At 63.7% G+C, this 54,514-nt stretch carries 58 protein-coding genes and 1 pseudogene (1 of these 59 cut by a window edge); 30 read left to right on the top strand and 29 right to left on the bottom strand.

Annotation, left to right across the window (positions count from 1 at the left end):
- The 5 genes from CK215_RS23595 to CK215_RS23575 all read right to left on the bottom strand — a co-directional run.
- Positions 1–713, bottom strand: the 5' portion of a protein-coding gene (locus tag CK215_RS23595) for a carbohydrate ABC transporter permease (protein ID WP_095823228.1). Its footprint begins 112 nt before the window's first position; only the first 713 of its 825 coding nucleotides appear in the window; its start codon is at positions 711–713; the stop codon falls past the left edge of the window.
- 1 nt (position 714) lies between these two features.
- Positions 715–1,653: a sugar ABC transporter permease gene (locus tag CK215_RS23590; protein WP_095832392.1), complete on the bottom strand. Its 939-nt coding sequence runs from the start codon at positions 1,651–1,653 to the stop codon at positions 715–717.
- Between the two features lie 5 nt (positions 1,654–1,658).
- A complete protein-coding gene (locus CK215_RS23585; RefSeq protein ID WP_095826540.1) occupies positions 1,659–2,927 on the bottom strand; it encodes an ABC transporter substrate-binding protein in 1,269 nt (422 codons plus the stop codon).
- Positions 2,928–3,328: 401 nt separating this feature from the next.
- Complete coding sequence (locus CK215_RS23580; RefSeq protein WP_095832352.1) at positions 3,329–3,826, bottom strand: N-acetyltransferase; 498 nt, start codon at positions 3,824–3,826, stop codon at positions 3,329–3,331.
- 44 nt (positions 3,827–3,870) lie between these two features.
- Entirely contained in the window at positions 3,871–4,848 is a 978-nt protein-coding gene (locus tag CK215_RS23575; RefSeq protein ID WP_095826542.1) for a lytic transglycosylase domain-containing protein, read from the bottom strand.
- Between the two features lie 175 nt (positions 4,849–5,023).
- Between CK215_RS23575 and CK215_RS23570 the strand changes: the two genes are divergently transcribed.
- Positions 5,024–5,593: a methylated-DNA--[protein]-cysteine S-methyltransferase gene (locus CK215_RS23570; protein ID WP_095832391.1), complete on the top strand. Its 570-nt coding sequence runs from the start codon at positions 5,024–5,026 to the stop codon at positions 5,591–5,593.
- A gap of 23 nt (positions 5,594–5,616) precedes the next feature.
- Here CK215_RS23570 and CK215_RS23565 read toward each other — a convergent pair whose 3' ends face one another.
- A complete protein-coding gene (locus CK215_RS23565) occupies positions 5,617–5,946 on the bottom strand; it encodes a hypothetical protein (RefSeq protein ID WP_095781324.1) in 330 nt (109 codons plus the stop codon).
- 273 nt (positions 5,947–6,219) lie between these two features.
- Between CK215_RS23565 and CK215_RS23560 the strand changes: the two genes are divergently transcribed.
- Both CK215_RS23560 and CK215_RS23555 read left to right on the top strand, forming a co-directional pair.
- On the top strand, positions 6,220–6,432 hold the full coding sequence (locus CK215_RS23560; protein ID WP_066994534.1) for a cold-shock protein: 213 nt from the start codon (positions 6,220–6,222) through the stop codon (positions 6,430–6,432).
- Positions 6,433–6,753: 321 nt separating this feature from the next.
- A complete protein-coding gene (locus CK215_RS23555) occupies positions 6,754–6,954 on the top strand; it encodes a hypothetical protein (protein ID WP_095781323.1) in 201 nt (66 codons plus the stop codon).
- Between the two features lie 292 nt (positions 6,955–7,246).
- Here the strand turns inward: CK215_RS23555 and CK215_RS23545 are convergent.
- The 3 genes and pseudogenes from CK215_RS23545 to CK215_RS23535 form a co-directional block, all read right to left on the bottom strand.
- Positions 7,247–7,850 (bottom strand): annotated as a pseudogene (locus CK215_RS23545) (glutathione S-transferase family protein).
- A gap of 86 nt (positions 7,851–7,936) precedes the next feature.
- Entirely contained in the window at positions 7,937–8,812 is an 876-nt protein-coding gene (locus CK215_RS23540; protein ID WP_095832351.1) for an EAL domain-containing protein, read from the bottom strand.
- Complete coding sequence (locus CK215_RS23535) at positions 8,809–9,708, bottom strand: EAL domain-containing protein (RefSeq protein WP_095832350.1); 900 nt, start codon at positions 9,706–9,708, stop codon at positions 8,809–8,811. Before CK215_RS23535 ends, CK215_RS23540 begins: the two co-directional genes overlap by 4 nt.
- Before the next feature lie 205 nt (positions 9,709–9,913).
- On the opposite strand from CK215_RS23535, the gene CK215_RS23530 reads away from it, so the two are divergent.
- On the top strand, positions 9,914–11,116 hold the full coding sequence (locus CK215_RS23530; RefSeq protein ID WP_095832349.1) for a pyridoxal phosphate-dependent aminotransferase: 1,203 nt from the start codon (positions 9,914–9,916) through the stop codon (positions 11,114–11,116).
- A gap of 59 nt (positions 11,117–11,175) precedes the next feature.
- On the opposite strand, the gene CK215_RS23525 is transcribed toward CK215_RS23530, so the two are convergent.
- A complete protein-coding gene (locus CK215_RS23525) occupies positions 11,176–11,571 on the bottom strand; it encodes a cupin domain-containing protein (RefSeq protein ID WP_095832348.1) in 396 nt (131 codons plus the stop codon).
- Between the two features lie 273 nt (positions 11,572–11,844).
- Between CK215_RS23525 and CK215_RS23520 the strand changes: the two genes are divergently transcribed.
- Positions 11,845–13,896, top strand: coding sequence for an elongation factor G (locus CK215_RS23520; protein WP_095832347.1), 2,052 nt, complete (start codon positions 11,845–11,847; stop codon positions 13,894–13,896).
- A gap of 821 nt (positions 13,897–14,717) precedes the next feature.
- Here the strand turns inward: CK215_RS23520 and CK215_RS23515 are convergent.
- A complete protein-coding gene (locus tag CK215_RS23515) occupies positions 14,718–15,614 on the bottom strand; it encodes a LysR family transcriptional regulator (protein ID WP_095777339.1) in 897 nt (298 codons plus the stop codon).
- 72 nt (positions 15,615–15,686) lie between these two features.
- Positions 15,687–16,661: a thioredoxin-disulfide reductase gene (gene trxB, locus CK215_RS23510; protein WP_095832346.1), complete on the bottom strand. Its 975-nt coding sequence runs from the start codon at positions 16,659–16,661 to the stop codon at positions 15,687–15,689.
- Between the two features lie 220 nt (positions 16,662–16,881).
- Between trxB and CK215_RS23505 the strand changes: the two genes are divergently transcribed.
- The gene (locus CK215_RS23505) at positions 16,882–17,358 is read left to right on the top strand and encodes an Lrp/AsnC family transcriptional regulator (RefSeq protein WP_095832345.1); all 477 of its coding nucleotides are present in this window, start codon (positions 16,882–16,884) and stop codon (positions 17,356–17,358) included.
- 77 nt (positions 17,359–17,435) lie between these two features.
- Here the strand turns inward: CK215_RS23505 and CK215_RS23500 are convergent, their stop codons facing one another.
- From CK215_RS23500 to CK215_RS23480, 5 genes are all read right to left on the bottom strand, one after another.
- On the bottom strand, positions 17,436–18,059 hold the full coding sequence (locus CK215_RS23500; RefSeq protein WP_095832344.1) for an HAD family hydrolase: 624 nt from the start codon (positions 18,057–18,059) through the stop codon (positions 17,436–17,438).
- A complete protein-coding gene (locus tag CK215_RS23495; protein WP_067326675.1) occupies positions 18,052–18,624 on the bottom strand; it encodes an SIS domain-containing protein in 573 nt (190 codons plus the stop codon). The genes CK215_RS23500 and CK215_RS23495 overlap by 8 nt, the downstream gene beginning before the upstream one ends.
- A 7-nt stretch (positions 18,625–18,631) precedes the next feature.
- The gene (rfaE1, locus tag CK215_RS23490; RefSeq protein WP_082980447.1) at positions 18,632–20,122 is read right to left on the bottom strand and encodes a D-glycero-beta-D-manno-heptose-7-phosphate kinase; all 1,491 of its coding nucleotides are present in this window, start codon (positions 20,120–20,122) and stop codon (positions 18,632–18,634) included.
- 152 nt (positions 20,123–20,274) lie between these two features.
- On the bottom strand, positions 20,275–20,907 hold the full coding sequence (locus tag CK215_RS23485; protein ID WP_095832343.1) for a LysE family translocator: 633 nt from the start codon (positions 20,905–20,907) through the stop codon (positions 20,275–20,277).
- 47 nt (positions 20,908–20,954) lie between these two features.
- Positions 20,955–21,314, bottom strand: a complete 360-nt coding sequence (locus tag CK215_RS23480) for a thioesterase family protein (RefSeq protein WP_210201685.1) — start codon at positions 21,312–21,314, stop codon at positions 20,955–20,957.
- A gap of 315 nt (positions 21,315–21,629) precedes the next feature.
- Here CK215_RS23480 and rfaD point away from each other — a divergent pair, with 315 nt between their 5' ends.
- From rfaD to waaC, 3 genes are read left to right on the top strand one after another with little or no spacing between them, the layout of a single operon-like run.
- Entirely contained in the window at positions 21,630–22,580 is a 951-nt protein-coding gene (rfaD, locus tag CK215_RS23475) for an ADP-glyceromanno-heptose 6-epimerase (RefSeq protein WP_095832341.1), read from the top strand.
- Positions 22,553–23,560 (top strand): lipopolysaccharide heptosyltransferase II, encoded by a 1,008-nt coding sequence (gene waaF, locus CK215_RS23470; RefSeq protein ID WP_095832340.1) that lies wholly within the window; start codon positions 22,553–22,555, stop codon positions 23,558–23,560. Before rfaD ends, waaF begins: the two co-directional genes overlap by 28 nt.
- Entirely contained in the window at positions 23,557–24,531 is a 975-nt protein-coding gene (gene waaC / locus CK215_RS23465) for a lipopolysaccharide heptosyltransferase I (RefSeq protein WP_095832339.1), read from the top strand. The genes waaF and waaC overlap by 4 nt, the downstream gene beginning before the upstream one ends.
- Before the next feature lie 3 nt (positions 24,532–24,534).
- Here the strand turns inward: waaC and greA are convergent, their stop codons facing one another.
- The 3 genes from greA to CK215_RS23455 form a co-directional block, all read right to left on the bottom strand.
- Positions 24,535–25,008: a transcription elongation factor GreA gene (gene greA, locus CK215_RS23460; RefSeq protein ID WP_027168132.1), complete on the bottom strand. Its 474-nt coding sequence runs from the start codon at positions 25,006–25,008 to the stop codon at positions 24,535–24,537.
- Positions 25,009–25,096: 88 nt separating this feature from the next.
- Positions 25,097–25,273, bottom strand: coding sequence for a hypothetical protein (locus CK215_RS31405; protein WP_156752633.1), 177 nt, complete (start codon positions 25,271–25,273; stop codon positions 25,097–25,099).
- A gap of 10 nt (positions 25,274–25,283) precedes the next feature.
- Positions 25,284–25,823 (bottom strand): tetratricopeptide repeat protein, encoded by a 540-nt coding sequence (locus CK215_RS23455; RefSeq protein WP_066994481.1) that lies wholly within the window; start codon positions 25,821–25,823, stop codon positions 25,284–25,286.
- Between the two features lie 178 nt (positions 25,824–26,001).
- On the opposite strand from CK215_RS23455, the gene CK215_RS23450 reads away from it, so the two are divergent.
- The 5 genes from CK215_RS23450 (at position 26,002) to CK215_RS23430 (ending at position 30,781) form a co-directional block, all read left to right on the top strand.
- Positions 26,002–26,427, top strand: a complete 426-nt coding sequence (locus CK215_RS23450; protein ID WP_066994478.1) for a DUF3775 domain-containing protein — start codon at positions 26,002–26,004, stop codon at positions 26,425–26,427.
- Positions 26,428–26,620: 193 nt separating this feature from the next.
- Positions 26,621–27,655 carry an extensin family protein gene (locus CK215_RS23445; RefSeq protein WP_066994925.1) on the top strand — a complete coding sequence of 345 codons (1,035 nt, stop codon included), beginning with the start codon at positions 26,621–26,623 and terminating at the stop codon, positions 27,653–27,655.
- Between the two features lie 185 nt (positions 27,656–27,840).
- On the top strand, positions 27,841–28,593 hold the full coding sequence (locus CK215_RS23440) for an extensin family protein (RefSeq protein WP_245418779.1): 753 nt from the start codon (positions 27,841–27,843) through the stop codon (positions 28,591–28,593).
- A gap of 72 nt (positions 28,594–28,665) precedes the next feature.
- Positions 28,666–29,373 (top strand): LssY C-terminal domain-containing protein, encoded by a 708-nt coding sequence (locus tag CK215_RS23435; protein WP_095832337.1) that lies wholly within the window; start codon positions 28,666–28,668, stop codon positions 29,371–29,373.
- A 94-nt stretch (positions 29,374–29,467) separates the two neighbouring features.
- Positions 29,468–30,781, top strand: a complete 1,314-nt coding sequence (locus CK215_RS23430; protein ID WP_095823242.1) for a hemolysin family protein — start codon at positions 29,468–29,470, stop codon at positions 30,779–30,781.
- Positions 30,782–30,816: 35 nt separating this feature from the next.
- Here the strand turns inward: CK215_RS23430 and CK215_RS23425 are convergent, their stop codons facing one another.
- Entirely contained in the window at positions 30,817–31,239 is a 423-nt protein-coding gene (locus CK215_RS23425) for a GNAT family N-acetyltransferase (RefSeq protein ID WP_095832336.1), read from the bottom strand.
- Positions 31,240–31,275: 36 nt separating this feature from the next.
- On the opposite strand from CK215_RS23425, the gene CK215_RS23420 reads away from it, so the two are divergent.
- Entirely contained in the window at positions 31,276–31,737 is a 462-nt protein-coding gene (locus CK215_RS23420) for a gamma-glutamylcyclotransferase family protein (RefSeq protein ID WP_095832335.1), read from the top strand.
- Positions 31,738–31,826: 89 nt separating this feature from the next.
- Here CK215_RS23420 and CK215_RS23415 read toward each other — a convergent pair whose 3' ends face one another.
- Positions 31,827–32,432 carry an NADPH-dependent FMN reductase gene (locus tag CK215_RS23415; protein ID WP_095832334.1) on the bottom strand — a complete coding sequence of 202 codons (606 nt, stop codon included), beginning with the start codon at positions 32,430–32,432 and terminating at the stop codon, positions 31,827–31,829.
- 92 nt (positions 32,433–32,524) lie between these two features.
- On the opposite strand from CK215_RS23415, the gene CK215_RS23410 reads away from it, so the two are divergent.
- Positions 32,525–32,893: a helix-turn-helix domain-containing protein gene (locus CK215_RS23410; protein WP_066994462.1), complete on the top strand. Its 369-nt coding sequence runs from the start codon at positions 32,525–32,527 to the stop codon at positions 32,891–32,893.
- Positions 32,894–33,374: 481 nt separating this feature from the next.
- On the opposite strand, the gene CK215_RS23400 is transcribed toward CK215_RS23410, so the two are convergent.
- Positions 33,375–33,770, bottom strand: a complete 396-nt coding sequence (locus CK215_RS23400) for an acyl-CoA thioesterase (protein ID WP_066994459.1) — start codon at positions 33,768–33,770, stop codon at positions 33,375–33,377.
- A gap of 188 nt (positions 33,771–33,958) precedes the next feature.
- Here CK215_RS23400 and CK215_RS23395 point away from each other — a divergent pair, with 188 nt between their 5' ends.
- Genes CK215_RS23395 through CK215_RS23385 form a run of 3 tightly spaced genes read left to right on the top strand, consistent with a single transcriptional unit; the run spans position 33,959 to position 37,703 of the window.
- Positions 33,959–35,575 carry a GMC family oxidoreductase N-terminal domain-containing protein gene (locus CK215_RS23395; protein ID WP_095832333.1) on the top strand — a complete coding sequence of 539 codons (1,617 nt, stop codon included), beginning with the start codon at positions 33,959–33,961 and terminating at the stop codon, positions 35,573–35,575.
- Positions 35,572–36,783, top strand: coding sequence for a mandelate racemase/muconate lactonizing enzyme family protein (locus CK215_RS23390; protein WP_095832332.1), 1,212 nt, complete (start codon positions 35,572–35,574; stop codon positions 36,781–36,783). Before CK215_RS23395 ends, CK215_RS23390 begins: the two co-directional genes overlap by 4 nt.
- The gene (locus tag CK215_RS23385) at positions 36,780–37,703 is read left to right on the top strand and encodes an NAD(P)-dependent oxidoreductase (protein ID WP_095832331.1); all 924 of its coding nucleotides are present in this window, start codon (positions 36,780–36,782) and stop codon (positions 37,701–37,703) included. Before CK215_RS23390 ends, CK215_RS23385 begins: the two co-directional genes overlap by 4 nt.
- Positions 37,704–37,775: 72 nt before the next feature.
- Here CK215_RS23385 and CK215_RS23380 read toward each other — a convergent pair whose 3' ends face one another.
- Positions 37,776–38,714 carry a diacylglycerol kinase family protein gene (locus CK215_RS23380; protein WP_095832330.1) on the bottom strand — a complete coding sequence of 313 codons (939 nt, stop codon included), beginning with the start codon at positions 38,712–38,714 and terminating at the stop codon, positions 37,776–37,778.
- An 829-nt stretch (positions 38,715–39,543) separates the two neighbouring features.
- On the opposite strand from CK215_RS23380, the gene CK215_RS23375 reads away from it, so the two are divergent.
- Positions 39,544–40,065: a hypothetical protein gene (locus tag CK215_RS23375; protein ID WP_095781303.1), complete on the top strand. Its 522-nt coding sequence runs from the start codon at positions 39,544–39,546 to the stop codon at positions 40,063–40,065.
- A 56-nt stretch (positions 40,066–40,121) separates the two neighbouring features.
- Here CK215_RS23375 and CK215_RS31900 read toward each other — a convergent pair whose 3' ends face one another.
- A complete protein-coding gene (locus tag CK215_RS31900; RefSeq protein ID WP_245418776.1) occupies positions 40,122–40,436 on the bottom strand; it encodes a hypothetical protein in 315 nt (104 codons plus the stop codon).
- Between the two features lie 18 nt (positions 40,437–40,454).
- On the bottom strand, positions 40,455–40,610 hold the full coding sequence (locus CK215_RS31895) for a hypothetical protein (protein WP_245418775.1): 156 nt from the start codon (positions 40,608–40,610) through the stop codon (positions 40,455–40,457).
- A 250-nt stretch (positions 40,611–40,860) separates the two neighbouring features.
- Between CK215_RS31895 and CK215_RS23365 the strand changes: the two genes are divergently transcribed.
- Positions 40,861–41,385, top strand: a complete 525-nt coding sequence (locus CK215_RS23365) for a DUF2314 domain-containing protein (protein ID WP_348628613.1) — start codon at positions 40,861–40,863, stop codon at positions 41,383–41,385.
- A 74-nt stretch (positions 41,386–41,459) separates the two neighbouring features.
- Here CK215_RS23365 and CK215_RS23360 read toward each other — a convergent pair whose 3' ends face one another.
- Positions 41,460–42,503, bottom strand: a complete 1,044-nt coding sequence (locus CK215_RS23360) for a CapA family protein (protein WP_095832329.1) — start codon at positions 42,501–42,503, stop codon at positions 41,460–41,462.
- Positions 42,504–42,621: 118 nt separating this feature from the next.
- Here CK215_RS23360 and CK215_RS23355 point away from each other — a divergent pair, with 118 nt between their 5' ends.
- The 6 genes from CK215_RS23355 (at position 42,622) to CK215_RS23325 (ending at position 50,368) form a co-directional block, all read left to right on the top strand.
- Positions 42,622–43,872 carry a hypothetical protein gene (locus CK215_RS23355; RefSeq protein WP_095832328.1) on the top strand — a complete coding sequence of 417 codons (1,251 nt, stop codon included), beginning with the start codon at positions 42,622–42,624 and terminating at the stop codon, positions 43,870–43,872.
- Positions 43,873–43,990: 118 nt separating this feature from the next.
- Complete coding sequence (gene uvrB / locus CK215_RS23350; RefSeq protein WP_095832327.1) at positions 43,991–47,068, top strand: excinuclease ABC subunit UvrB; 3,078 nt, start codon at positions 43,991–43,993, stop codon at positions 47,066–47,068.
- 390 nt (positions 47,069–47,458) lie between these two features.
- Entirely contained in the window at positions 47,459–48,985 is a 1,527-nt protein-coding gene (locus CK215_RS23340; protein WP_066994428.1) for an ABC-F family ATP-binding cassette domain-containing protein, read from the top strand.
- 158 nt (positions 48,986–49,143) lie between these two features.
- On the top strand, positions 49,144–49,326 hold the full coding sequence (locus CK215_RS23335; protein WP_095832325.1) for a hypothetical protein: 183 nt from the start codon (positions 49,144–49,146) through the stop codon (positions 49,324–49,326).
- A 162-nt stretch (positions 49,327–49,488) separates the two neighbouring features.
- Complete coding sequence (locus CK215_RS23330; RefSeq protein ID WP_066994423.1) at positions 49,489–49,905, top strand: glyoxalase/bleomycin resistance/extradiol dioxygenase family protein; 417 nt, start codon at positions 49,489–49,491, stop codon at positions 49,903–49,905.
- A gap of 109 nt (positions 49,906–50,014) precedes the next feature.
- Positions 50,015–50,368, top strand: a complete 354-nt coding sequence (locus CK215_RS23325) for a DUF1428 family protein (RefSeq protein WP_067326604.1) — start codon at positions 50,015–50,017, stop codon at positions 50,366–50,368.
- Positions 50,369–50,510: 142 nt separating this feature from the next.
- Here the strand turns inward: CK215_RS23325 and CK215_RS23320 are convergent, their stop codons facing one another.
- The gene (locus CK215_RS23320) at positions 50,511–52,151 is read right to left on the bottom strand and encodes a tetratricopeptide repeat-containing sulfotransferase family protein (RefSeq protein ID WP_095832324.1); all 1,641 of its coding nucleotides are present in this window, start codon (positions 52,149–52,151) and stop codon (positions 50,511–50,513) included.
- 170 nt (positions 52,152–52,321) lie between these two features.
- Positions 52,322–52,717: a Kazal-type serine protease inhibitor domain-containing protein gene (locus CK215_RS23315; RefSeq protein WP_095832323.1), complete on the bottom strand. Its 396-nt coding sequence runs from the start codon at positions 52,715–52,717 to the stop codon at positions 52,322–52,324.
- Between the two features lie 457 nt (positions 52,718–53,174).
- On the opposite strand from CK215_RS23315, the gene CK215_RS23310 reads away from it, so the two are divergent.
- The 3 genes from CK215_RS23310 to CK215_RS23300 all read left to right on the top strand — a co-directional run bounded on the left by CK215_RS23310 (position 53,175) and on the right by CK215_RS23300 (position 54,440).
- On the top strand, positions 53,175–53,387 hold the full coding sequence (locus CK215_RS23310) for a cold-shock protein (RefSeq protein ID WP_006202520.1): 213 nt from the start codon (positions 53,175–53,177) through the stop codon (positions 53,385–53,387).
- A gap of 239 nt (positions 53,388–53,626) precedes the next feature.
- Positions 53,627–53,839: a cold-shock protein gene (locus tag CK215_RS23305; RefSeq protein ID WP_006202521.1), complete on the top strand. Its 213-nt coding sequence runs from the start codon at positions 53,627–53,629 to the stop codon at positions 53,837–53,839.
- A 190-nt stretch (positions 53,840–54,029) separates the two neighbouring features.
- On the top strand, positions 54,030–54,440 hold the full coding sequence (locus CK215_RS23300; RefSeq protein ID WP_095832322.1) for a BA14K family protein: 411 nt from the start codon (positions 54,030–54,032) through the stop codon (positions 54,438–54,440).
- Positions 54,441–54,514: the final 74 nt, after the last annotated feature.

The following is a 54,514-nucleotide window of genomic DNA, read 5'->3' as shown; positions in this document are numbered from 1 at the left end:
CAGGGGATCTCGAATTGCGAGTTGCCGGAAAGCAGCGCGATCGCCACCGGCACCGTGCGCTGCGCGTTGTTGGAGGTGAAGGTCAGCGCAAACAGGAACTCGTTCCATGCGCCGATGAAGGCGAGCAGCCCTGTCGTCGCCAATGCTGGCCACATCAGCGGCAGGAAGACGCGAGTGACGATGATCCATGGCGTCGCGCCGTCGAGGATCGCCGCTTCCTCGATTTCGACCGGCAGGTCGCGCACGAAGGCGGTGAGCACCCAGACCGTGAACGGCAGCGTGAAGATCATGTAGGAGAAGATCAGTGCGATGAGCGAATTGTAGAGGCCAAAGGCCCGGATGATCTCGAACAGGCCGGCCAGCACCGCGACCTGCGGAAACATCGACACCGACAGTATGGCAAGCATCAGTGCCGAACGGCCGCGGAACCGGACGCGTGCAAGCGCATAGGCGGATGTCACGCCGAGCAGCAGCGAGATGAGCACGACCGCGCCCGAGACGACCAAGGAATTCAAGAGATTGCGCAGGAAAGGACCTTCGACCAGCACGTTCCTGTAGTTGGCGAGGCTTAACGCCTGCGGCCAAAGGCTCGCCTCGAACAACTCGGTGCCGGATTTCAGGCTAGTGACGACGGCGTAATAGAGCGGAAACACCGCGACGAAGACGATTGCCCCCACCAGCAGGAAGAAGCCTAAACGCTTCAACATCGCCATCTCAGCGGCCTCCTTCCAGCTCTATCCGGCCAATGCGGATGTAGGAAATGGTGAGCAGCGCGACGATCAGGAAAAGCACCGTCGAGGCGGCCGAGCCATAGGCGAACTTGTCGAACTCGAACAGGTTCTCGCGCACGAACACCGACATCGATTTGGTGTGCACATTGTTGGGCGTCAGCACGTAGATCAGGTCGAAGATGCGCAGCGCGTCGAGCGCGCGGAAGATCACCGCAACCATGACCGCCGGGCGGATGAGCGGCAAGGTCACCTTCCAGAAGATCTGCCACGGATTGGCGCCGTCGAGCCTGGCGACCTCGATAACATCGCGCGGCAGCATCTGCAGCGCGGCGAGGAAAAGCAGCGCCATGAACGGTGTCGTCTTCCAAATGTCGACGATCAGCACCGCGATCATCGCCGTGTCGGTGCTCGCGGTCCAGGCGATTTTGGCGTCGATCAGGCCAAGGTTGAGCAGCACCGCATTGATGATGCCGAACTGGTCGTTGAGCATCCACTGCCACATCTTGGCCGAGACGATGGTCGGGATCGCCCAGGGAATGAGGATCGCCGCCCTGACGAAGCCGCGGCCTCTGAAGTCGGCGTTGAGAACGAGCGCCACGATCATGCCGAGGACCGTTTCGCAGCTCACCGACACCACGGCAAACAGCAGCGTGTTCCACACGGCGCGCCACCAGACCGGATCGGCGAGCAGCCCGTCATAGAGCACGCGGCCGCTCGGCATGCTGAGCATCGAGAAATAATTGTCGAAGCCGACCCATTGACGGGCGTCGAGATCGGCCAATGAGGCGTCGGTGAAGCTGTAGTAGAAGGTGCGCAGGAGCGGCCAGCCGGCGACGGCGGCAAGGACCAGAAGCATCGGCGCCAGAAACAGCCAGGCCGAGCGCACGCGTTGCCGCATCAGGCGCGAGCGGCTCACAGGCATCGCCCTCACCAGCCCTTGCCCTTCAGCCTGGTCAGCCTGGCTTCGAGATCGGCCAGATTGTCGGCGGCGCTGCCGTCGCCCGACATGGTGTTGTGGACGGCCGTCCAGAATTGGCTCGAGGCTTCGTTGTACTTGATTTTGGCGACCGCCGAAGGGCGCGGCGCCGCGTTGAGGAATATCTGCTTCCAGCGCGGGACGATCGGCTGTTCCCTGGCGATATCGGGATCGTCATAGAGCGCTTTGATGGTGGGCAGGTTGGACGTCCTCAGCGTCCGATACTTCTGCATCTCGGGCGAGGCGATGAACTTCACCAGATCGATCGCCGCGTCCTGGTGCTTGGAATATTTGGAAACCGCGAGATTCCAGCCGCCGAGCGTTGCCGTCGGCCGGGCGCCCTCGCCGGTTCCTGCCGGCAGCGGCGCCACATCGAACTTGCCCTTGATCGGTGAGGTCTCGCTGTTGCCGAGCGCATAGGCATAGGGCCAGTTGCGCATGAAGACGGCATTGCCGGTCTGCCAGACGCCGCGCGATTCCTCTTCCTGGTAGGCGAGCACGCCCGGCGGCGCAATGGTGCCGATCCAGCCCTTGACCATGTCGAGCGCGGCCGCGGCTTGTCGATTGTTGATGGAGACCGTGCCGTTGGGCTCGATGATCTGGCCGCCGCCATTCGACATCACCCATTCGAGCGCATCGCAGGTCAGCCCCTCATAGGCGTTGCCCTGGAAGACGAAACCCCACAGGTCCTTGTTGCCGGCGGTGCGCTCCTTGTCCATGACGAGCTTGGCGGTGTCGGCCAGTTCCTGCCAGGTGGTCGGCACCTTGCCGCCATATTTGTCGAGCAGATCCTTGCGGTAATAGAGTGCCGGCGCGTCGGTGAAGATCGGCAGCGCCACCAGCTTTCCGTTCACGGTCTGCGACTGGATGATCGACGGGAAGTGCTCGGCCACGATATCCCTGGTCGCCGCGGTGAGATCGACGAGTTGGCTGGCAAGCTGCGGCGCCCAGATCACGTCGGTCTGGTAGACGTCGATGTCGCTGTTTCCCGCCGCGAGCCACAATCTGAACTGACCGAACTGGTCGGTGCCCGACGGCGGGATCACCACGACGTCGACCTTGTTGCCGCTCTGCTTCTGGTAGCGGTCGAGTATCTCGCGCAAGACCTTGATGCCGTTGCCCGTGTCGCCCGACACGATCGACAGCTCGACCCCGCGAGCCGGCGCCACCGCGAGCATCACGCCGACGGCAAGTGCAAGGAATGCGCGGTAAAATTTCATGCTGGTGGGCCTCGCCTCGGAACCGTCCACGCGGACCTTGCCGCGTCGGCTGATGATGACCCTCCGCCCGCATTGAATGCGGAGCGACGCTTCGGGGTTCCCGACATGGCCATCGGGGACGGGTCCGGGAGCGGACTGACCCCAGTCACTCAGTTTAGGGAGATCTCGCGATTGGCCGCAGGCCCAAAGCGGGCGGGCTCCGAAACCCGCCGCCCCGGAGCCCGCCTTGGAGTGGCTGACGCATGCCGGCACAGCCTCTCCGACGCCTTGCCAGCGTCGATCCGCCGATCGGCCGCCCTGCACCACGACGCATTAGCATGTCCTAACGTCAGCTTGTGTGAAGCGGTTCACGATGCGCCCTGCATTCGGTTGTGTCGCTGAAGGCAAATGCTGCGAAGCGCCTAGCCTTCCCAGGCCACCGGAACCATGCCCAGCCGCTCGTAAAGCCTGAAGGCTGCGGGGTTCTTCACCGTGTTGGTCTTGAGGTCGACATGGGCGGCACCTTTGTCGCGGAAAGTCAGGAACACGTGCCGCATCAGCGCCTCGCCGATGCCGTGCCTTCGCGAGTCCGGATGAACGGCGAGATCCTTGACGAAGCCCGACGCCCAGCAAAGCGCGGCGCCCGCCAGCAGCCCCTTGCCGTCGATGACCAGGAAACAGAGGTCCGGATCGAACTCGGTATCGCCAGAGATGCGCTGCCACCATTCGTCGAACGGACCTTCGGCGCCGTCGTCGAATGCCTCTTCCAGCAGTGCGTGCAGGGCCTGCGCATCCCTGTGCTCGAACGGGCGCATAACGAAGCCTTCCGGCCAATGCGGCGCGGTCAGCGCATCGTCGAGAAGCTTGCGAAGGCGGACATCGTTGAGGGCCGGCGGCCGGCGGCTGTCAGTGTCACGCATGCAACTGCCCCAAAGACCGATGGGACGCGCCTCGTTGCCGGCGCTCAGGCGCCCGGCTGCAGGCGGCGCCGGTCGACGCCGAGACCCGTTTGATCGAGCAGGCCCTTGCGCTTGGCGTCGTAATAATAGCCTGTCTGATAGAGCTGGTCGGCCCGCTTGGCATTGCCGCCCGAGACCAGCCAGGCGCCGCGCAGGTATTTGACAGCGTATTTGAGATTGGTCTCGGCGTCGAACAGGCCGGCTGCCGGCCCGTCATAGCCCATGCCGCGTGCGGTCGCGTGCTTGATCTGCATCAGCCCCCAATGCCCGTGATTATAGGCCTTCGGATTGAAGGTGCTCTCGCGGTTGACGACATGGCGCACCAGATCGACCGGCACTTCGTAGATCGCCGAATATTTCTCGATCAGCCGCTCGATCTCGGCGCGCGGACCTGTGGCATGCTGTTCGGGCTGGCCCGGTTGGGCAAGCAGCGCCGGGTTCTGCGGCATCACATAGGCGACCTGCTGCACGCCCGGCATGGGAGCCACCTTCGCTGATTGGCCGGTGACCGGCATGGCAACAGCGGCGCTCTTGTAGGCGGCGGCCTGCTTGAGCGCACCGGGGCCGGTCGGCGATGCGCCGGCCAGCAGCACCGGCGGCGGCGGAAACTGCCCGGCGACGGGTGTCGAGCCGGCGAACGCGGCAGGTTGCGCCGGCGGCGGAAGGGCGGCGCCGGGCTGCGCGGGCGGCGGCAACGGCGCGCCAGCCGTCGTCGCGCCAGGCGCCGTCGCCCCAGGTGCCGTCGCCAGGGCCACGGCATCGCCGGTCAGCGCCGCCGTTTGCACCTGAGCGAGGCCGGAAGGCTCCGGCAGCACAGCAACGGTTTCGGGCAGCGCGATGGTGGGTGTGTCGTCCTCGGCGGCCGGCGTCGATGCCGCCGCAAGCGCCGGCGAGGGTTTCATCTGTGAGGTCGAGGTACAGCCGCTGAGGCCGGCAGCGGCAACGAGCACGCCGATCGCGGTGAGGATGATTTTCGCTGCCAAGCCCTGCAGGTCCGATTGTCGGTTGTTGAAGAGTCCTTACACCAGCGATTCCAGCCGGGCAATCAGGGCCAGTGTGCAGCTTTCGGGTGGCGAGACTCGAAGCAAACTGCGATATTGTTCCCCATCTGTACTGGAGATGTACCCGTTTTTCGCAGTTTGCGGAAAGGAGCGCACCATGGAAAAGGCATTGCCGATCACGGCCGGCCACGCAGTGTTAGAAACAGTGATCGGCTTCATGGGCGTCGCCTGGAGCGAAAAGGGCCTGATCCGGCTCTGCCTGCCCGAGCGTAGCCGCGAAGCGGTCGAGCGCCGCCTGTTTCGCCATGCCGGAGGCTCCACCTCCACCGAACAGCCGCAATGGGTGGTCGAACTGATCGCCTCGATCAAGGCCTATGCGGCCGGGGAGGATGTCGATTTCTCCGGCGTGCCGGTCGATCTCGACGGCGTCGACGATTTCCGCCTCGCCATCTATGACGCTGCGCGCAAGCTCGGCTTCGGCGAGACCACCACCTATGGCGAACTGGCCAAGCGGGCCGGCCATGCCGGGCTTGCGCGCGAAACCGGTGCAGCCCTCGGCGCCAATCCGGTGCCGCTGGTCATTCCCTGCCACCGCATCCTTGCCGCCGGCGGCAAGATCGGCGGCTTCTCGGCTACCGGCGGCTCCGCCACCAAGGAGAAGATGCTGGCCATGGAAGGCGTGCGGGTCGGCCCGCCGCCCGCCGCTCAGGCATCATTCGCGTTCTGACACAGCTTGCCGAACGCCGGACTCTAATGGCGCGGAAAGATCCGCCGTCGGAAATGCCGGTCGAAGTCCGGCCGTTTGCAGATATAGACGGGGCAGGATTTGATATCGGCGCTCGGCACATAGGCCCGCGCCCTCACCTCGCCCATGTTGCAGAAGCGCTCGTCCTGCACATAGCGGTCATAAAGCGGCAGTCCCGGCACGCGCATCGACTGGTACCGCAGGATGACCGCGCCCTGCCTGGCGATCGTCGCCCGCACGCGGTCGCAGCTCATGCGCGTCGGGTCGTAGCGCGAGACGGCCTGCGCCTCGGCGGCCACCAACATCAGGCAGGCGGCAAGCAGAATTGTCCTCATGATATTCTCCCGCAACAGCAAGCGTATCTTCCCTCCACAACGCATCCCCGGCTGCAAACCTTCCAAGCGCAGTGGGCTCCGTTGGACGCTATCGCGGCACATGCCGGTAACGCCATCTTGTTTTCGTTCGCGAACCATACTATATCCGGCGCATTGAATTTGGCCGATCGATCGGGCCGCGATCTTCGCGTTTGCTGACGTCTATCTCCAAAATTTCGATACCACCGGCCGGGCTTTGGTCCGGTCAAACGAAGCAAATGTGAAGGACTCTACATGGCAACTGGTACGGTTAAGTGGTTCAACGCCACCAAGGGCTACGGCTTCATCCAGCCCGACAATGGCGGCGCGGACGTTTTCGTCCACATCTCCGCCGTCGAGCGCGCTGGCATGACCACCCTCGTTGAAGGCCAGAAGATCAGCTTCGAGATCGAGCAGGACCGCCGCACCGGCAAGTCCGCTGCTGGGTCTCTGAGCAAGGCAGCCTGATTTGGCGCTGGCATTTTGCAGCCGGGCGTGATCGCCTGGCATTGCACAATGCGCCTAGTTAGCGACGCGCACCGGGCGAGAGCCTGGAGCGGGCGGCAAGTCACGGATGTACTGACGGTCGTGCGATAAGCGCGCCGGAGCGAAAGGACCCGACAAGCTGGAACAGCAGATAGCTGCCGGCCCGGCCTCAACGCTTCCGATCAGGCTACCGGCATAGGAAGGCGGGCATTGTCCCGCCTTTTTTGTTGCCTGAATTGGCAAGCCGCCGCCCGCGCTTGTGGTCCCACTTTTGGTACTTTTAGCCCAATTGTAGTATGATTCATGACCAAGCTCGAACAGATCGAAAAGTCCGTTGCCGAACTCAGCCCTGAAGAGCTGGAGGCGTTTGCCGCGTGGTTTGAGACGCTGCAGGCCGATTTGTGGGACAAGCAGATTGAGGCCGACGCAAAGGCGGGCCGGCTGGACAAGCTGCTGGCCGAAGCACGCGCCGAAATAGCTGCCGGCAAACTGCGTGACCTGTGAGGCACAGAGCTACCGCTAGTTTTTGGACAAGATACAATTCTTTGCCAAAGGCCGTTCGCCGTACCGGCCGACAAGAACTTCACTTCGATGAGACCAATCCGCGACATCCATCCCTCCATTTCAAAAGGTGGGAGAGCTTTGGTCGGCGAGGATAGACGACACTTATCGGGCCTTGGCCCTCGAAAGCGCTGATGGCTTCGACTGGATCTGGATCGGCACCCATGCCGAATACGATCGTCTCATCAAATAGCCAGCATTCGGCGGCTGCAAAATGCTGCGGCATAGAAACAGACTACCCAACCCACTTGATCGGCACGTGCCTCTTGTCCGTCTCGACCCGCTTCAGCCACTCCACCACGGCCGGATGGGCGTCGAGCTGGAAGCCGCCCATCTCGGCGGTGTGAGTGTAGGCAAAGAGCGCAATGTCGGCGACGCTGTAGCTGGCGCCGGCAAAAAAGGCGTTCTGCTCCAGATGTTTGTTCATCACGCCGAGCGCCTTGCCGCTCCAAAGTCAGCGCCAACCGTTCCGGCGTCGCATCCTTCGCGCTCTCGGGAAATGTGAGCAGCGCCTTGCGCACCGCGATATAGGGCTCGTGGCTGTACTGCTCGAAGAACAGCCACTGATAGGCCAGCGCCCGCTCATATCTGTCGGCCGGCAGGAAGCGTGTGCCCTCGGCGAGATAGAGCAGAATGGCGTTGGATTCAGCGATGCGTCGGCCGTCGTCGAGCTCGAGCAGCGGCACCATCGCGTTGGGGTTCTTGGCGACATAGTCGGCCTTGCGCGTCTCCCCGGTGTGCGAGCTCACTTCGATGCGGGTGAAGGGAATGCCGAGCTTTGCCATCAACAGACGCGGCTTGTAGCAATTGCCGCTGTCGATCATGTCATAAAGGATCATGGCCCTCTCCGCGCGCGACGAACGATCGGAGGCCTCTAACTCGCCTGTGCGGGGTTCATCCAGTGATTTGTTTTTGAGTGAAAGCATCAGCGGCGCTGATGCAGAGGCACTACCTTGTTGTCCATACCGAGCAGCGCATCGATCGCCAGCGGCTCTTCGTTGAAGATGGTGCCGGCGATCGCCGGGCGGGCGAGGTGATATCCTTGCAGGAGGTCGACGCCACCATCGAGCGCGACGCGCAGATGCGTGGCATGCTCGATGCCCTCGACCAGCACCTTGGCGCCGCGGTCGTGCAGCGTCGAAACCAGCGGCCGGAAGAACCGCTCGGCGGCGGCATGGCGGCAGAACTCGGCAAACCAGCCGCCGTCGATCTTGACGATGTCGGGCGACAGCAGGCCGATGCGCGCTTCGGTCGAATGTCCGGTGCCGAAGTCATCGATGGCGATGCGGACACCGTCGCGCCTCATCTCGCGCACGAGACCGGCGAGCACATGCTCGTCGGCTGCCTGCTCGGTGATCTCGCAGACCAGCATGGCCGGTTCGAGGCCGAAATCGCCGAGATGCCTGGCCATCAGCCGGATCTCGGCGAGCGCCCGCCCGAAATGATCGTTGATCATCGGATTGTAGTTGAAGAACAGGGTAAGGCCATCGACGCCGATGTTGCGGTAGTTGCCGAGATGCAGCATCCGGCACATCGTCTCGACGAACAGCCGGTCCTTTGCCACAACGCTGTCGAAGAAAACTTGCGGCGCAACGGTCGTCGCGACGCGCCGCGGCTCGATCAGCGCCTCGACGGCGACGGGTTGCAGCGATCTGCCACGCGGCGCGAAGATCGGCTGGTAGGCGCTCCACAGCCGGAACTCGCCATAGACGCCGAATTGAAGGCCGATCTCGTCTTCGAAGATCGCTTCGGCGACACTTCGCCGCCTTTCGGGGCGCTGCCTGTCGGGCCGCCCGATCATGGCGTCACCTTGCGCCCAAACGCCTTGGTCGGGCGAGCTGACGCCACCGGAGCGGGACTGGCGGCCGCGATCGTTTTGCCGTCCCCGGCCGCGGGCGCCTGCACGCTCTTGCCGAAGACGCGAGGACTGATCGAGGCCAGCTCCGGCCGGGCAAGCACATAGCCTTGCACCATCGACGCCCCGGATTTCTCGGCGAGCTCGAGCTGCCAGCCTTCCTCGATGCCTTCGAAAACCGTGCGGATGCCCTGACTTTCGAAGCTCGTCACCATCGTTGTCAGCAGCGCGAATCCGGCTCCGGACTCCATCAGCTGCGTGATCCAGTTGGCGTCGAACTTGACGATGTCCGGCCGCAATTCCTTGATGCGGTTGATGTCGGATTCGTCGGCGCCGTAATCGTCGACGGCGATGCGGAACCCGTTGGCGCGCAGCGCCTCGACGAAGCTGTAGAGCGCTTCCTGCGAAGCCGATTTCTGCTCGGTGACCTCGCACACGATACGGCGCGGGTCGATGCCGGCCTCGTGCAGCACCAGCCGCATGTCGCGCAGCGCCTTGTCGACGATGGCGCGGTCGGTGAACACCGACGGATCGAAATTGACGAAAATCGACGCCTCTTGCGGCAGACAGCCGCCGGCGTTGAGCAGATGCAGCGTCCTGGTCAGCGCCTCGATGTGCAGCCGGTCGCCTGCGGGGCAAGTGCCGAAGAAGCTCATCGGCGATTGCGGCTCACCGTCGCGGAACGGGCGGATAAGCCCCTCGAAGGCGACGAGCGAAAGCTTGCCTCCATCGAAGGCGAAGATTGGCTGGAAGGCGCTCTGCAGCGTGTAGACTCCCCAGACACCGCTTGAGGTGCCGTCATCATGACGGATGATATGGGCAAGCCCGATGCTGCGCGACAAAGGTCCCTCGCTCCGCAGAGTAAGCGGAATTCGATCTGCCATCCTGCCAGCCAAGGGTTTACCGCTCGTTGATGAATTTATAGTTGCCGCTCACGCCACCTTGACCTCTGGATCACCCGACAATGCTTGCGCTTGGCCCGATGATGCGACATGAGAGGCGCCGCGGCCGATCCTGGCCGCGCCCTTCTCTTGGAGACGCTCTGTCATGGCCTTTCTTGCCGACGCCCTTTCCCGCGTGAAGCCTTCCGCGACTATCGCGGTGACGCAGAAAGCGCGTGAGCTGAAAAATGCCGGCCGTGACGTCATCGGCCTCGGCGCCGGCGAGCCGGACTTCGACACGCCCGATAACATCAAGAACGCGGCGATCGAGGCGATCCGCCGTGGCGAGACCAAGTACCCGCCGGTCTCCGGCATCGCGCCGCTGCGCGAGGCGATCGCCAAAAAATTCAAGCGCGAGAACAATCTCGACTATCGACCGGAGCAGACCATCGTCGGCACCGGCGGCAAGCAGATCCTGTTCAACGCCTTCATGGCGACGCTGAACCCCGGCGACGAGGTCATCATCCCGCGGCCCTATTGGGTGAGCTACCCGGAAATGGTGGCGATCTGCGGCGGCACGTCCGTCTTTGCCGACACCTCGATCGACAACGGCTTCAAGCTGACGGCTGAGGTGCTGGAAAGGGCGATCACGCCGAAGACGAAATGGCTGCTGATGAACTCGCCGTCCAACCCATCGGGCGCCGCTTACACCGAGCGTGAACTCAGGGCCCTGGCCGACGTGCTGCTCAAGCACCCGCATGTCTGGACGCTGACCGACGACATGTATGAGCACCTGACCTATGGCGACTTCGTCTTCAAGACCATCGCCGAGGTCGAACCGAGCCTCTACGAGCGCACGCTGACCATGAACGGCGTGTCGAAGGCCTATGCCATGACCGGCTGGCGTATCGGCTACGCCGCCGGCCCGGTGCCGCTGATCAAGGCAATGGACATGATCCAGGGCCAGCAGACTTCCGGCGCCTGCACCATTGCGCAATGGGCGTCCGTCGAGGCGCTCAACGGCCCGCAGGACTTCATCGCCAAGAACAAGGCGATCTTCCAGGGCCGGCGCGACCTCGTCGTGTCGATGCTCAACCAGGCGCGCGGCATCTCGTGCCCATCGCCGGAAGGCGCCTTCTACGTCTATCCGTCCTGCGCTGAGCTGATCGGCAAGAAGACGAAGGCCGGCAAGGTCATCGACAATGACGAAGCCTTCTGCTCGGAGCTGCTCGACGCCGAAGGCGTTGCCGTTGTGTTCGGATCGGCCTTCGGCCTCGGCCCGAACTTCCGCATCTCCTACGCAACATCGGAGGCGCTGCTGGAGGAAGCCTGCGCCCGCATCCAGCGCTTCACTGCGTCGCTGACCTGATCGGCAACGCCGCCATCCACAAAAACCCGGCTTCGCGCCGGGTTTTTGTTGGACGGCAATCAGCCGCCATACTGTTCGTCGGAGACCGCCTCGAGCCACTCGGCATGGACGCCGTCCAGCGCTTCCTGCATGGCGACATGCGTCATCGTGGTCTTCGGCCCGGCGCCGTGCCAGTGCTTTTCGCCCGGCGCGAAGGAGATGACGTCGCCGGCCCTGATCACCTCCATCGGCCCGCCCCACGTTTGCGCAAGCCCGGCGCCGCCCGTGACGTAGAGCGTCTGGCCGAGCGGGTGCGTGTGCCAATGCGTGCGGGCGCCCGGTTCGAAACTGACCAGGGTTGCCCTCAGCCGCGCCGGCGCCTCCTTCTCGATGATCGGCGTCTGCAGCACCTTGCCGGTGAAATACTTTTCAGGCGCGATGATCGTCGGCACGCTGCCGCACGCAATGATCTTCATCGTAGAAACTCTCAAATCGTTAGGGACCGTCCGCCGCAGCGGGAGGTCATTTTCTTGCTATATGGCGACCGACGCAATCGCCTTTGAGCGCTTGAGCCACCGGGCTGTTCGAAACCGAGCACAAAACCAAAGCCGGCGCATTTCCTATTTTCCTTGCCCTCTCCGCTAACCCGTGTGACGATGGCCTTGGCAGGTGGTGAGCAACAACCCCGCCCGCGACGGCTGAACAGGCCGGCCGCCGCTCCCAGGGAAACGCCTGAGTGGAGGTCAGCCATGGGTAATCGCGCCGGAGGACGACGCACGGGACCGAAATGCATCGCCATAGTCGGTCCCTTCGCAAGCGGTAAGACGACACTTCTCGAAGCTATCCTCGCCCGCACGGGCGCCATTCCCCGCCAGAATCCCGTTTCATCGGGCAACACGGTTTCCGATCATTCGCCAGAAGCCCGCGCCCACGCCATGAGCGTCGAGGCGACCTTTGCCACGACGGAATTCATGGGCGAGCAGTTCACCTTCGTCGATTGCCCCGGTTCCATCGAGTTCGCCTTCGAGGCGGAGCCGGTGCTTGCCGCCTGCGATGTCGCCGTGGTCGTGGCCGAAGCGGACGAAAAGAAGATACCCGCGCTTCAGCTCATCATGCGCAAGCTCGACGACCTCGGCGTGCCGCGCATCCTGTTCCTCAACAAGGTGGACAAGGCGGTCGCCGGCGTGCGCGAGACGCTAAAGATGCTGCAGCCGGCCAGCTCGGCGCCGCTGCTGCTGCGCCAGATTCCCTTGCGCAAGGATGGTGTCGTCATCGGCTCGATCGATCTGGCCTTGGAGCGCGCCTATGTCTACCGCGAATATGCCGAAAGCCAGGTCGCCGAGATTCCGGACGACGACAAGGCGCGCGAGCTCGAGGCACGGTTCTCGATGCTGGAGACGCTGGCCGACCATGACGACCAGTTGATGGAGCAGTTGCTGGAGGAGATCGAGCCGCCGAAGGACGCGATCTTCGATGACCTTGCCGCCGACCTGCGCGCCGGCTCGGTGACGCCGGTGCTGATCGGTACCGCCGAGAAGGGCAACGGTGTGCTGCGCCTGTTGAAGGCTATCCGCCACGACGCGCCTGACGTCGAGGCGACGCGCAAGCGCCTTGGCGCGCCCGATGGCAGCCAGACGGTCGTGCAGGTGATGAAGACCATCCACACCGCGCATGGCGGCAAACTGTCTATTTCGCGTGTGCTTTCCGGCCAGGTGGCCGACGCGGCCGAACTCTTCCTCTCCAGCGGCGACACGACGAAGGTCTCCGGCATCTACAAGATGCTTGGCAAAGACCAGTTGAAGCTGCCGTCGGCCAAGGCTGGCGATACCGTCGCGCTCGGCAAGCTCGACAATGTCAGGACCGGCCAAACGCTGAGTTCGGCCAAAGGCGGCATCAAGCCGCTGATCGTGCTGGAGCCCCCGCAACCGGTGTTCGCATTCGCTTTGCGCCCCAAGGAGCGCAAGGACGAGGTCAAGATGTCGGCAGCGATCCAGAGGCTAGCCGAGGAAGACCCCTCGCTCAGCCTGCACCACAACCAGGACTCCGCGGAGACCGTATTGTCGGGCCATGGCGAAATGCACCTGCGCGTCGTGCGCGAGCGGCTGGAGGGCAAGAACCAGATCCCGATCGATGGCCACTCGCCGGCGGTTCCCTATCGCGAGACGATCCGCAAATCCGCACAGCAGCGCGGCCGCCACAAGAAACAGTCGGGCGGCCACGGCCAGTTCGGCGACGTGGTGATCGAGATCAAACCGCTGCCGCGCGGCACGGGTTTCCAGTTCACCGACACCATCACCGGCGGCGTCGTGCCAAAAACCTACATCCAGTCGGTGGAGACCGGCATCCGCGACTATCTGAAATCCGGTCCGCTCGGCTTCCCGGTGGTCGATGTCGCCGTCAACCTTTTGGACGGCTCCTATCATGCCGTCGACTCGTCCGACATGGCCTTCCAGATGGCGGCCAAGCTGGCGATGAAGGAAGGCATGGCGGCCTGTTCGCCGGTTCTGCTGGAACCGATCATGAAGGTCGAGATCGTCACGCCTTCAGATGCGACCTCGAGGATTATCGCTTTGATCCCGCAGCGGCGCGGCCAGATCCTTGGCTATGACGCGCGGCCCGGCTGGCCGGGCTGGGACGTGGTCGAAGCGACCATGCCCCAGGCCGAGATCGGCGACCTGATCATCGAGCTGCGCTCGGCGACGGCAGGCGTCGCCAGCTACAAGGCCGTCTTCGACCATATGGCCGAGCTGACCGGGCGCCTCGCCGACGAGGCGATGAACGCCAACGGCAAGGCCGCCTGATCGGATCTTGTTGAAGACGCGAAAACGGCGCCCGGATCGTCCGGGCGCCGTTCTTAATTGCGGACTGTCTTCCTTGGGAGGCAACGGCAGGTCCGCCGCATCAGGAAATGGATCGGACGCGGTAGCTGCCTGAGCCCGGCCTGTCCGAGTGATGCCCCCATCTCCCGGACCGACCAACCGCGTCCTATGATCTACCTAATCGATAGAGTGCGTCTGCGACATGTTACCCGATGTTACATGTCACTGTTACGCGGGCCGCGCGCACGCATTTCTGGTGTCGGCGTGACTTCGGCGCAACAAAAAAGCCGGATCAATAAAGATCCGGCTGAGTTTGATTGGAAGTGCCGATTAGGGCTAACCTCCAGAGGGGAACACTCGAGGGCGCTAATGGGAGGAGAACGCGCCCTGGAGATCAACTATATATGTGCTCATCATGCTCAAGAAACAAGCATCTATTTTGCAACACACGCATGCAAAAAGAGGTAGGCTGTGGTCTAATCCGTCGCGAGAACCGATAGGACCAGAAAAAATCGCCGAATCCAGAGCCGTTCCCGACTGAAAGCGATCGCTGATATGCAAACCGGGTCAGATTCCGGTGCCGAAATACGCTAAATTCACAATGATGCGAACTTGGGCTGGTCGCGTTTATTTCTGCGGCAGGAGAGCCCGATGCGAACTTTTCGGCAATTGCCGGCAGCGCCTTGATCTTTGTCTCCGTCCCGGGCGCGCTGTCTCCGGCTGGCTGCCCCACGCCATGGCGCGATTAAGTCCCTGTCGTGGGCCAGGTCAGGCCGGCACCACCCGAATATCGGCAGGTCCTGCTAGTAGGACCAACTGCGCGCCTTGGCGATGATGAAATCGCGGAACACGTGCAGCTTCGCCTGGTTCTTCATCGCGTCGGGATAGGCGAAATAGGTGTCGAAGGACGGCACCTCGGTTTCGGGCAGCAACTGGACGAGGTTCGAGTCCTTGTTGATGACGTAGTCGGGCAGCATGGCGATGCCGGCGCCGCCCTGGACCGCGCGCTTGATCGACAGGATGTCGTTGATCTGCAGCGTCGGCACCCTTTGCCCGCCCTCGAAATCGCCCACCGTCTCCAGCCAGTTCAGCTCCGACAGATGCGAAGGCACCGGCACGCCGAAGGTGACGATCCGGTGGTTCCTGAGCTCGGCGATCGAGGCGGGCTTGCCGAACTTCGCCACATAGGAAGGCGACGCATAAAGGTGGAAATGCACCGTGAACAACCGGCGCTGGATAAGATCCGGCTGCTGCGGCTGGCGCAGGCGGATGGCGCAATCGGCCTGACGCATGGTGAGGTCGAGCTCCTCGTTGGCGAGGATGAGCTGCAGGCTGATCTCGGGGTAGAGCTCGATGAATTCCTGCACGCGCTCGGTCAGCCAGCCGGCCCCGAGCCCCACCGTTGTCGTGACCCTCAGCACGCCGGACGGGCGATCCTTGGTCTCGGTCAGCCGCGACTTGATCGTCTCCAGCTTCATCAGCACGTCATGTGCCGTTCGGAACAGCATCTCGCCCTGCTCGGTCAACACGAGGCCACGCGCGTGGCGATGGAACAGCGCCACGCCGACGTCATGCTCGAGCGCGCTGACCTGCCGCGAGATCGCCGACTGCGACAGGTGCAGCGTTTCGGCGGCATGGGTAAACGACCCAGCCTCTGCCGCAGCGTGAAACACGCGTAGCTTGTCCCAGTCCAGCGCCATGATTCCCCTCGTGTTGCCTTTGGCGTCTGAATGAAAAATCAGGCTTTCAAACGGCTTTTTTCAGCCGATCGATTATTCCGCCGCTTCGCGGTGAACCTCGATCCCCGCCAGATATTTCTCCGCCTCGAGCGCGGCCATGCAACCGAGCCCGGCAGCTGTAACCGCTTGCCGGTAGACATCGTCGGTAACGTCGCCGGCAGCGAAAACGCCAGGAACGTCGGTACGGGTCGAATCGGGCGCCGTCCACAGATAGCCGTTCGGCTTCTGCTTCAGCTTGCCGATGAAAAGCTCGACCGCCGGCGCATGGCCGATCGCGACAAAGACGCCATCGACCTGCAGCCGCGACACTTCGCCCGTCATCACATTGCGCAGCTTCAAGCCGTCGACCGAAGGCGGCAGCGGTGCCTTGCCCGGCTGCCCGGTGATCTCGTCGACGGCGGTATCCCAGATGATGCGGACATTGTCCTTCTTGAACAGCCGCTCGCGCAGGATGCGCTCGGCGCGGAAATCGTTGCGGCGGTGAATAACGGTGACGCTCTTGGCGAGGTTGGCGAGGTAGAGCGCCTCCTCCACCGCCGAATTGCCGCCGCCGACCACGGCGACATCCTTGCCGCGATAGAAGAAGCCGTCGCAGGTGGCGCAGGCCGAGACGCCGAAGCCCATGAAGGTCTGCTCGGACGGGATACCCAGCCACTTGGCTTGCGCGCCGGTGGCGATGATCAAAGCGTCGGCGGCGTAGACGGTGCCGGAATCGCCGGTGGCGCGGAACGGCCGCACGTTGAGGTCGACCTCGGTGATGATGTCGTTGACGATCTCGGTGCCGACATGCTCGGCCTGCTTGAGCATTTGCTCCATCAGCCAGGGGCCCTGGATCGGATCGGCGAAGCCCGGATAGTTTTCGACGTCGGTGGTGATCATCAGCTGACCGCCCTGCTGCAGGCCGGCGACAAGCATCGGCTTCAGCATGGCGCGGGCGGCATAGATCGCCGCGGTGTAGCCGGCCGGCCCGGAGCCGATGATGAGAACGGGCGCGTGTCTGGTGTTCATGAAAAAGTCCCCTGCGGCGCGAGGGCCGTGGTTTTGTTGCCGGTAATGTAAGTGCTGCCCGCCAAGCCAGCAAGGCAGCTTGGCCTTCGTCCCCGGAAAGCTTCATAGCGGTATACAGGGCCATATCGCAGCCAGTTGCAGAAAAATCATCGCAAAGGGATGGCCTCGCGCGCGAAACCAAATTACAAAATCGCGAAAGATTCTTGCGCGAAAGCCGATCATGCCGCTCAAAGCCGATCTCGACGCCATCGACTGGAAGATCCTGCGAGAGCTGCAGAGTGACGGTCGTATGACCAATGTCGACTTGTCCGGCCGCGTCGGCATCTCGGCGCCGCCTTGCCTGCGCCGCGTCAGGCGACTGGAAGAGGCCGGCATCATCCGCGGTTACCGTGCGCTCCTCAATGCGCCGGCGCTCGGCATGGATGTCGTCGCCTTCTGCCTGATCGGGCTGCACCATCAGGCCGACGCCGAGCTCAAGGCTTTTGCCGAGCGGACGAGGGGCTGGCCGATCGTTCGCGATGCCTGGATGGTGTCGGGCGAGTCCGATTTCCTGCTGCATTGCGTGGCAAGCGACCTTGGCACCTTCCAGACCTTCGTCATCGAGGAGCTCGCCTCGGCGCCGAATGTCGACACGGTGCGCACCGCGCTGACCATCCGCCGGGTCAAGGATGAGGGGCTGGTCGCCTTTCCGGCTTAATGCGCCGGCTTCCGGTGAAGCCGCTGGAAAAACAGCGGTTTGGCGCTGAATTTTGAATCAATCCGCGATCATTGCGATCATATCGCGGTGAGCAGACCTTCCAGGTCCCGCACATCGCGCAGCGGCAAAACGGAAAAGCCGCCCATCGGTGTGGCTTCGCCATCGACAAGCCAGCCGCGCTCGAGGCCGGCGCGCTGGCCTGCTTCCATGTCGGCCGGCTTGTCGCCGACGATCAGCGATCGCTTGAGATCGAGGCCGAGGCGGCGCCCTGCCTCGAGCAGCATGCCCGGATTGGGCTTGCGCATCGGATGATCGGCGATCGCCAGCGGGCCCGAACCGGCCTCGTGGTAGGCGCAGGCCAGCACCATGTCGACGGCTGCGTTCTTCTCGGCAAGCAGTTCGAGCACCCGCTGATTAACCCGGGCGAAGGCATCCCAGCCAAAATAGCCGCGCGCGATACCGGACTGATTAGTGATGAGGATGACCGGAATGCCGCGCCGATTCGCGGCTTCTATGGCAGGCGCGATACCGTCGCGCAGCACCATGGCGTCCGGATCGTCAGGATAGCCGATATCGATATTGATGGTGCCGTCACGGTCTAGAAACAGTGCCGGCAGGCCAGCCGGAAACGCCTTGGCGCCAATCCGCTCGATCCACAGGCCGGGCTCGACGAGCGGAAAATCCCCTTCGCGGTCAGCCATTGCTGAGACGCGCTTCGACCGCCTCGCACAGGTGGTGATAGAGGCAGAGATGCCCCTGCTGGATGATCGGCGTCGAGGTCGACGGCACGCTGAGCAAGATGTCCGTGAGCGGCTTGAGCTTGCCGCCGGTGTCGCCGGTGAGGCTGATCACCGTCATGCCCATGGCCCGCGCCTGCTCGGCGGCGGCAAGGATGCTCGGCGAATTGCCGCTGGTGGAGATGGCGAGCAATACCGCGCCTTCCGACCCATGCGCCTCGACCTGGCGTGAGAAGACGGTGTCGAAGCCGTAGTCGTTGCCCCAGGCGGTCAGCACCGCCGCATTGGCCGGCAGCGCGATGACATTGTAGGCCTTGCGCTCTTTAAGAAACCGGCCGACCAGTTCGCCGGCGATGTGGATGGCGTCGCTCGCCGAGCCGCCATTGCCGCAGATCAGCAGCGCCTTGCCGTGTGACAGCGCCTTCACGACCGCGCTCACCGCGCGCTCCATCTCGCCGGTGAGATCGCGCTCGACCATTGCCGAGATCGCCGCCGCGGAGCGGACCAGATAGTCGTTCAGCTCGGACATGAAACCCTCAATTCGCGCCGCCGGCGCGCAGCTTGCCGATGGTTTTGGTGGTGCTCTTGCCGGCGACGAGGTCGACCAGCACCACACGCCCGCCCGCGTTCTGCACCACGTCGGCGCCGACCACGGTCTCGATCGTGTAATCCGCGCCCTTGACCAGGATGTCGGGCAGAAGCGCCTCGATCAGCTTGAGCGGCGTGTCTTCCTCGAAGACGACAACGGCATCGACCGAGGCGAGCGCCGCGAGCACGCAGGCGCGGTCGTGCTGGTCGTTGACCGGACGTCCGGGCCCTTTCAGCCGGCGCACCGAGGCGTCGCTGTTCAAGCCGAGCACCAGCCGGTCGCATCGGCTGCGCGCGGCGTGCAGCAGGCTGACATGGCCGGCATGCAGAATGTCGAAGCAGCCATTGGTGAAGCCAACCGACAGCCCCTCCTCTTTCCAGGCCGCCACCATCCTGGCCGCCGCATTGGCGTCGAGAATGGCGTCCTTGTGGGCGACCGGTCCATGCGAGCGGAACAGCGCGCCGGAAAGCTCCTCCACTGTCAGCCGCGCCGTGCCGCGCTTGCCAACGACCACGCCGCCGGCGGCATTGGCGATTGTAGCAGCCTGCACCCGGTCGGCGCCCGCGGCGAGCGACAGCGCGAAGGTGGCGATGACCGTGTCGCCGGCGCCGGAGACGTCGAACACTTCGCGCGCCTGCGTGGAGATATGGCGGGCATCCTCCGCGGTGACCACGCTCATGCCCTTTTCGCTGCGCGTCGCGACGATGAACTCGAAGTCATGCGCGGCAATCAGGTCGCGTGCCGCAGCGACGATCTCGTCATCGCCGAAGACCGGGCGTCCGACCGCCTCGCCGAGTTCCTTGCGGTTGGGCGTGACCGCCGTCGCCCCGGCATAGCGCGCATAGTCGCGGCCCTTCGGGTCGATCAGCACCGGTTTTCCGGCATCGCGGCAGATCGCGATCAGTTCGGCCGCCACGCCGTCGAGCAGGATGCCCTTGCCGTAGTCGGACAGGATGACGATATCGGCGCGCGCAAGGGCAGCCTGGAAATGCTCGACAAGCGTCGCCCGCTCGCCACTGGACAACGGTTTGATTTCCTCCTCGTCGAAACGCAGCACCTGCTGGTTAAGCGCGCTGAAGCGGCTCTTCGACGAGGTCATGCGGTCCTGCCGCTGTGCAAGGCCGTCCGTATCGGCGCCAAGATCGCCGAGCATGCGCATGAGATTGTCGCCGGCCTGGTCGGCGCCGATGACGGAGACCGGGATGGCGGCGCCGCCCAGTGAAACGATGTTGGAAACGACGTTGCCGGCGCCGCCCAGGGCCACCACCTCGCCCCGCCCATGCAGCACCGGGATCGGCGCTTCAGGCGAGATCCGCTCGATGACGCCGTTGACGAAACGGTCGAGGATGAAATCGCCGACCACCAGCACGGTGACCTCGCCGAAGTGGGCGATGGTGCGATGCAAGGGCTCCGGGGAAGGCAGATGGTGCTTGATCATCTCACTGGCGCGCGCCGAGAACGGCGGTTCTTGATCGGGGTTGCAGCGCCGGAAATGCGGCGCTCTTCATTCTTCGCGATGCCGATATACCGCAATCGGGGCCAGCGCAACGGCGGGCCGGTGCACGCGCACCGGCCAAGGCGCCGGACGGATCAGCTCTTCTGCAAGGCGACATGGACGCCGAGACCGACAAGCACGGCGCCACCTGCGCGCTGCATAAGGCGCTGCACGCGACCGGAGCGCCGCAGCCGCGCAATCATGGCGCCGGCGAGAAAGACGCAAACGATGTCGGCCGACGAGAACATCAGGTTGACAATGGTTCCCAGCACCACGAACTGCAGCCAAACCGGTAAGGTCGCCGAGGCATCGATGAACTGCGGCAGGAACGCCATGAAGAAGATGGCTGTCTTGGGATTGAGCACCTCGACCGTGATGCTTTCCAAAAAGGCGCGACGCGCCGATTTTCGCTCGATCACAGGGAGCGTGCCGCTTCCCTCGATCTTGGCGCGGAACAGCGAAACACCGAGCCAGATCAGGTACAGCGCGCCGACAAGTTTGACCGCCATGTAAAGCGGCGGCACGGCATGGAACAACACCGACAGTCCGGTTGCGGCGGCAAGGACATGGACATAGCCGCCGAGATGGATGCCGAGCGCCGCCGTCAGCCCCGACCAACGCCCGCGCGCCATGGTCTGCGCGGCGGCATAGAGCATGGCCGGTCCGGGAATGTAGGCGAAGATAGCCGTGGTGACGAAGAAGGCGATAAGCAGTTCGGTCGACGGCATCTTGATCCCTCACGATAGGAGCCGACTGAAGCGGGAGCTTTGCGGCCTCACTGTGGCGACGAACCGGTCTGCCCTGATTTGGCAAGAACGCGGGCCATGAACTTGTCATGGTCGATGACCGCGCGCTCGTGGAAACCTTCGCCGATCAATCCATTCTCGTCGCTGCACGATACCTTGAAGCGCAGCGTTCGCCCCTGCACCGCGACAAGCTCGACATCGGCGGTGACGGTCATGCCGACGGGTGTCGCGGCGACATGGCTGACGTCGACATGGGTGCCTACGGTTCTCTCATGGCTGCTCAGGAACGGACGCAATGCCTCGACGCATGCCCATTCGATGAAGCCGACCATGAAGGCGGTGGCGAAAACCGGCGGCATGTCGCCGAAACCCGCAAAGGCCGTTGTCATTGCCGGAACCGTCAGGGAGTCGTCGACCCGCAGGGTTTGAACGTGGCGAAGGCCGGGCTTTAGATCGGATGTCATGGCTATACCAACGGCAAGAACGCACACCGACGGCTCATGCCACGGCCCTCAAAGGCACCATAGCTTGCTTCGACCGAAGACGTACCGTTCGGCGCGCCAGAGCTTATCTCGCGAGCCGTTCTGCCGATCCATCCCTACATTCGTCGTAGCCGATGCTCCACAACCGGGGACCTTTTATCGACACCTGCTCGCGCCTCCCCTATAAGGGCCGGAATCGGCAACGAAACAAGGGTCACAAGGATGATCATCGTCACGGGCGGCGCCGGCATGATCGGCTCCAACATCGTCGCCGCGCTGAATGCCGAAGGCCATGACGATATCTTGGTCGTCGACGATCTGACCGACGGCCACAAGATCGCCAATCTGGCCGATCTCCGCATTGCCGACTATCTCGACAAGGACGAGCTTCCGGCCCGGCTCGAGGATGGCGGGCTGGGCCGCATCGAGGCCGTCTTCCATCAGGGCGCCTGCTCGACCACCACCGAATGGAACGGCAAGTTCATGATGGACGTGAACTACGCTTATTCGAAGCGCCTGCTGCACGCCTGCCTGGCGCTGCGGGTGCCCTTCCTCTATGCGTCCTCGGCTTCGGTCTATGGCGGCGGCAACGAGTTTCGCGAAGAGCCCGAATTCGAGCGGCCGCTCAATGTCTACGCCTATTCGAAGAAGCTGTTCGACGACTATGTCCGCCGCAATGTCTTCGACACCGATCACTCGCAGGTCGCCGGCCTGCGCTATTTCAACGTCTACGGGCCGCGCGAGGCGCACAAGGGGGCCATGGCCTCGGTTGCCTTCCATTTGTTCAACCAGGTCGAGCAGGGCCAGAACCCGAAGCTGTTCGGCGCCTATGGCGGGTTCGGCCCCGGCGAGCAGAGCCGCGACTTCATCCATGTCGGCGACGTCGCCGACGTCAATCTATGGCTATGGAAGCGGGGCTCAAGCGGCATCTTCAACTGCGGCACCGGCCGCGCCCAGCCGTTCCGCGCCATTGCCGAGACGGTGATCGACACGCTCGGCAAGGGTGAGATCGAGTTCGTTCCCTTCCCCGAACACCTAAAGGGCAGCTATCAGAGTTTTACCGAGGCGGATATGTCCCGCTTACGCGCGGCCGGCTACAATGGCCAATTCCGCACCGTCGAAACCGGCGTCAGAGACTATGTCCAATGGCTGAAAGCCCAACGATCCTCGTGATCGGCCCACGCTGGGTGGGCGACATGGTCATGGCCCAGTGCCTGTTCGCCGCGCTGAAGGAAAAGCATCCGAATGCGGCCATCGACGTGCTCGCGCCGGCTTGGGCAGCGCCCCTGGTCAAGCGCATGCCCGAAATACGCTGCCAGATCGACTTTCCACTGATGCCCGGCACGCTCGAATTCCGCAGCCGCAGGCGCTTCGGCCGCCTGCTGCGCGGCCGCTACGACATGGCCTATGTGCTGCCGGGGAGTTGGAAATCGGCGCTGATCCCGTTCTTCGCCCGGATTCCGCGCCGTGTCGGCCATCTGAGGGAAATGCGCTACGGCCTGCTGACCGACATCGTTCCGCTGCCCGATGCGGTGAAGCGGCGCACGGCTCAGGCCTATTTCGGCCTGGCGCGCGGCGGCACTTTTCGCCCGCCGAAGCTCACCGTCGATATGGCCAATCAGGCCGATCTGCTGGCGCGGTTCGGGCTGGGTGCAAAAGAATTCGTCGCCCTGTTGCCGGGCGCCGAGTTCGGCCCGGCGAAGCGCTGGCCGAGCGAATACTATGCTGAGCTAGCCCGCGGGATGATGGCAAAAGGCCTGGGCGTCGCCTTGCTCGGCTCGAAGAACGACTCTGAGGTCACCGGCGAGATCGCGAGGCTTGCGCCGGGCGCCGTCGACCTTGCCGGCCGGACGAAGCTGGAGGATGCCATCGACCTGATCGCCGCGGCGAAGATAGCCGTCTCGAACGACAGCGGACTGATGCATGTGGCCGCCGCCGTCGACACGCCAATCGTCGCCGTCTATGGCTCGACCTCGCCCGAAAACACGCCGCCGCTGACCGATCGTTCGGAACTGATCTGGCTGCATCTCTCCTGCTCGCCCTGCCACAGCAAGGTCTGCCCGCTCGGCCATCTCAACTGCCTTAAGACGCTCGATGTCGCGCGGGTCGCCGCCGCCGCCGACCGGTTGCTTGAAATTCCTGCGGCCGCATGAGGGTTCTCATCGTCAAGACATCATCGATGGGCGATGTCATCCACACCTTCCCGGCCGTCGAGGACGCGCTCCGCAATCGCCCGGACATAAGCTTCGACTGGTGCGTGGAAGAGGCCTTTGCCGCCGTCGTCGCCTTGCATCCGGCGATCGGAACCATCCACAAGGTGGCGCTCCGGCGCTGGCGCAAGAAGCCGTTCGACGGCGGCACATGGCGCGAGATGGCCGGCCTGCGACGTGCGCTTCGCTCGCGCCGCTACGACCTGGTTATCGATGCACAGGGGCTGTTGAAATCGGCCGTGGTCGCCAGGCAATCCGGCGCGCCGATCGCCGGCTTCGACCGCTCCAGCGCCCGCGAGCCCTCGGCGACGCTGCTCTACGAGCGCAAATACGCCGTGCGGCGCGAGCTGCACGCCATCGAGCGCACCAGACGCCTGTTCAGCCTGGCGCTGGGGTATCAGGCGGACCTCTCGACGCTCAACTCCGGCATAGTGCCGCCGGCAGGCGGACTTTCCGGCGTTGAAGGCAAAACGGCTTTCCTGCTGCACGGCACCAGCCGCGAAGACAAGAAATGGCCGGTCGAAGACTGGGTCGAGACTGCGCGCCGACTGGTATCGCAGCAATTTACACCGATCGTCACCTGGTCGAACGAAGCGGAGAAGCGTGTTGCCGAGGCGATCGCCGGCGCCGTGCCGGAAACGGTGCTGGTTCCGAAATCGCCGCTAGCGGATGTCGCTGCGATCCTCGGCCGGTCGACGCTCGTCATCGGCGCCGACACCGGCCTCACCCATCTCGCCAGCGCTTTCGGCCTGCCGACCGTCGCCATATTCCTGGCGACGGAGCCCGGCCTGACCGGCCCGCGCGGGCCCTATTCATCGACACTGCTGGCGCCCGCCGGCGGCAAAGTCACGGCGGCCGAAGTGATGGCTGAAGCAGAGCGGCTGCTGGTGCTTAGATCGGAAACGCCAGTCTAGCCCTCAAATAAATTGCACCTGGACGATCTCGTAACCCCGTGCGCCGCCCGGGGCGTTGACCTCGATGGCATCGCCGACTTCTTTGCCGATCAACGCGCGCGCGATCGGCGAGGAGATCGAGATACGGCCGGACTTCACGTCCGCTTCCTGGTCGCCGACGATTTGATAGGTCTTCTTTTCCTCGGTGTCCTCGTCGACCAGCACGACCGTGGCGCCGAACTTCACCTTGTCGCCGCTGAGCTTCGAGACATCGATCACCTCGGCGCGCGCGATCAGGTCCTCGAGCTCGTTGATACGGCCCTCATTGTGGCTCTGCGACTCTTTAGCCGCGTGGTACTCGGCATTTTCGGACAGGTCGCCATGCGAGCGCGCTTCGGAGATCGCCTCGATGATGCGTGGACGCTCTTCCTGCTGGCGCCAGCGCAGTTCTTCCTTCAATGACGCGAACCCCTCGCCTGTCATCGGGACCTTGATCATGATGCCTGACCTTTCCTGCCACTACCCCCGCTTTTCGGGAATAGCCTTGTCGTTGGGTACAAAAAGAAAACGGTCCGGCAGCCTCGGGCTAACGGAACCGTTTCACCACAATTTCCCTGAATATAGCGATCTCCGCGCGATTTTCACGCTCAAAAATGAAGTTCAGTAAAATCACCACCGCTTTTGCAAGGCCGTCCGGCGCTAAATCGGAATACCGGCAGCAAAAAACCGACTGCGATTGCTCGCAGCCGACTTCGAAAAGCATCGATGAAGAATCAGCTCCTCAGGAAACGTTCGATCTGCTCCGACAACATGCCGTATTCGCGCGAGCTTTTGCCGGTCCGCTTCTCGATTTCCTTGAGCTGCTCCTGCGCGCCGGCAAGATCGCCGATTTGCAGATGGGCCTCGCCGAGATATTCGCGCACCAGTGTGTAGTCGGGGTCGATGCGCAGCGCTTCCTCGTAATAGCCGAGGCCGACCGTGACACGGCCGGAATGGCGATGCGAATAGCCGAGATAGTTGAGAATGCGCGGATCCTGCTTGTTGGCGGCGAGCGTCAGCACCGAGATCGCCTCGTCGTAGCGCCCGGCCATCGCCAGATCGTGGCCTGCCTCGTAGATGCTGTCGTCATCCAGCATGCCGTACTGCGGCACGACGCATTTCTTCTTCTTCTTGTCCCAGACCTGACCCTTCTTGCATTGAGTGGTAGTCTGGCTGCCACCGCCACCGCCCTCGCCGGCGGTGAATGCAGGCGCCGCGAACAGCGGCAGGCTAACGGCAGCAGCCAAGACCTGAACAAGCAAACGTCTGCGCATCGGAGCCTCCTTGAGCGTGACAACGGCAGATTAACGCCGCTTCGATGCGGTTTCATCCCGAAAACCTGTCAAAAGCCAAACTATTTGGAGGTCGGGAGCGCATCGCCTCTGCGAACGGATGTGACGCGGGCCGCAAATCCGCTATCATCAGTCGAGCGCACGACGAGGAGAAAGGCCAGTGCAGCAGCGCCTCGAGAAGGAATGGGAGCTTTCCATCGACCCGGATACCGTGCGCCTGTTCATCCTGAAGGCCAAGGCGCTGAGCGCCGCCGTCAACGAGGACTACGACGACGGCGCCGAGCACGAGGTCGAGTTCGATGGCGACAGGCGCGACAGTCACCATCACGACGGCCTTGTCGAGGAGGCATCGGAAGACCTCACCGAGGAGGAGTTCCGCGAGCTGATCAACGACCTCAACGTCGATGAAGCGGCCGAGCTCGTAGCGTTGGCCTGGGTGGGCCGCGGCGACTACGAAGCTTCCGAATGGGTCGACGCGGTGGCGGCCGCGCGCGAGCGCGCCAACAAGCGCACCGCAAAGTACCTGCTCGGACTGCCGCAGCTCGCGGATTGGCTGGAGGAAGGCCTGGAGGCGATCGGCGCGTAACGAACCGGTAACCGATTTTGATCGCAGCGCCGCAGCGTCCAAGGCAACCTTGCGATGCCGGGCCCGTTTCCGGCCGATGGCGAGGCTGAGCTTTTCCGGATTTTGCAGACTGGCGCTGCCTTTGGCGGCGGGGATTTTGCTGGTCACGCCGGCCGATGCCAAGCATCGTCACAGGCAGCCGCTGACACCGCGCATGGAGCAGCCGTTGACGCAGCGGGCCGATCAGCCACTGCGGCCGAGGATCAAGCACCGCGTGAGACCGCGCGGCAAGCAGCAAGTCGCGCCAAAGCTGGCGCAACAGCAAACGCAGGACCAGCCGATCTTGCCCGCCGATGCTCCGGTGCCAGAACCACGGCCCGCAGAAGCGCAAAAGGCCGGCACCGCAACGCTGGAAGAGCAGAAGGCTGCCGGTCCAAAGGACGCTGACGCATCCGACCAGATCAATCAAGAAAAGTCTCGTGAGGGAAAGCGGCAGCATCCCGAGTCTTCGGCCACCGAGCCGTCAACCGACACGGAAGGCGAACCTGAGGCGCCGTCTGCGGTGCCGATTCCGACGCAACGACCCGACATCGCGGAACCGAAGCCGCCCGCTGCCGCACCAAAGCCACCTGAAAAGCCGGCTGATACCCACGACAACAAAATACTGCCCGATCCGCGCTCCGCTGAGCTGCCAGCCGACAAGATGCCGGCGGAGGAGGTTGCCTGCCGTGAGCGCCTCAAGACGCTCGGCGTCGAATTCGAGGAGCACAAGGCCGAGCACGAAGCCGAGATCGGCTGCTCCATTCCCTATCCCATCGTCATGAAAACATTAGGAAAATCGATCAGTATAGGCGCCGGAGCCGAACTCAACTGCCAAATGGCGGAGGCTGCGGCACGATTTGCCGTCGAAGTCATCCAACCCGCCGCGAAGGCCGAATTTGGCGCCGATCTCAAATCGATCGGCCAGGCCTCCGCCTTTGTTTGCCGCCCGCGCAACGGTGGTGGAAAGCTTTCGGAGCACGCCTTCGGCAATGCGCTGGACATCGCGTCCTTCACACTCTCCGACGGCAGGACGATCGAGGTCGGCCCGGTGCCGCCCGAAAAAGATGCAAACTTCCTGAACACGATCCGCAAGGCCGCCTGCGGGCCGTTCAAGACGGTGCTCGGCCCAGGCAGCGATCCGGACCATGCGCTGCACTTCCACTTCGACCTCGAACCGAGACGGAATGGCGGAACGTTCTGCCAATGAGTGGGTGCGAAGAACAGATGCCGCAATTCGGCCCCAGGCGTGAATGCCGGCGCTGATCTTTCCTTTACTCTTGCCGACTAGACTTGTGCCATCCGGGGACAGGATGCCTTTCGATGGCCGCAATATTTGGCGCCAGCCTCGCCTTGGCGCGACTAAGCACTCGTGCGCGCTCCGTTGCCGTCAGAATGACAACGGGGCTCGCAATCACAGCGGTCTCGGCCTGCACCACCGGCGATGTCTTTTCGCTGCAGCCGGCCGTCGACGTCGGCAGCCAGACCTCCGCCATGCCCGAGGCTCCGCAATATTCCGGCATGCAGAGGCTTGTTCCGTCCGATCCCTACCTGACCCAGGCAGCCTATCCGCGCATGGATGAGCCCTTGTCTTCGCCCGAGCAGATGCCGGCCAGCGAGATCGACTGCCGCAATGAACTGAAACGGCTTGGCGTCGTTTACCAGGACATCCAGCCGATCCACGAAGGCCAGTGCGGCATCGATTTCCCGGTGAAAGTTTCAGCCATCGGCAGCGTCGAGATGAAACCGGCAGCGACACTGACCTGCAACATGGCCGCGACCTTCGCCGCCTGGACCAGGAACGAGCTCGTGCCGGCAGCCCGCTGGCGCTATTTCTCCGGCGTCAGGGCGATCCACCAGGGCTCGAGCTATTCCTGCCGCAAGATCGCCGGCGAGGGCGTCTGGTCGGAGCACGGCAAGGGCAATGCGCTCGACGTCATGAGCATCGAGCTCAACAATGGCAACGACATCGACGTTCGCAAGCCTGGCCTGTTTGCGTTCCGCACCCGCGGCTTCCTCAACAATGTTCGCGCCGACGGCTGCCAGTATTTCAACACGGTGCTCGGCCCGGGCTACAATTACGACCACCGCAACCACTTTCACTTCGACGTCAAGAACCGCAGGAACGGCTACCGCGCCTGCCGCTGACCCTCAGCCTACTGCCCAACCGGCCCAACACCGCATAGAGTGGGCCGGGCACAGGCTTGGGAGTGGTCTTTCGTGGGTGAGCGAAGCCTTAGACGACGCGCGGCGATCTGGCTGGCGGCTTTCTGTGCTTTCTATCTGGGCTTTGCCTATCTTGCCGCGCCAGAATTCTGGACGTGGCGCGAGCGCGGCTTCCGCACGCAGCGCTTCGAGATGGTGACGCACACGCCGCAGGGCATTCCCGGCGACCCGATCAATGTCGGACTTGTCGGCACCGAGAAGGAGGTGGTCCGCGCCTTTGCCGTGGCCGGCTGGGACACGGCCGACGCCGTCACGCTCAGGACAGCGATCGACATCGGCGAGAGCGTCTTGTTCTCCCGACCCTATCCCGATGCGCCGATCAGCCGCCTGCTGTTTGAAGGCCGCGCCCAGGACCTCGCTTTCGAAAAGCCCGTCGGCAACAGCGCCGACCGGCGCCACCACGTCCGCTTCTGGCGGACAAATACCGTCGGCGACGACGGCCGCCCGCTCTGGCTGGGTGCCGCCAGCTTCGACCGCGGCGTCGGCCTGAGCCACGACACCGGTGCCATCACCCACCATATCGGCCCGGACATCGACGCCGAGCGCAACTTCCTGATCGGCGACCTCAGCACCGCAGGCATGCTGACATCGACCAGCGAGATCCCGGGGATCGGCGCGACGAAAAACGGCAGGAACGGCGGCGACGATCCCTATTTCACTGACGGTATGGCGGTGGTTGGCGTGTTGAAGCAATTGCCCTAGCGCATCCGGCATTCTCGAAGCAGCAAACCGCGCAATTCGAAAAACGCCCAACCCGCTATTTTCGAATGCACCGCAGCAATGCTATTGACGCCGCATGCTATACGTCGAAATCGCCGTTGTGGCCGCCCTCATCCTGGTGAACGGCCTTTTGGCCATGTCGGAGCTGGCTATCGTCTCGTCGCGGCCGGCCCGCCTCAAGGCGATGATCGACCGCAATGTCAGGGGTGCCGGCCGCGCGCTGGCGCTCGGCTCCAATCCCGGCAAGTTTCTGTCCTCGGTGCAGATCGGCATCACCCTGGTCGGCGTCCTTTCCGGCGCCTTTTCCGGCGCCACGCTCGGCGAGCGACTGGCTCAATACTTGGCCTCGACCGGCATCCGCGAGAACATCGCCGACCCCATCGGCGTCGGCATTGTCGTCGCGGTCATCACCTACGCCTCGCTGATCGTCGGCGAGCTCGTGCCGAAGCAGATCGCGCTCAGGGATCCTGAGCGCGTCGCAGTCCGCGCCGCACCGGCGATGACCATTCTCGCCAAGGTATCGGCGCCGCTCGTCTTTCTGCTCGACATTTCCGGCCGCGGGGTTTTGTGGTTGCTTGGCCAGGCCGGCGAGGCGGAAGAGAAGGTCACGGACGAGGAGATCAAGATGCTGGTCGCCGAGGCCGAGCATCACGGCACCATCGAATCCGACGAGCGCCGCATGATCGCCGGCGTCATGCGCCTTGGCGACCGCGCCGTGCGCGCCGTGATGACGCCGCGCACCGAGGTCGACTGGATCAACCTGCAATCCGACGAGGGGGCCATCAAGCGGCTTCTGATGGAGAGCCAGCATTCGCGCCTGCCTGCAGGCGACGGCAATGTCGATGCCATGATAGGGGTCATCCAGACGCGCGACGTGCTGGCCGCCCTTCTTGCCGGCAGAGTGTTGGATCCGCGCCAGCATGTGCGCACCGCGCCAATCGTCCATGATCAGGCCGACGCGCTCGACGTGCTGCAAAGGCTGCGGGAATCGGACGTGCCGATGGCGCTCGTCCATGACGAATACGGCCATTTCGAAGGCATCGTCACGCCGGCCGACATCCTGGAAGCGATCACCGGCGTCTTCCGCTCGGACCTCGACGCGGGCGAGGAAGAGAACGCGGTCAAACGCGAGGACGGCTCATGGCTGCTTGCCGGCTACATGCAGGCTGACGAGATGGCCGAGGTGCTGGGCATCGACTTGCCGGAGAACCGCGACTACGAGACGGTGGCCGGCTATGTGCTGTCGCATCTGCACCACCTTCCCGCTACCGGCGAATGCGTGGACGCGCAAGGCTGGCGCTTCGAGGTGGTCGACCTCGACGGCCGGCGTATCGACAAGCTGATCGCCACCCGCCTGCCCGACGGCCACCGTCCGATGGCGCGCCGATAGCGAGCCTGGATCTGCCGGGTTTTCCCAACGTCGATTCAGGCCAATTCCTTGCGAAGAAAGACGCGGGCCTGCCCATCGAACCCGAACGGAACGCGGCCGAATTCCACATAAGCGTGGCGGATGTAGAATCCAGGCGCCTGAAAGCTGCTGGTCTCCACGACGGCGCGTCTGCAGCCCCGCGCCTTTGCCTCTTCTTCGACGGCGGCAAGCAACCGGGCGCCGCAAGACAGACCGCGTAAATGCGCGGGCACGAAAAACATGTCCAAGAACAGAAGGCCGAGTTCGGTCCTTCCCCATAGGCCGCCCAAAGCTTTGCCCGAGCCATCACACAATACGGCGCCTATGGGAATGCGGTCGTCCGTCCCTGTGATGGCGACGTTATAGCGGTAGAGCGCCGCGGCGGCCTCGGCTTTCGCGGCTTCGTCCGTCGACAGGATGATTGGGAATTCTTGAGTCATGCGGATTTGCGCCTGCCCTGAACATGGCGAAAACGGATGAACTTCCAGCTTCGGCCGGCGTTCCCGAGAATGCGCGTCAACCTCTTCGTGTTTGGCACCTTGAAGAGAGGGTTTCCTCTTCACAAGGCGGGTTTGTTCGGGGCCGCGTCCCTCGGTGCCTGCAGGACCCTTGAGCGTTTCCCGATGCTGATTGCCGGACCTCGCTTCGCGCCGATGATGTTCAATGAACCGGGTCGCGGCTTCCACGTGAGGGGCGAGCTCTACGCGGTCGACGACCGCGCCCTGGCCAGGCTTGACCGCATCGAATCCGTTGGCCAGCCCGGCAATCTGCGCGTCCCGATCGAGGTTGAGCCTATTGAAGGCGGTCCGCATGTCCTGGCGCAGGCTTACATGAAATCCCGCCGTCTCGCGGATCCCGTCCATTCGGGATATCTGGATTTCTACGAAGATCGGCGTTTCAAACTTCATGAGAGCAGCGCGAAGCCCTTGAGCGACTAACCGTCCAAGGCAAACGACCGAGGCTTCCGCAAATAAAAAGGGCGGCGCAAGCGCCGCCCGTAGATGATATTTTGGGAGGATGTAGCGGCTTAAGCCGCCTGGGCTTCACTGGCGATCGCCTCGGCGGCGCGCGCCGCCTTCAGCACCTTCGCCCACCAGGCAACGTCATTGATGAGCGCCGCCGCCGCCTGGTTCAGATGCTCGATGTCTTCCAGCTTCTTGTCGCCCTGGCGGACCGCAAGGAAATCGCCCCAGGCGATGTGCACTGCCGACTTGACCGGCGCCATTTGCAGCTCGACGGCGATCAGGCGAAGCTGCTCGACGGCGCGCGCGCCGCCGACGCTGCCATAGCCGACGAAACCAGCCGGCTTCTTGTTCCATTCATTGGCGGCGTAATCGATGGCGTTCTTCAAGACGGCGGTCGGCGCGTGATTGTATTCGGCCGCGGTGAAGATGAAGCCGTCGAACTCGGCGACCTTCTTCTGCCAGCGCTGCGCCACCTCGTTCTGCGACGGCGCCCAGGCGGAGGATGCGACCTCATCGAAGAACGGCAGCGGCCAGTCGCGCAAATCAACGACTTCGACGTCGATATCGGCATGCGTCTTGGCAATCTTGGCGATCCACTGCGTCGGGACGTCGGCGAAGCGGGCGGCGCGCGTCGAACCGACGACAATGGCGATTTTGGGTTTGGACATAAGGGGGCTCTCCTTGCGGGGGAATTTCGGTATCGTTTGGATACCGGCGCTATATGTGATACTGACAAAGTGGCGCGCAAGGAGGCACATTTTTGTTACCGAGGCACCCGTACAACACCGAGGACTGCCGGGCCGTATCGGAAATCCTGCAACGGGTCGGCGACAAATGGACCGTTTTGGTGGTCGGCAAGCTGGGCGGCGGACCGATGCGCTTCAATGAATTGCGCACGGCCGTCGGCGGCATCTCACAGAAAATGCTGACCATCACCTTGCGCGGCCTGGAACGGGACGGCTTTGTCACGCGCAAGGTTTTTCCGACCATTCCGCCGCGCGTCGATTACGAGCTGACCGAGCTCGGCCACGAGTTGCTGGTGCCGGTTGGCGCGCTCGGCGAATGGGCACGAAAGAATACCAATCGAGTACGCGCGGCACGCGCGAAATTCGATGGCGAGCATCCCTGAAAGCCTTGAAGCTCAATGTGTTGCGAGCATCGCGCCGCAGCGTTGCTGACTACGCAAGGAGTCTGCAGTTGTGTCTTTTTGACTTCGTATTCGGAGGGCACATCAACCTCTAATGCCCCGCCCCGACCCTGACGGCTTTGGTCGCGTCTGAGACGCGACATTCAGGCTTCTGACGTCGTACTGCCACGCGGCGCCAAGGAGCAGATTGCGCACATCGCTCCCTGACTCTGCTCCGCCCCGGGGCCCTGCATCCACGCGGTGCGTGGGAGCTCTTTTTTCACTTCTGCATAGGCAGTTATGCCGAGCAGGCAGATGAGTGCGAGAAGGGCTGCCACGAGCCAGCCGTTCAGCATGTGTTGACGCATTGTCTTTCCTCCAGCGGCACGCACCGTCGGGTGCGGAAGCAACCATCGGATGTCGTCGTACGCACGTCCCGCGCAAGAGTTGTTACAAATTTGCCTGTCCGGGGAATCGTTCGCCGTCAGCTTTCGGCTGGGACCGGCTTCGGCTTGCCGTCGCCGTCGAGCGCCACCATGACGAAATCGGCATGGGTGACCTTCTCCATCAGGTCGGCGAGATAACGCTGCGCCCAGGCCTCGACCTTGAGCGTCATCGAGGTGCGGCCGACGCGCTCGACATGGGTGTAGATGCAGAGCGTGTCGCCGATCTTCATCGGCTTGGCGAAGGACATCTCCTTGACCGCCGCCGTCACCACACGGCCCTTGGCCCGTTCGGCCGCGCGGATGCCGCAGGCCAGGTCCATTTGCGCCATCACCCAGCCGCCAAATATGTCGCCGGCGGCATTGGCATCCGACGGCATGGCGAGCGTCCTCAATGTCAGGTCGCCGAGCGGCTTGCCGTCCGCGTAGTGCACCATGAGGGGTCCTCCAGCCGCTGCTTCCTGAAGCCGTACCAATGCCATCGCGATGTCGCAAGCTTTGCTGAAGGCGAAGGACGCGTCGCGGCTCGGTCGCTTTTTTCACAAGCCATGCCGGAAGCCCCAGCGACGACGTGAGCCGGCAATGTCTAGGGTAAGCGCCGGATCTCGGAGCCCGCCCGCGCATCATGCAGACTTATGATTTCATTATCGTCGGCTCCGGCTCGGCCGGTTCGGTGGTCGCGGAAAGGCTCTCGGCCTCGGGCCGCTTCTCGGTCTTGGTGCTTGAAGCCGGCGGCAGCGATCGCCGCTTCTATGTCCAGATGCCGCTCGGCTACGGGAAGACCTTCTTCGATCCGGCCGTCAACTGGAACTACAAGGCCGATCCCGATCCCGGCCTCGGCAACAATGCCGACCACTGGCCGCGCGGCAAGCTGCTCGGCGGCTCGAGCTCGATCAACGCCATGGTTTTCATCCGCGGCGCGCGCGAGGACTTTGATGCCTGGGCCGCCGCCGGCAATCCGGGCTGGAGCTATGACGACCTGCTCCCCGCTTTCAAAGCGTTGGAGGACAACGAGGCCGGCGCCGACCAATGGCGCGGGGTCGGCGGCCCCTTGCACATCACCGATTGCTCGAATGCGGTGCATCCGCTGACCAAGCGCTATCTGGCGGCCGCCCAGCAGGCCGGACTGCCGTTAAATCCGGATTTTAACGGCGCCTCCCAGGAGGGCGTCGGCGTCTACCAGATCACCACCAGGAACGGCCGCCGCATGTCCGCCGCCCGCGCGTTCCTGCGCCCGGCGATGAAGCGCAACAATGTGCGCGTCGAGACCAACGCGCTGGCGACGAAAATCCTGTTCGAGGGCAAGCGCGCCGTCGGCGTCGAGTACCAGCAAAACGGCGAAGCCAAGAGGGTCCGCGCGGGCCGCGAGGTGATCCTCTCCGGCGGCTCGGTCAACTCGCCGCAACTGCTGCAGCTCTCCGGTGTGGGCCCGTCGGCGCTGCTCGGCGATCTCGGCATCCCGGTCGTCCACGCCAACGACAATGTCGGGGCCAACCTGCAAGACCATGTCGGCATCAACTACACCTTCAAGGGCAAGCTGCCGACGCTGAACCAGATCCTGCGGCCATGGTGGGGCAAGCTGCTGGTGGGCATGCAGTACATCCTGCTGCGTTCCGGTCCGCTGTCGTTGTCGATGAACAATGCCGGCGGCTTCTTCCGCACCGACCCGTCGATGGCGCGGCCGAACATGCAGCTCTATTTCCAGGCCTTCTCCACCGTCATCCCCAAGAGCGGCGAGCGCCCGATCCTGACGCCCGATCCGTGGCCGGGCTTCTCCATCGGACTTTCCAATTGCCGGCCGTCGAGTCGCGGCGAGATCATGATCCGCTCGAAGGATCCGCGCGACCATCCGAAGATCACGGCGAACGCCTATTCGACCAACGCCGATGTCGACGAGATGCTGGCGGCGGTGAAGTTCGTGCGCAAGATCGCCTCGATGCCGGCGATGGCCGAGATCATCGAGGAAGAAGTTTTGCCTGGTCCGTCAATTACTTCCGATGCCGATATGATTCAGGATTTCAGGAAGCGCTCCGGCACCGTCTACCATCCCGTCTCGACCTGTCGCATGGGTCCGGACGCTTCGCGCGCCGTCGTCGATCCCCGGCTTCGGGTGCATGGGCTCGAGGGCTTGCGTGTGATCGACGCATCGATCTTTCCCGACAACATCACGGGCAACACCAACGCCGCCGCAATCCTCACCGGATGGAAAGGCGCCGAGCGGGTTCTGGAGGATCAGAAATGAAAGTCACCGACGTCAAGACCTGGGTTGTCGGCAACCCGCCGCCCGGCATCGGCGGCAAGTATTTCATCTTCGTCAAGCTCACCACCGATGGCGGCGTGGTCGGCTATGGCGAGGCCTACAACGCCACCTTCTCGGCGCATGTCACTGCCAAGATGATCGAGGATATGGCCGAGCGTTACCTCATCGGCCGCGATCCGCACGATATCGAGAACCTCTTCCGCCGCGTCTATTCCTCCGGCTTCACCCAGCGTCCCGACGTTTCCGGGATGGGCTGCTTTTCGGCACTCGAAATGGCCTGCTGGGACATCATCGGCAAGGAGGCCGGCAAGCCGGTCTACAAGCTGCTCGGCGGCCAGGTGCACGAGACGCTGCGCTCCTACACCTATCTCTATCCGCACACCGGCAGCGTCCATTCGGAAGACGCCCACGGCCAGAACGTCTACAACGATCCCGACATGGCCGCGGCCTGCGCGCTGGAAAATGTCGAGCAGGGATTTAACGCCGTCAAGCTGGACCCGGCCGGGCCTTACACGGCCTATGACGGCCATCAGCCGCGCCTGATCGACATCGACCTCTCCGCCCGCATGATCAAGGCGATCCGCGAGGCGGTCGGCACCAGGGCGGACATCCTGTTCGGCACCCATGGCCAGTTCACCGCCTCCGGTGCGCTTCGTATGGCCCGTGCAATCGAGCCCTACGATCCGCTGTGGTTCGAGGAGCCGGTGCCGCCGGACATGCCCGAGGTGATGGCGCAGGTCGCTCGCGGCACCTCGATTCCTATCGCCACCGGCGAGCGGCTGACGACAAAATTCGAATTCGCGCGCGTCATCGAGAACCGCGCCGCGACCATCCTGCAGCCGGATCTCGGCCGCTCCGGCGGCATTCTCGAAACCAAGAAGATCGCCGCCATGGCCGAGGCCTACCACATCCAGGTCGCGCCGCATTGCTATTGCGGGCCGATCGTCGGCGCCGCCAACATCCAGCTTGCGGTGACTCTGCCCAACTTCCTCATCCTGGAATCGTTGAAGCAGTGGGACGATTTTCACGCCACGCTGCTCAAGAAGAAGATCGAATGGCAGGATGGCCACGTCATCCCGTCGAAGGAGCCAGGCCTCGGTGTCGAGCTCAACGAGAAAATCTGCGAGGCGCACCCCTATAGCGGCAAGGACCTGCATCTGCAGATGATGCAGACGCCGCTGATGCCGTGACCGCGCGCCTCGCCTACGCCTTCATCGGCCTTGGTCATCTCGGCGGCAACCTTGCCGCCAGCCTGCTGCGCCACAGCTTCGCTGTTGCCGTTTTCGATCGTGACCCAGCGGCGGTTGCGCGTTTGGTCGCGCTCGGCGCTACGGCGGCGGCGAGCCCGGCGGATGCCGCGACCCGAGCCGGCAATGCGATCACCTGCCTGCCCTCGCCGAAAGTGAGCGAAGCTGTGCTCGCCGGTTCTGACGGATTGCTGGACGGCCTGGCCGCCGGCGGCACCTGGATCGAAATGTCGACCAATGGCCGCGACGAGATCCTGCGGCTGGCCGCACTTGCTTCGGCGAAAGGTGTCGAGACGCTGGAATGTCCGGTCACCGGCGGCGTGCACCTGGCGGCGGCAGGAAAGATCACCGCGCTGGTAGGAGGGGACGCCGCGCTCTACGAGCGCCACCGGCCGGCGATCCAGGCAATGTGCGCCAAATCGTTCCTGATGGGACCGGTCGGCTCGGGGGCGGTGATCAAGGTCATCACCAACATGCTGGCCTTCATCCATCTGGTCGCCGCCGGCGAGGCATTGATGCTCGCCAACCAGGGCGGGCTCGACCTCGCCCAGGCCTATCACGCCATCGTCGTCTCTTCCGGCAACAGCTTCGTCCACGAGACCGAAAGCCAGCTCATCCTGAACGGCTCCTACGACATCGGCTTCACCATGGACCTGGCTTTGAAGGATCTCGGTTTCGCGTTGGGCATGGCCAGGGATTTTCGCGTGCCGCTGCAACTGGCACCACTCGTCAACCAGATTTTCGAGGTCGGCAGGCAGAAGTATGGCGGTGGCGCCTGGTCGACCCAGATCGTCAAGCTTCTGGAGGATGCGGTCGGCACGGAGCTTCGCGCGCCAGGCTTCCCGGCCAAGCTCGAACTGTAATCCGCCAAAACTTTAGCCAGCTATTTCAATCGCCTAATCACACCGGCGGAATCAAACCTTCAGGCAGGTGATTCAACACCTGAGCGTCAATGCGCCGGGCAGTATCTCGAACGTCGCCGGAATCCGACCTGGCGACTCGCCGTCTATGTCGACCAGCGCTCCGTTCTTCTCAACGTCGCCTAGCGGTTCGACCAGCACCTTGCGACCGCGCAGGATGGTGATCGCCGGATGGTTGCGGTGGCGCCCGCCATAGAGGAGACGGATGTCGCGGATCAGCCCAAGCTTGCCGGCGGCGCGCAGGATGACGACATCGAACTGGCCGTCGGACAGATCGGCGTCCGGCGCAATCATCATGCCGCCACCGAAGAATTTCCCGTTGGCTACCGCCACCAGCGCCATGCGCGCCTCGACCGGCTCGCCGTCGTCTATGGTGATCCTGACCTCCTGGAAGCGATAGCGGATGAATTCCAGCACTGTGCGCCAGAAGAAAAGCGCTTTGGCCGAGACCCTGCCCTTGCGCTTGTCCGCATTGACCGCGCGATCGGTGGCGCCGGAGAGGCCGAGGCTGGCGATGTTGATGAAGTGACGGCTGGCGAGCGCGCCGTGGTCGTCGATGTAGCAGACGCGGCCGGCATCGACCTTGCGCGCGCCGGCGCCGGCGATACGCGCCAGTGCTTCCTCGATTTCGTCGGGCAGGCCGAGCCCTCTGGCGAAATCGATACCGGTGCCGCAGGGCAAAAGGCCGAGCGCGCTGGTCCGGCCGGTCTCATGCTCTGTCTGCAGCAGCCCGTCCGCCACCTCGCTGGCGGTGCCGTCGCCGCCGGCCGCGATCACCAGATCGCACCCGCTGGCCGCGAGGTCGATTGCCAATCGCTCGGCGTCGCCGCTGGTCTGCGTCTCGCGCAGCTCGAAATCTCCGAAATGCCTCTTGAGCGAAGCGGCGGCTTCGGACCAATGCCGCTTGAGCTTGCCCCCTCCCGCTATCGGATTGAGAACCACCCCGACCTTCAACCTGATCTCCCCCGAGGCATATTGCGTGGAAGCGCAAGGCGACTCGGCTGATGCAGCGCCACAGCACTTTGCCGGCATTCAAACGCGGGCCGACTGGCGGGGCAAGGCTCATCCTCGAAAGGACCGCGGAAAATGGGGACAGGCTGTCTAAGGCGTTCGGCCCGCAAATTCCGAGACTTGTCGCATCGGTCCCCGATAATCCCGCTATCCACAGGTCCGCGTCTATTCCGCAAATTCCTTACCCGGCATACATTGAACCCATCTCAGGCGGCTACCGAACGCCCCGGCCGAAAGGCAGAAGCGCAAGGCGGATTTCCTGAGGCCCGTACGGCCCAGAACGAGAGCAGGTTCGCCTGCTGGAGGGACGGATGCCGAGACCTACGGGTGCCGCGGAAAGCGTGCGAACGCCGACGGCGGACCGATGCTGCCATGAAGGCGGGTGAAACCTTCGATGGTGCGCCGGCAAAGCCCGCAAGGGTGGAGATCGGCGTGGTCTGGAACGGACGCTGCCTTCGGGTGGCGACTGGCAGGACCGTCAAAATCAAGGCCGGCCTGGCGCGACGACTTTACGGAAGTTGCTGCCGTAACCGGTTCCTGATCTGACAGGGAGGCGCTGGGAGCAATCCCAGCGCCGACTGTTTTTTGGGCTGCCCTTTCACCGGCCCTTTTCCCAGCGTCCTGCACCTCCCCAGCATCTGCCACTGATGCTTCCCCGCCACAGTCGCAAGCCAAGCAACGCGCCGACACTCTCAATTCACAATCGCGGCCAAATCCCGCCTTGTTCCCCGGCGATTGATCGCCTGGGAACGAAGTTCAAAGGGACAAGACCGTGATCAAGACCGCCCTTGTCGCCATGACCATTGTCGGCTGCGACTGCGACGCCAAGCTCTGCGAGTATATCGGCGAGACTCCCGCCAAATGGGCGACGATTGCCGACTGCGAAGCGGCGATGAAGAGCCAGATGCTGCATCAGCGCAATTTCAATTATCCGCTGGTTTCCGGCATCTGCCGCACCAAAGGGTCGGCATCGACTTCGGAGCTCGCAGCCAAAGCGTCAAGGCCGGAGCTGAGGCCGCCGAACCGCGTCGTCGAAACCATCGCCCCGCTGCCGCCCGAGCTCAGCCGTCGGCCGAGCGTCCCGGTCGGCACGACGGTGACGGCCAGCGAGACGGGAGCCGCGCGGCCTGTTGCCTTCGAGGCCGCGGTCGACGGCGGCAGCGCCGTGCTCTATCGCACCAAGGCTGGTTATGCCGTGGTCAAGACCGATCTCGGCCGCGCGGCCAACGCGACGGTGGACATGGCAAAGCGATCGGCGAACTGGCTGGCGGGACTGGTGCCGAGCGGGCTGTAATCCAGCACCGGAAGCGCACGAAACTGGTATTCCAGGCACTTGAATATCAGCGCGCCTTACAGTTTGACCTTCTGCGTCTGCCAGAATTTGTCGATCATCGGTTGCTCGGTTGCGGTGTCCTGATCGCCGATGCGCGTGATGAACAGCAGCCCCTGATCGGCAAGACCGAAGCCGACGATCTCGAAATCGGCCTTGTCGGTACGCGTCTTCACCGTGGCTTTGATGCCGGTCAACTGCTTGCCGTCGGCGAGCTTGCGGGTCGTCGGCTCCTGTATCAGCGTGGCGCCCGCCTGAACCGACTCCTTGGTCATCTCCTGCAGCATCAGCTGATCGAGCGACACCGGAATCATCTTGCCGTATTCCTGCACCACGACGACGGTGCCGAGGGCCTAGGCAGCGAGGTATTGGGTGATGCTCTCGCCGAGATCCGTCTTGGTGACGGAAATGCTGCTCGGATGAACAAAGGAAAACCTGCCGCCGGAGAAAGTGGCGAAGTCGTTGCGGTCGAGCCGCACCCTGGCCCTCTTACCGCCGGGCAAGGTCACGTCTGCATCCTCGCCGGGATCATCGCCGTGGCACCAAGTTTCATTCGCATGTCCTGTCCTCTCGGCGCTCGGCGCTTTCGACTCTTTGACGACCGAGAGCGCTTCCGTTCCCGTTACCATCCGCTCGTGACGGATAGACTGACCACCCGGCAAAAACCATAGGGGTACCGGAACGCTGCAGACGAAGGCCGCCGCTGGCGCGTCGGAACAATGCAGTGCCTGATTGATAATGCCGGCACGATGCGGGAAGATGAGCGCCTACCTGGAGTTGGGGGGCTTCATGACCTTTGCCGTTCGCGCCACACTAAGCTTGTTACTGGCACTCGCGCCCTTGCCTGTTCGAGCGCAGGACACCGATCAGGGTGACGACAAAACGGTGATGGTAGCCCCGGACGATGCCGAAATGGCGGCGGCGATTGCAAAGGCACGATCCAGCCTGGACGACTTCCTGGCTTTGTCCGACGCGCCGCCGCCGGGAACCGGCAGGTTCAAGCTGAAGGTCATGGTGGTCGACGGACATGCGACGGAGCATTTCTGGGTCATCCCCTTCAAGCGGACCGCCACCGGCTTTGTCGGCATATTGGCGAACGAGCCGGAACTCGTCCGCAACGTCGTATTCGGCCAGAACATCGAATTCTCCAAGGACGATATCTCCGACTGGGGATACACCAGGGACGGCCATCAGGTCGGCAGCTTCACCGTCTGCGTGATGTTCAAGAAAATGTCCAAGGAAGAGGCGGATTACATGCGCACCCAATACGGCTTCGACTGCTGAACTGCATCCAAGGCATTACGGCTGTCTTTGCGGCAAGCTCGCCGCGGCCAGTCGGCCCGGTCAGCAGTCGGCTGTCAGCCGGAAAAGATCGCGCTCAGGCGTTCGGTAACCTTCCGCTTCAACAATTCCTCCTTCAGCGCCTCCACCGGCACCAGCTGCTCATGGCCGGCTTTGGCGAGGCGCATGAAGAAATGCAGTTTGTAAGCGGCAATCTTGCCTCGCGCGGCTGCGTCCGTGCGGACGTCGACGACCAGGATCGAACCGATGCGGCCGGGCCATGGCTGCCTGGCAAAAGCCGTGCCGAGGAAGTCGCCAAGACCGTAGGCGACGAGCGCATCGCCGATGCGCTCGAGCGGCTGTACGACATGGGCGTGGTGGCCGGCAATCAGCCGGACGCCGCGACCCGCCAGCCGTCGCGCCAGTGCCCGCGTCGCAGGTCTCGGAAAATGTCGGAACTCCCAGTCCCAATGCGGCGCCGCGCAGAGCAAGTCGACGTCCGCGAGGATCCCGAGCGGCCATTCGGCCGGATCGCCCGCCATGGAAATCCGCGCCCGAAATTCGGCCTCGTCAGCGTTGCGCCAAAGCGTGAACGCGGCGAAGCCGATCGTCAGCGGCCCGGCGGCCTGGTGTTGGACCGGGCCGCCGGCCGCGGTGCCGATGGTGCGGATGCCGAGCCGCTTCAGCGCCGCGACCGTCTCGTCGAAGCCGGCAACGCCCTGGTCGAGGACATGATTGTTGGCGAGCGACAGCACGAGCCTGTCACGGGCAATGCCGACGGCTGCCAGCGCATCCGCCAGGAAGCGTTCGCTCATCGCGTGATGCGTGCCAAGCCGCGTGCCCGCCACCGCGCTCGGCCGCTCGACGATCGGGCTTTCGCAATTGCCGACCACGAGATCGGCCGAAGCGAGCAGCGCCGCGATCGCAGGGTCGCATTCCGGCACCCTGCGATTGGCGACCGCCGACAGGTCGCCGATGAAGGCAAGCCGCACAGTTTGCGTTGGCCCCGGCACCATCAGCGTCGCTGCCGGCGCCGCGAAACCGTTTCTGTCGCCGCCTAGCGACGGCTTCAGAAAACGCGGCAGCCACGACAATTTGTAGGAGAGCGGATAATTCGACACGCGATGCCCAACCGTTTGCCATCCTGTGTAGACCGTCTACGCGACAGGAGAAAGCTGCAGGCGAAGCGCCGCAAATCCGTGTATTGTGGCTGGCGGGATTGGGACGGGAGGATCCATCGTGAAGCGACTGTCGGGCCTTGTGGCACTCACACTCTTGCTGCTCCTGCCGTTTGCTTACGCCAAAGCGGCTAGCCCCGACCCGGCCGCCCTGTTCGAGGCGAAGACCGTAGCGGATCGGAATACTGCCTTGGCGGCACTGGAGGCGGCGGCACCGGGCGATCCGGCATCGGCCTATGCCGCCGGCGCCGGCGAATTCTTTACCGCGCTGGAAATCCTGGCCAGCGGTCTGCATCGGCACGGTTTCGAGAGCCCGCAATCCTTCATGCTGCCGCTGATGCGGCTGCCCGTGCCGGACAATCCCAGTCCCGAGCCGCTGACCTATGAAAAGTTCCGCGCCATCCTGATCGCTTTCCGCGACCGTCTGGAGAAATCCGCCGCCACGCTGGGCTCGGTGCCGGCCGATGCCGATATCGGCATGGTGGTCGACCTCGCTCATGCCGGTATCGATCTCAACGAGGACGGCAACATCGCGCCGGACGAAAGCATCGCCGCGATCATGGCCTCGCTCTCACGCGGCGTCGACGCGAGCGATGCCGCCCCTTCGCTTGCCTTCCGCTTCGACCGCGCCGACGGTTTCTGGCTGCTAGGTTACGCCGAGTTCCTGATGGCGCAGGCCGATTTCTGGCTGGCGCATGATTTCAAAGCCATGTTCGACGGCTCTTTCCACATGCTGTTTCCGCACGCGAAACTGCCGTTGCAGGACGCGCTGGTCCCGCCGGATGGCGGCATGAGCGGCAGCATCTTCGCCTCGGAATGGCGCTTTGCCGACTTCATCTCGCTGGTGCATCTCGTCAACTGGCCGGTGATCGAGCCGGAGCGCCGGAAGGCGGCGCGCCGTCACCTGCTGGAGATGATCCGGCTTTCGCGCGAGGACTGGAAAGCGATACGCGCCGAGACCGACAATGACCGCGAATGGCTGCCGGGACCGCAGCAGAAGGGCGTCAACCCGCTCACCGGCCTCGAGGTCGGCGAGGCGCAAGTGCAGGCATGGCTTGCCGCCCTGACCATGGCTGAGGACCTTCTCGAAGGCCGCGTGCTGCTGCCGCATTTCCGCGTCATCGGCAAAGGCATCAACATGAAGCGCTTCTTCGACGAGCCGAAACCTTTCGACCTCGTCCTGTCGATCACCGGCCCGGCCATCGCGCCTTACCTCGAAAGTGGAAAAATCCTCACCAGCGACGATTTCAATCAGATTCAGCGCGAGTTCGGCGGCGCCGGATTCCTGATATTCGCGCTGTGGTTCAACTGAAACGAAACGGCGCGTGCGACATGCCTCCTGACAGCCTTCTGTCAGCAGGCTCGGCAGCGCGCACCCGCCATTTCACTCCGCTCTTTCCATTTCGGCCGAGTCCTCCCATATTCGGGCCATGGCCAAACGCACCGACAAGAAAACGCCCTCGCCGGCGCAAGAGGGCGCGCCGAAACGGCGCAGTCCGCTGACCGAATTCCTCGACGCCGCCGAGCCCCTGGAGCGCGGCGGCTTCGCCGAAGCACCGCAAAGCGAGTTCTCCGGCGCGCCTCTCACCGGCTCGATCTCCGATTGGGCCGGACAGATCGAGCGCGAGGCGCAAAAGCAGCCGAAGGCCAAAGCGCCGAAGAAGATCCCCGAGCGCTCTGCTGCGCCCGGGCGCACGGCGCGCGGCACCTCGATGGGCGGCGCGGCGTCGGCGAAGGAACGCGCCGCCGCCGGCCTCAACCCGGTGGCCGGCCTCGACATCAGCCTGGAGGACGCCGAGCAGGTTTCCTCGAGCGGTGTGACTGCGACCGTCGCCGCGCTGTCGAAACTCATCGAATCCGGCAATCCGCTGCACAAGGATGGCCAGCTTTGGACGCCGCACCGGCCTGCCCGGCCGGAAAAATCGGAAGGCGGCATCGCCATCAAGATGGTGTCGGATTTCGAGCCCGCCGGCGACCAGCCGACCGCCATCAAGGACCTTGTCGAGGGTGTCGAGCAAAGCGACCGCACACAGGTGCTGCTCGGCGTGACCGGCTCCGGCAAGACCTTCACCATGGCCAAGGTGATCGAGGAGACGCAGCGCCCTGCCCTGATCCTGGCGCCGAACAAGACGCTGGCCGCGCAACTCTACGCTGAGTTCAAGAAATTCTTCCCCGAAAACGCGGTCGAGTATTTCGTCTCCTATTACGACTACTACCAGCCGGAAGCCTACGTCCCGCGCACCGACACCTATATCGAGAAGGAATCCTCGATCAACGAGCAGATCGATCGCATGCGCCACTCGGCGACGCGCTCGCTGCTGGAGCGTGATGACGTCATCATCGTCGCCTCCGTCTCCTGCATCTACGGTATCGGCTCGGTCGAGACCTATACGGCGATGACTTTCCAGATGCAGGTCGGTGACCGGCTCGACCAGCGCGCCTTGCTCGCCGACCTCGTCGCCCAGCAATACAAGCGTCAGGACATCAACTTCGTGCGCGGCTCGTTCCGCGTGCGCGGCGACACGATCGAGATCTTTCCGGCCCACCTCGAAGATCGCGCCTGGCGCATTTCGATGTTCGGCGACGAGATCGAGGCGATCACCGAGTTCGATCCGCTGACCGGCCAGAAGACCGGTGAGCTGAAGAGCGTCAAGATCTACGCCAATTCGCACTATGTGACGCCGCGGCCGACCTTGAATCAGGCTATCAAGTCGATCAAGGAAGAGCTGCAATACCGCCTGCAAGAGCTTGAAAAGGCTGGCCGTCTGCTTGAAGCGCAACGTCTCGAGCAGCGCACGCGCTTCGACCTCGAGATGCTCGAAGCGACCGGTTCCTGCGCCGGCATCGAGAATTATTCGCGCTATCTCACCGGTCGCCAGCCGGGCGAGCCGCCGCCGACCCTGTTCGAATATGTGCCGGACAATGCGCTGATCTTCATCGACGAGAGCCACGTCACAGTGCCGCAGATCGGCGGCATGTATCGCGGCGACTTCCGCCGCAAGGCGACGCTGGCCGAGTATGGCTTCCGCCTGCCCTCCTGCATGGACAACCGGCCGCTGCGCTTCGAGGAATGGGACGCCATGCGCCCGCTGTCGATCGCCGTCTCGGCGACGCCGGGCGGCTGGGAGCTCGACCAGTCCGGCGGCGTCTTCGCCGAGCAGGTCATCCGCCCGACCGGGCTGATCGACCCGCCGGTCGAGGTGCGCCCCGCCAAGAGCCAGGTCGACGATGTCGTCGGCGAAATCCGCGAGACGACCAGGCTGGGCTACCGCACGCTGGTCACGGTTCTCACCAAGCGCATGGCCGAAGACCTCACCGAATATCTGCATGAGAACGGCATTCGAGTCCGCTACATGCATTCCGACATCGACACGCTGGAGCGCATCGAGATCCTGCGCGACCTGCGCCTCGGCGCCTTCGACGTGCTGGTCGGCATCAACCTGCTCCGCGAAGGCCTCGACATTCCCGAATGCGGCTTCGTCGCCATCCTCGACGCCGACAAGGAAGGTTTTTTGCGCTCCGAGACCTCGCTGATCCAGACGATCGGCCGCGCCGCGCGCAACGTCGACGGCAAGGTCATCCTCTACGCCGACCAGATCACCGGCTCGATGGAACGGGCGATGGCGGAGACCAACCGCCGCCGCGAGAAGCAGATGGAGTGGAACGCGGCCAACGGCATCACGCCGGAATCGGTCAAGTCGCGCATCGCCGACATCCTCGATTCCGTCTACGAGAAGGACCACGTGCGCGCCGACATCTCGCAGTTCACCGACGATGCCGGCGCCATGATCGGCAACAATCTGAAAACCCATCTCGAGGCGCTGGACAAGCAGATGCGCGATGCCGCCGCCAATCTCGACTTCGAGAAGGCCGCCCGCATCCGCGACGAGATCAAGCGGCTGCGGGAGATGGAACTGTCCATCTCGGACGACCCGCTTGCCCGCTACGCCGATATGGAAAGCCCGGTTTCCGGCCGCGAGAAAGGCAGGCACAACAAGGGACGTGCGGTGCACCGCTCCGTCGATGACGACGCCAAGGGCCTGTTCCGCAAGCCGCATCTCGACGAGATGGGCGCCGACGGCGCGGTGCCGGTGAAGAATCCGCTTTTCGCCAAGCCGTCGATCGACGACATGGGACCGGGCACCGACATGCCGACGCCGGCTGGCGCGGTCTCGCGTTCGCTGTTCAAGAAGCAATCGGCGCAGGAAGCGCATGGCTCCGACTTCGGCATCCCGGGCGACCGCACCGGGTCGCTGTTCCGCAAGAACTCGCTCGACGAGATGACGGTGCGCCGGACCGAAAAACCCGTCGAAGGAACGGTGCCTACGAAGCCACGGCCAATCTCCCCCCTTGTGGGGGAGATGTCCGGCAGGACAGAGGGGGGCGCGAAGGAACGCGACGATAAACCCATCGTCCGCCAGCGCTCTGGCATCGGCTCTTACGAAGACCCAGCCGATGAGCGCCCTCAAAAGCGCCGGCCGAGCAAGACTGGGCGGCCGGGGCACTGATTTCTGAAGAGATTGATATGTTGCCGGCGGGACAGCGCTCTGTCCTGCCGGACATCTCGCCCACAATGGGCCCACAAGAGGGGAGATCGGTAGGTTCAGCGCCCCCGCTCTGTCCTGCCGCCCCTTGCCATGCCCCCTCCCCAGGTGTACCAGTTTCCCCAACTCGAACATCTGGAAAGGAGGGCTGCGTGTCTATCGATCACCACCGTCAGCGCGGCCCTGTCTGTGCCCTGCGAGCTTGCTTGCAGGGCTGACCAGGACGGTCCGGGAATTTTCCCCCGCTTCGATTTTGGTCTGCCCTTCGTGGTGCCGCTGATCTCGGCCTGATGGCCTACCGGCGCACCGTCAAAGTGCATTGAGCCGGGCTCCGGCAAGACCAGAGAAATCGACATGGCCCTGATCAGCCTCAAATCCCTCGGCGTCACCATGAGTGCGCCGCTCTTCTCCAACCTCGACCTCATCATCGGTGCCGGCGACCGGCTGGGCATCGTCGCGGCGAACGGCCGTGGCAAAACCACCCTGCTCAGATGCCTGGCGGGCGAGCTGGACGCCACGAGCGGCGACATCACCCGGACGCGCGGCTTGCGCGTCGGCCATGTCGAGCAATCCGTCCCCGGCGCGCAGCTCGACCGTAGCTTCCATCAGGTGGTTGCCGATGCCTTGCCGCCTGAGCAGCTTGGCAGCGAGCTTTGGCGCGTCGACGTGGTGCTGGATTCGCTCGATGTGCCCGAGGACATGCGCGACAGGCCGATGCGGGCCTTGAGCGGCGGCTGGCAAAGGCTGGCGCTGATCGCCCGCGTCTGGGTCACCAACCCGGACGTGCTTCTGCTCGACGAGCCGACCAACCATCTCGACCTCGCCAAGATCGGCCAGCTCGAAACCTGGCTCAACGCGCTGCCACGCGAGGTCCCGGTGATCATCGCCAGCCACGACCGCGCCTTTCTCGACGCCACCACCAACCGCACGCTCTTCCTGCGCCCGGAAGAATCGCCGGTGTTTTCGCTGCCCTATTCGCGCGCCCGGCAGGCGCTCGACGAGGTCGACGCCTCGACGGCGCGGCGGTTCGAGCGCGACATGAAGGTCGCACAGCAGTTGCGCCGGCAGGCAGCCAAGCTCAACAACATCGGCATCAATTCCGGCAGCGACCTGCTGACGGTCAAAACCAAGCAGCTCAGGGAGCGGGCCGAAAGGCTGGAAGATGCAGCCGTGGCAGCGCATCGCGAGCGTTCGGCCGGCGCGATCCGATTGGCCAACCGCGGCACCCACGCCAAGGTGCTGATCACGCTCGACGACCCGGCGGTCGAAACGCCCGACGGCACGCTGCTGTTCAGGACCGGCAAGCGCCATATCTGCCAAGGCGACCGCATCGTGCTGCTCGGCCGCAACGGTGTCGGCAAATCGCGCTTCATTGCGATGATCCGCGCCGCCATCGCCGAACCGGGGTCGGAAGAAAGCGTCAAGGTGACGCCGTCGACCGTGCTCGGCTACAGCGACCAGGCTCTGTCCGGCATCGGCGCCGACGCCACCCCGCTGGCGATGGTCTCGCGCCGCTTCGAGATCGGCGAGCAGCGCGCCCGCTCGCTTCTCGCCGGCGCCGGCGTCGCCATAGAGATGCAGGAGAAAAGGATCGCCGCGTTGTCGGGCGGACAGCGGTCGAGGCTGATGTTGCTGGTGCTGCGGCTTCTCAACCCCAATTTCTACCTCCTCGACGAGCCGACCAATCACCTCGACATTGACGGCCAGGAAGCGCTGGAGGACGAGTTGCTGAAGCATCAGGCAAGCTGCCTGCTCGCCTCGCACGACCGCTCCTTCATCCGCGCGATCGGCAATCGGTTCTGGCTGATCGAGAAGCGCCGGCTGACCGAAGTCGACAGTCCGGAAGGGTTCTTCCGCTCGGTGGCCGCGACGGAGCACTGATAGCCACGACAAGGCCAGCCTAGACGGGGCGCCGGCCTATACGGGCCGGCTTTCCGGGCGCGCATGAAAAATTCGGGCGACCTGTCGGATTGCCGCAGCATTCCTCGTCCTTGGGATGCCGACACGATGCTGACGGCACCAACCAGGGAGAGTTTATCATGTCCATCTTGTCATCCATCAGCCGCATCGCCAGCCAATATGCGGCGGCGCGCGCCCGCTACTGCAGCGAGCGCATTCTGCTTTCGCTGCCGGCCGACCTGCGCAAGGACATCGGTTTTCCGGAAATTCTCGACACGCGAAACGGCCGCTGCACAGCCACCTTCTCGACCGACGTCATTTGAAAGTGACCAACGGGTTCATGCGACGGTCATCGGCTTCACCGGCTGCCCGGCCGGTCCGGGCCCGGCCCCGCTAAAAAATTCCGCTGCCCGTGTAGGATTGCTGTCGCCTCGTCCGTCTTTTGATCGCAACGCCCAATCAACCCGTGAAGAGGAACACGTGAAATGACCGACCAGAACCCGCCCCGCGCCAAAGTTCTTGGCGGATTGACCCCCTATCTGCAGGTCGACGGCGCCATCAAGGCGGCCGAGTTCTACAAGAAGGCTTTCGGGGCCGAGGAAGTCTTTGCCTATCCGCCGGACGACAAGGGCCGCACCATGCATATCCATCTCTATGTCAACGGCTCGACGCTCATGCTGGGCGACGCCTATCCCGAGCACGGCCATCCGCATCAGGCGGCGCAGGGTTATACGCTCCAGCTCCATCTCGGTAGTGACGACGTCGATGCCTGGTGGAAGCGCGCGGTAGACGCCGGCTGCGAAGTCGTCACGCCCCTCCAGGTAATGTTCTGGGGCGACCGCTGGGGCCAGGTGAAGGATCCCTTCGGCGTCGCCTGGGCGATGAACGCGCCGGTAAAATAGGTTTCCCAGCGAGCAAGCGTCGCCCGCCAATCGCAGGGCTGACGCGCTCACCCGCGCCGGGTCGTATCCCCGCCGGCCCGGCGCTCGTTTTCAGCGAAGGAGTTTACCCATGTCCTATGTCGATGGTTTCGTGCTTGCCGTGCCGAAGGCAAATCTCGATGACTACAAGAAAATGGCTGCGAATGCCGGCGCCGTCTGGAAGGAGCACGGCGCGCTCGCCTATGTCGAATGCATCGGCGACGACGTGCCCTATGGCGAACTGACCTCGTTCCCGCGCGCCGTGCAGGCGAAGGACGACGAAGTCGTCATCTTTGCCTGGGTCGTTTACGAATCCAGGCAGAGCCGCGACGCGGTCATGGCGAAAGTGATGGCCGACGAACGTCTCAAGATGGACTGGTCGACAATGCCCTTCGACGGGAAGCGCATGATCTTCGGCGGCTTCCAGCCATTTATCGAGGTTTGAGCACAGCCGATTCGGTCCTCATCCAGGGCGGGGCAGGAGCGGAGCTCCTGCTTCCCCCTGGAATGACGAGGTTGCGAGGCAGCGGCTAATCTCACAGGCCTGCGATGGCTGAGAGCAAGCGGCCTACCAGTCCAACCCGGCCCTATCCGTTCTGGAGCTTGACGAGCAACGGCTTCAGCCGCTCCCCATAACGCTTCCACAGGTCGACCGAGCCCTGATACATCGGCTGGCGCACCTGCGCGGCCGACGCCGTGCGCACCGGCCGGTCGGTCTCGTGGAACGCCAGCACCTTGTCGTCCCAAGGCAGGCCGAGATGCGCCATCAGCGCCCGCGTCTGGCCTTCCTGATCGGCGACGAAATCCTCGTAGCGGACGTCGTGGACGACGCCGGGCAGAACTTTGTGCCAATGCGCCATTATATCGGTGTAGAGGTTATGGAAATCGGCGAGCTCGCCGAGATCGTAGCCGTAACGATGGCTGTCGCCGCGGAAATGCACTTTGAAGATCGACAGGCACGTGGCCGCGGCGTCGCGCGCGCAATGCACGATCTTCGCCTTCGGCAGCATCATGTGCAGGAAGCCGACCAGCAGGAAGTTGCCCGGCATCTTGTCGGTGACATGGCGGAAGCCCGGATACCGGGCATGCAGCATGTCGATATAGGCCTGCCCGGCCTCGGCAAAGGCCTTGTCCGGCATGTCGGCTATCCCTGAGGGAAAACCGCCCGGCATGCTCATCGGAAACTGCTTGCCGACGACCGACTTCAGGATGCTGAGCTCGCCCGCGCCAAAGACCTGCGGATGGCTGGCGATGATCTGCTCGACCAGCGTCGTGCCGGAACGCGGCATGCCGACGACGAAGATCGGCGTGTCGTCGGAAATGTCGCTCGGCCTGTGCTTTTCGAAGAAGGCCTTGTCGAAGGCCGACTTCATCGCTTCGAACTCGTCGCGCGTTCTCACCGGGTCGTAATCGATGCCCTTCCGGCGGATCGCATTGCCCTCGGCGAAATAGTCGAAGGCGCGGCCATAATCCTTCAGATCGTCATTGGCCTTGCCGAGGCCGAAGGAAAGCTGCATGCGCGCAAGGCTGTCCTGCGGCGCCTTGGCGTGCTCGGCCTCCATGCCGGCAAGCTCGGCGTCGCGCTCGGTCTGGCGCTTGACCTGGGTCAGCAGAAGCCAGGCTTTCGCCATCGCCGGAGCGATCGCCACCGCCTGGCGGGCTAGATCGGCGGCCTCGGCGAGCTTGCCCTTCTCCATCAGGGCGACGCCCAGCCCGTAGAGCAGCTCGGCATCCTTGGGCCGGATCGACAGCGACTCGCGGAAGAGCGCGATCGCCTCATCGAGCCGCCCGGCTTCCTGCAGCGTCTCGGCAAGGCCGATGCGGGCGCGGACATGGAACGGGCTGCGGCCGATCGTGCCGCGATAGATCTCCTCAGCGCCCTCGAACTGGCCGAGCTGCTTCAGCGACGAGCCGAGATTGTCGCGCGCCGCGAGTTGGTCCGGGCGGATGTCCACCGCGCCGCGGAAGAAATCGACGGCGGCGGCAACGCGGCCGAGGTCGCGCATCACCGTGCCCATGTTGTTGAGGAAATCGGCATTTTGGGGCTGCAGCGTGACCGACTGCTCGATGAGATCCAGCCCTTCCTCGCTGCGACCGGTCTGGTGCAGGAGGAGCCCGAGGAAATGCAGCGCGGCGGCATGATTAGGCTGCTGCCCCAGCACCTGCCGGTAAAGCGACTCCGCCTCCTGCCGGCGTCCTGCCTGGTGCAGCTGCAGCGCCCGCTGCACATAGGGATCGAGGGGGCTCGCCGATCCTGGCTTGCCGCCCGCGTTTGCCGCTCTTCTCTGATCTCTGTTAATGGGAAACCTGCCGTGTTTGTCCGCCCGCCGGACCTAAGCCAAGCGGGCGGCAGATGCAAGTGTGTGGGCAGCGCTCCGAGGACTTGCCCGCAATGCCGCTAGCAAGGCCCGTCGCCGATGATGCGATAGTCCGCCGCGCGGGCCTCGCACGCATTCGGGAAAGTGCGCACCTCGCCGTAGCGTCTGGCGCAGACCGGCGCGTATTCGCGGGTGCAGAAGGTTTGCTCGCCGCCACCGCCGCCATCCCGGCAAGGCCCGTCACGCACGATACGATACCCTGCCCGCTCCGCCAGGCAGGCATTGGCGAAGGTCTGGCGGTCGCCGCCGCGTCTTGCGCAGACCGGTTCGTAGTGCATGGTGCAGAGCTGCGGATGCGGCCTTGGCGGGCGCGGACGCGGTCCTTCGTCGACGACCACCGTACAGGCCGCCAGCAATGCCGACAGTAGCAGGGCGACAAGGCCCTGCCGCGAAACGATTGCCGCAAGAAATCGCATAGGTCCCTCTCCTATCTGGCTCAGGCGCTATCGCGCCAGCTCGCGCAATTCCTCGCCATTTTGGGATCGAACGCAATCCCGGCTTGTGCTTTGCCCGGGGCGAAATTTGTCGCCGGTCGGCTTCTCGCACTGGCCCATGCCCGGCTTTTCACTGGCCGATGACCGGTCATGGCGCCGGGTCTATCGATGGCCTCGCGTTGGGCGCGCCGAGGGCCGCCCGCGGTGCTGTCTTGCAACCATCACATTTCCGTGTAATAAATTTGGTGTTCGGGCATTTGCGACCCGGAGAGCGGCACGTTTTGGACGACCTTTCCCCGATAGTGTGAATCTCTGACGGCCCCGTTTTTCGGCGGGGGCTTTGACCATGCGCGAATGCATGACTGCCGAAGCAACACCGGGATCAGCCCAAGGCAGCGGGCGAGCCCACGAGACTGATACGGGTGAAGGAGTTTCCCCCATGGCCCAGACCGGCACCGTAAAGTTCTTCAACGCCACCAAAGGCTTCGGCTTCATCACGCCTGACGGCGGCGCCAAGGACGTGTTCGTCCACATCTCCGCGATCGAGGCCTCCGGCCTGCGCACGCTCGTCGACGGCCAGAAGGTCACCTTCGACGTCGAGCCTGACCGCATGGGCAAGGGTCCGAAGGCGGTCAACCTCCGCGCCGCCTGAGCGGGCGACGCTGCCTGTCCTTCCGCTGATGAACGGCGCGGCAGGATCATGAATCGGCTTCGCAGGAAGCTTGAGTTTTCGAGGGCGCGACGGTTCCGTCGCGCCCTTTTTTGTCCGGCAAATAGTTGTATTGGCAGGCGAAAACTTTCTCTTGCCGATAGCGCTAAAATAAAGGACAAATTTCCTCTCGGGCAATTTGCCGGCCCGAGACTGACTTGATGGGATCAAAGGAGCTTCCCATGCCGCAGACCGGCACCGTCAAATTCTTCAACCATGCCAAGGGCTTCGGCTTCATCACGCCCGACGATGGCGCGAAGGACGTCTTCGTCCATATTTCGGCCGTGCAGGCGTCGGGCCTTCCCGGTCTTGAGGATGGGCAGAAAGTGACATTCGACACCGAGCCCGACAAGCGAGGCAAGGGTCCGAAGGCCGTCAACCTGTCTATCGGCTAGCCGGCTCAAGACAGATCCGACGGAGACTGAGCAGGCGGGGCGCTCCCGCAGAGCTCGGAATTTTGTCGAGCCGCGAAATCGTTCGCGCGGTGCCGTTCAGCCTCCGTTCAGCCACGGTCCTCTACTAACCCCTGCTAAAGCCGATCCGCATCCCCTGACAATACGCGGGCCGGCGCGAAGGAGACCGAAAATGAACCGAATTCTCAAGACCGCCATTGTGACCGCCGGCGTCGCCGCGACCACTTTGGCCACCTTCTCGGCGGCAAATGCTGATGATGGGCGCTGGCGTCGTCATCATCACAATGGCGGCGACGCCCTTGCCGCGGGCGTTGTCGGCCTGGCGGCGGGCGCCCTGATCGGTAGTGCTCTCAGCAACCCTGGGCCGAGATACTACGATCCCGCCTATGATGACGGCTATTATGTCGACCGCCCCGTTCGCCGCTACTATGTACAGCCGCGCGTCGTCTATGCCGACCGCTATGCCGAGCCGTGGACCCGCGAATGGTACGAGTATTGCTCCGACCGCTACCGCACCTTCAACTCGCGTACCGGCACATTCACCGGCAACGATGGCGAACAGCATTTCTGTGTTGCCAACTAAAGCACGTCGCGTTTAATTGGCCTCATATCCGGCAGCTTTGAAGAAGTTTCTGCACTGTAGCGGGTCGAACAGGT

Origin of the sequence: Mesorhizobium sp. WSM3864, assembly GCF_002294955.1 — a bacterium.
In the GTDB taxonomy this organism is placed as follows: Bacteria; Pseudomonadota; Alphaproteobacteria; order Rhizobiales; family Rhizobiaceae; genus Mesorhizobium.
This window is presented reverse-complemented; position numbering and strand designations above follow the sequence as displayed.

Excerpts from the sequence above, each read along its gene's own strand:
- CK215_RS23590 (WP_095832392.1), bottom strand. The coding sequence starts at position 1,653 with ATGCCTGTGAGCCGCTCGCGCCTGATGCGGCAACGCGTGCGCTCGGCC.
- CK215_RS23585 (WP_095826540.1), bottom strand. The coding sequence starts at position 2,927 with ATGAAATTTTACCGCGCATTCCTTGCACTTGCCGTCGGCGTGATGCTC.
- CK215_RS23580 (WP_095832352.1), bottom strand. The coding sequence starts at position 3,826 with ATGCGTGACACTGACAGCCGCCGGCCGCCGGCCCTCAACGATGTCCGC.
- CK215_RS23570 (WP_095832391.1), top strand. The coding sequence starts at position 5,024 with ATGGAAAAGGCATTGCCGATCACGGCCGGCCACGCAGTGTTAGAAACA.
- CK215_RS23565 (WP_095781324.1), bottom strand. The coding sequence starts at position 5,946 with ATGAGGACAATTCTGCTTGCCGCCTGCCTGATGTTGGTGGCCGCCGAG.
- CK215_RS23560 (WP_066994534.1), top strand. The coding sequence starts at position 6,220 with ATGGCAACTGGTACGGTTAAGTGGTTCAACGCCACCAAGGGCTACGGC.
- CK215_RS23555 (WP_095781323.1), top strand. The coding sequence starts at position 6,754 with ATGACCAAGCTCGAACAGATCGAAAAGTCCGTTGCCGAACTCAGCCCT.
- CK215_RS23540 (WP_095832351.1), bottom strand. The coding sequence starts at position 8,812 with ATGATCGGGCGGCCCGACAGGCAGCGCCCCGAAAGGCGGCGAAGTGTC.
- CK215_RS23530 (WP_095832349.1), top strand. The coding sequence starts at position 9,914 with ATGGCCTTTCTTGCCGACGCCCTTTCCCGCGTGAAGCCTTCCGCGACT.
- CK215_RS23525 (WP_095832348.1), bottom strand. The coding sequence starts at position 11,571 with ATGAAGATCATTGCGTGCGGCAGCGTGCCGACGATCATCGCGCCTGAA.
- CK215_RS23520 (WP_095832347.1), top strand. The coding sequence starts at position 11,845 with ATGGGTAATCGCGCCGGAGGACGACGCACGGGACCGAAATGCATCGCC.
- CK215_RS23515 (WP_095777339.1), bottom strand. The coding sequence starts at position 15,614 with ATGGCGCTGGACTGGGACAAGCTACGCGTGTTTCACGCTGCGGCAGAG.
- trxB (WP_095832346.1), bottom strand. The coding sequence starts at position 16,661 with ATGAACACCAGACACGCGCCCGTTCTCATCATCGGCTCCGGGCCGGCC.
- CK215_RS23505 (WP_095832345.1), top strand. The coding sequence starts at position 16,882 with ATGCCGCTCAAAGCCGATCTCGACGCCATCGACTGGAAGATCCTGCGA.
- CK215_RS23500 (WP_095832344.1), bottom strand. The coding sequence starts at position 18,059 with ATGGCTGACCGCGAAGGGGATTTTCCGCTCGTCGAGCCCGGCCTGTGG.
- CK215_RS23495 (WP_067326675.1), bottom strand. The coding sequence starts at position 18,624 with ATGTCCGAGCTGAACGACTATCTGGTCCGCTCCGCGGCGGCGATCTCG.
- rfaE1 (WP_082980447.1), bottom strand. The coding sequence starts at position 20,122 with ATGATCAAGCACCATCTGCCTTCCCCGGAGCCCTTGCATCGCACCATC.
- CK215_RS23485 (WP_095832343.1), bottom strand. The coding sequence starts at position 20,907 with ATGCCGTCGACCGAACTGCTTATCGCCTTCTTCGTCACCACGGCTATC.
- CK215_RS23480 (WP_210201685.1), bottom strand. The coding sequence starts at position 21,314 with ATGACAACGGCCTTTGCGGGTTTCGGCGACATGCCGCCGGTTTTCGCC.
- rfaD (WP_095832341.1), top strand. The coding sequence starts at position 21,630 with ATGATCATCGTCACGGGCGGCGCCGGCATGATCGGCTCCAACATCGTC.
- waaF (WP_095832340.1), top strand. The coding sequence starts at position 22,553 with ATGGCTGAAAGCCCAACGATCCTCGTGATCGGCCCACGCTGGGTGGGC.
- waaC (WP_095832339.1), top strand. The coding sequence starts at position 23,557 with ATGAGGGTTCTCATCGTCAAGACATCATCGATGGGCGATGTCATCCAC.
- greA (WP_027168132.1), bottom strand. The coding sequence starts at position 25,008 with ATGATCAAGGTCCCGATGACAGGCGAGGGGTTCGCGTCATTGAAGGAA.
- CK215_RS31405 (WP_156752633.1), bottom strand. The coding sequence starts at position 25,273 with ATGCTTTTCGAAGTCGGCTGCGAGCAATCGCAGTCGGTTTTTTGCTGC.
- CK215_RS23455 (WP_066994481.1), bottom strand. The coding sequence starts at position 25,823 with ATGCGCAGACGTTTGCTTGTTCAGGTCTTGGCTGCTGCCGTTAGCCTG.
- CK215_RS23445 (WP_066994925.1), top strand. The coding sequence starts at position 26,621 with ATGGAGCAGCCGTTGACGCAGCGGGCCGATCAGCCACTGCGGCCGAGG.
- CK215_RS23440 (WP_245418779.1), top strand. The coding sequence starts at position 27,841 with ATGACAACGGGGCTCGCAATCACAGCGGTCTCGGCCTGCACCACCGGC.
- CK215_RS23430 (WP_095823242.1), top strand. The coding sequence starts at position 29,468 with ATGCTATACGTCGAAATCGCCGTTGTGGCCGCCCTCATCCTGGTGAAC.
- CK215_RS23425 (WP_095832336.1), bottom strand. The coding sequence starts at position 31,239 with ATGACTCAAGAATTCCCAATCATCCTGTCGACGGACGAAGCCGCGAAA.
- CK215_RS23420 (WP_095832335.1), top strand. The coding sequence starts at position 31,276 with ATGAACTTCCAGCTTCGGCCGGCGTTCCCGAGAATGCGCGTCAACCTC.
- CK215_RS23415 (WP_095832334.1), bottom strand. The coding sequence starts at position 32,432 with ATGTCCAAACCCAAAATCGCCATTGTCGTCGGTTCGACGCGCGCCGCC.
- CK215_RS23400 (WP_066994459.1), bottom strand. The coding sequence starts at position 33,770 with ATGGTGCACTACGCGGACGGCAAGCCGCTCGGCGACCTGACATTGAGG.
- CK215_RS23395 (WP_095832333.1), top strand. The coding sequence starts at position 33,959 with ATGCAGACTTATGATTTCATTATCGTCGGCTCCGGCTCGGCCGGTTCG.
- CK215_RS23390 (WP_095832332.1), top strand. The coding sequence starts at position 35,572 with ATGAAAGTCACCGACGTCAAGACCTGGGTTGTCGGCAACCCGCCGCCC.
- CK215_RS23365 (WP_348628613.1), top strand. The coding sequence starts at position 40,861 with ATGAGCGCCTACCTGGAGTTGGGGGGCTTCATGACCTTTGCCGTTCGC.
- uvrB (WP_095832327.1), top strand. The coding sequence starts at position 43,991 with ATGGCCAAACGCACCGACAAGAAAACGCCCTCGCCGGCGCAAGAGGGC.
- CK215_RS23340 (WP_066994428.1), top strand. The coding sequence starts at position 47,459 with ATGGCCCTGATCAGCCTCAAATCCCTCGGCGTCACCATGAGTGCGCCG.
- CK215_RS23335 (WP_095832325.1), top strand. The coding sequence starts at position 49,144 with ATGTCCATCTTGTCATCCATCAGCCGCATCGCCAGCCAATATGCGGCG.
- CK215_RS23330 (WP_066994423.1), top strand. The coding sequence starts at position 49,489 with ATGACCGACCAGAACCCGCCCCGCGCCAAAGTTCTTGGCGGATTGACC.
- CK215_RS23325 (WP_067326604.1), top strand. The coding sequence starts at position 50,015 with ATGTCCTATGTCGATGGTTTCGTGCTTGCCGTGCCGAAGGCAAATCTC.
- CK215_RS23315 (WP_095832323.1), bottom strand. The coding sequence starts at position 52,717 with ATGCGATTTCTTGCGGCAATCGTTTCGCGGCAGGGCCTTGTCGCCCTG.
- CK215_RS23310 (WP_006202520.1), top strand. The coding sequence starts at position 53,175 with ATGGCCCAGACCGGCACCGTAAAGTTCTTCAACGCCACCAAAGGCTTC.
- CK215_RS23305 (WP_006202521.1), top strand. The coding sequence starts at position 53,627 with ATGCCGCAGACCGGCACCGTCAAATTCTTCAACCATGCCAAGGGCTTC.
- CK215_RS23300 (WP_095832322.1), top strand. The coding sequence starts at position 54,030 with ATGAACCGAATTCTCAAGACCGCCATTGTGACCGCCGGCGTCGCCGCG.